At 56.7% G+C, this 57,216-nt stretch carries 54 protein-coding genes and 2 pseudogenes (1 of these 56 only partly in view); 24 read left to right on the top strand and 32 right to left on the bottom strand.

What is annotated here, in order from left to right:
• From lon to bolA, 5 genes and pseudogenes are all read right to left on the bottom strand, one after another.
• Positions 1-512, bottom strand: partial view of an endopeptidase La gene (lon, locus tag HA41_RS07160; RefSeq protein ID WP_094120192.1) — the start only. The gene continues 1,843 nt to the left of window position 1, outside the view; only the first 512 of its 2,355 coding nucleotides appear in the window; the start codon lies at positions 510-512; the stop codon falls past the left edge of the window.
• Positions 513-698: 186 nt separating this feature from the next.
• Positions 699-1,969, bottom strand: a pseudogene (gene clpX / locus HA41_RS07155) (ATP-dependent protease ATP-binding subunit ClpX).
• A 134-nt stretch (positions 1,970-2,103) separates the two neighbouring features.
• The gene (gene clpP / locus HA41_RS07150; protein WP_094120191.1) at positions 2,104-2,727 is read right to left on the bottom strand and encodes an ATP-dependent Clp endopeptidase proteolytic subunit ClpP; all 624 of its coding nucleotides are present in this window, start codon (positions 2,725-2,727) and stop codon (positions 2,104-2,106) included.
• A gap of 334 nt (positions 2,728-3,061) precedes the next feature.
• Entirely contained in the window at positions 3,062-4,366 is a 1,305-nt protein-coding gene (gene tig, locus HA41_RS07145) for a trigger factor (RefSeq protein ID WP_094120190.1), read from the bottom strand.
• A 293-nt stretch (positions 4,367-4,659) separates the two neighbouring features.
• Positions 4,660-4,974, bottom strand: coding sequence for a transcriptional regulator BolA (gene bolA / locus HA41_RS07140; RefSeq protein WP_094120189.1), 315 nt, complete (start codon positions 4,972-4,974; stop codon positions 4,660-4,662).
• 286 nt (positions 4,975-5,260) lie between these two features.
• On the opposite strand from bolA, the gene HA41_RS07135 reads away from it, so the two are divergent.
• From HA41_RS07135 to HA41_RS07100, 8 genes are all read left to right on the top strand, one after another.
• A complete protein-coding gene (locus HA41_RS07135; RefSeq protein WP_094120188.1) occupies positions 5,261-5,839 on the top strand; it encodes a lipoprotein in 579 nt (192 codons plus the stop codon).
• 57 nt (positions 5,840-5,896) lie between these two features.
• A complete protein-coding gene (gene ampG, locus HA41_RS07130) occupies positions 5,897-7,387 on the top strand; it encodes a muropeptide MFS transporter AmpG (protein WP_094120187.1) in 1,491 nt (496 codons plus the stop codon).
• Positions 7,388-7,829: 442 nt separating this feature from the next.
• A complete protein-coding gene (gene cyoA, locus HA41_RS07125; RefSeq protein WP_031374679.1) occupies positions 7,830-8,756 on the top strand; it encodes a cytochrome o ubiquinol oxidase subunit II in 927 nt (308 codons plus the stop codon).
• Positions 8,757-8,760: 4 nt separating this feature from the next.
• Positions 8,761-10,743, top strand: a complete 1,983-nt coding sequence (cyoB, locus tag HA41_RS07120; RefSeq protein ID WP_094120186.1) for a cytochrome o ubiquinol oxidase subunit I — start codon at positions 8,761-8,763, stop codon at positions 10,741-10,743.
• Positions 10,743-11,360, top strand: a complete 618-nt coding sequence (locus HA41_RS07115) for a cytochrome o ubiquinol oxidase subunit III (protein WP_013356987.1) — start codon at positions 10,743-10,745, stop codon at positions 11,358-11,360. The genes cyoB and HA41_RS07115 overlap by 1 nt, the downstream gene beginning before the upstream one ends.
• Positions 11,360-11,689 (top strand): cytochrome o ubiquinol oxidase subunit IV, encoded by a 330-nt coding sequence (locus HA41_RS07110; RefSeq protein WP_094120185.1) that lies wholly within the window; start codon positions 11,360-11,362, stop codon positions 11,687-11,689. Before HA41_RS07115 ends, HA41_RS07110 begins: the two co-directional genes overlap by 1 nt.
• 13 nt (positions 11,690-11,702) lie before the next feature.
• Positions 11,703-12,590: a heme o synthase gene (gene cyoE / locus HA41_RS07105; protein WP_094120184.1), complete on the top strand. Its 888-nt coding sequence runs from the start codon at positions 11,703-11,705 to the stop codon at positions 12,588-12,590.
• A 132-nt stretch (positions 12,591-12,722) separates the two neighbouring features.
• A complete protein-coding gene (locus HA41_RS07100; protein ID WP_094120183.1) occupies positions 12,723-14,087 on the top strand; it encodes an MFS transporter in 1,365 nt (454 codons plus the stop codon).
• Positions 14,088-14,324: 237 nt separating this feature from the next.
• Here HA41_RS07100 and HA41_RS07095 read toward each other — a convergent pair whose 3' ends face one another.
• Positions 14,325-14,816 carry a YajQ family cyclic di-GMP-binding protein gene (locus tag HA41_RS07095; RefSeq protein WP_003852530.1) on the bottom strand — a complete coding sequence of 164 codons (492 nt, stop codon included), beginning with the start codon at positions 14,814-14,816 and terminating at the stop codon, positions 14,325-14,327.
• A 135-nt stretch (positions 14,817-14,951) separates the two neighbouring features.
• Between HA41_RS07095 and panE the strand changes: the two genes are divergently transcribed.
• Together panE and yajL are read left to right on the top strand one after the other, a co-directional pair.
• Positions 14,952-15,872 carry a 2-dehydropantoate 2-reductase gene (panE, locus tag HA41_RS07090; RefSeq protein WP_094120182.1) on the top strand — a complete coding sequence of 307 codons (921 nt, stop codon included), beginning with the start codon at positions 14,952-14,954 and terminating at the stop codon, positions 15,870-15,872.
• Positions 15,832-16,422, top strand: coding sequence for a protein deglycase YajL (yajL, locus tag HA41_RS07085; RefSeq protein ID WP_208612749.1), 591 nt, complete (start codon positions 15,832-15,834; stop codon positions 16,420-16,422). The genes panE and yajL overlap by 41 nt, the downstream gene beginning before the upstream one ends.
• A gap of 66 nt (positions 16,423-16,488) precedes the next feature.
• Here the strand turns inward: yajL and thiI are convergent.
• Positions 16,489-17,936, bottom strand: a pseudogene (gene thiI / locus HA41_RS07080) (tRNA uracil 4-sulfurtransferase ThiI).
• A 232-nt stretch (positions 17,937-18,168) separates the two neighbouring features.
• Between thiI and xseB the strand changes: the two are divergent.
• The 4 genes from xseB (at position 18,169) to HA41_RS07060 (ending at position 22,259) form a co-directional block, all read left to right on the top strand.
• Positions 18,169-18,411 (top strand): exodeoxyribonuclease VII small subunit, encoded by a 243-nt coding sequence (gene xseB, locus HA41_RS07075; RefSeq protein ID WP_094120180.1) that lies wholly within the window; start codon positions 18,169-18,171, stop codon positions 18,409-18,411.
• On the top strand, positions 18,411-19,310 hold the full coding sequence (gene ispA, locus HA41_RS07070; protein ID WP_094120179.1) for a (2E,6E)-farnesyl diphosphate synthase: 900 nt from the start codon (positions 18,411-18,413) through the stop codon (positions 19,308-19,310). The genes xseB and ispA overlap by 1 nt, the downstream gene beginning before the upstream one ends.
• Before the next feature lie 19 nt (positions 19,311-19,329).
• Positions 19,330-21,195, top strand: a complete 1,866-nt coding sequence (gene dxs / locus HA41_RS07065) for a 1-deoxy-D-xylulose-5-phosphate synthase (RefSeq protein ID WP_094120178.1) — start codon at positions 19,330-19,332, stop codon at positions 21,193-21,195.
• 89 nt (positions 21,196-21,284) lie between these two features.
• Positions 21,285-22,259: an aldo/keto reductase gene (locus HA41_RS07060; protein WP_094120177.1), complete on the top strand. Its 975-nt coding sequence runs from the start codon at positions 21,285-21,287 to the stop codon at positions 22,257-22,259.
• A 68-nt stretch (positions 22,260-22,327) separates the two neighbouring features.
• Here the strand turns inward: HA41_RS07060 and pgpA are convergent, their stop codons facing one another.
• From pgpA to nrdR, 6 genes are all read right to left on the bottom strand, one after another.
• Positions 22,328-22,822 carry a phosphatidylglycerophosphatase A gene (pgpA, locus tag HA41_RS07055; RefSeq protein WP_094120176.1) on the bottom strand — a complete coding sequence of 165 codons (495 nt, stop codon included), beginning with the start codon at positions 22,820-22,822 and terminating at the stop codon, positions 22,328-22,330.
• Entirely contained in the window at positions 22,812-23,789 is a 978-nt protein-coding gene (gene thiL / locus HA41_RS07050; RefSeq protein WP_094120175.1) for a thiamine-phosphate kinase, read from the bottom strand. The genes pgpA and thiL overlap by 11 nt, the downstream gene beginning before the upstream one ends.
• Positions 23,790-23,844: 55 nt before the next feature.
• Positions 23,845-24,264, bottom strand: a complete 420-nt coding sequence (gene nusB / locus HA41_RS07045; RefSeq protein ID WP_094120174.1) for a transcription antitermination factor NusB — start codon at positions 24,262-24,264, stop codon at positions 23,845-23,847.
• 19 nt (positions 24,265-24,283) lie between these two features.
• Positions 24,284-24,754, bottom strand: a complete 471-nt coding sequence (gene ribH / locus HA41_RS07040; RefSeq protein ID WP_094120173.1) for a 6,7-dimethyl-8-ribityllumazine synthase — start codon at positions 24,752-24,754, stop codon at positions 24,284-24,286.
• A 91-nt stretch (positions 24,755-24,845) separates the two neighbouring features.
• Positions 24,846-25,949 (bottom strand): bifunctional diaminohydroxyphosphoribosylaminopyrimidine deaminase/5-amino-6-(5-phosphoribosylamino)uracil reductase RibD, encoded by a 1,104-nt coding sequence (gene ribD, locus HA41_RS07035; protein WP_094120172.1) that lies wholly within the window; start codon positions 25,947-25,949, stop codon positions 24,846-24,848.
• A gap of 3 nt (positions 25,950-25,952) precedes the next feature.
• Positions 25,953-26,402: a transcriptional regulator NrdR gene (nrdR, locus tag HA41_RS07030; protein WP_009091750.1), complete on the bottom strand. Its 450-nt coding sequence runs from the start codon at positions 26,400-26,402 to the stop codon at positions 25,953-25,955.
• A gap of 186 nt (positions 26,403-26,588) precedes the next feature.
• On the opposite strand from nrdR, the gene lysM reads away from it, so the two are divergent.
• Positions 26,589-27,026 (top strand): peptidoglycan-binding protein LysM, encoded by a 438-nt coding sequence (gene lysM / locus HA41_RS07025; RefSeq protein ID WP_094120171.1) that lies wholly within the window; start codon positions 26,589-26,591, stop codon positions 27,024-27,026.
• A gap of 16 nt (positions 27,027-27,042) precedes the next feature.
• Complete coding sequence (locus HA41_RS07020) at positions 27,043-27,612, top strand: SadB/YajI family lipoprotein (RefSeq protein WP_094120170.1); 570 nt, start codon at positions 27,043-27,045, stop codon at positions 27,610-27,612.
• A gap of 62 nt (positions 27,613-27,674) precedes the next feature.
• Here HA41_RS07020 and secF read toward each other — a convergent pair whose 3' ends face one another.
• From secF to queA, 5 genes are all read right to left on the bottom strand, one after another.
• Positions 27,675-28,643 (bottom strand): protein translocase subunit SecF, encoded by a 969-nt coding sequence (gene secF, locus HA41_RS07015; protein WP_031374694.1) that lies wholly within the window; start codon positions 28,641-28,643, stop codon positions 27,675-27,677.
• Between the two features lie 10 nt (positions 28,644-28,653).
• Positions 28,654-30,501, bottom strand: a complete 1,848-nt coding sequence (gene secD, locus HA41_RS07010) for a protein translocase subunit SecD (protein ID WP_094120169.1) — start codon at positions 30,499-30,501, stop codon at positions 28,654-28,656.
• A gap of 25 nt (positions 30,502-30,526) precedes the next feature.
• Positions 30,527-30,859 carry a preprotein translocase subunit YajC gene (gene yajC / locus HA41_RS07005; protein WP_031374695.1) on the bottom strand — a complete coding sequence of 111 codons (333 nt, stop codon included), beginning with the start codon at positions 30,857-30,859 and terminating at the stop codon, positions 30,527-30,529.
• The gene (gene tgt / locus HA41_RS07000; protein ID WP_031374696.1) at positions 30,859-32,007 is read right to left on the bottom strand and encodes a tRNA guanosine(34) transglycosylase Tgt; all 1,149 of its coding nucleotides are present in this window, start codon (positions 32,005-32,007) and stop codon (positions 30,859-30,861) included. The genes yajC and tgt overlap by 1 nt, the downstream gene beginning before the upstream one ends.
• A 75-nt stretch (positions 32,008-32,082) precedes the next feature.
• Complete coding sequence (gene queA, locus HA41_RS06995; RefSeq protein WP_094120168.1) at positions 32,083-33,153, bottom strand: tRNA preQ1(34) S-adenosylmethionine ribosyltransferase-isomerase QueA; 1,071 nt, start codon at positions 33,151-33,153, stop codon at positions 32,083-32,085.
• Between the two features lie 103 nt (positions 33,154-33,256).
• Here queA and HA41_RS06990 point away from each other — a divergent pair, with 103 nt between their 5' ends.
• From HA41_RS06990 to HA41_RS06980, 3 genes are all read left to right on the top strand, one after another.
• Complete coding sequence (locus HA41_RS06990) at positions 33,257-33,838, top strand: acyl carrier protein phosphodiesterase (RefSeq protein ID WP_094120167.1); 582 nt, start codon at positions 33,257-33,259, stop codon at positions 33,836-33,838.
• Positions 33,839-34,045: 207 nt separating this feature from the next.
• Positions 34,046-34,858: an inositol monophosphatase family protein gene (locus HA41_RS06985; protein ID WP_094120166.1), complete on the top strand. Its 813-nt coding sequence runs from the start codon at positions 34,046-34,048 to the stop codon at positions 34,856-34,858.
• On the top strand, positions 34,859-36,124 hold the full coding sequence (locus HA41_RS06980; protein ID WP_425270642.1) for a histidine-type phosphatase: 1,266 nt from the start codon (positions 34,859-34,861) through the stop codon (positions 36,122-36,124).
• A gap of 469 nt (positions 36,125-36,593) precedes the next feature.
• On the opposite strand, the gene proY is transcribed toward HA41_RS06980, so the two are convergent.
• From proY to phoB, 8 genes are all read right to left on the bottom strand, one after another.
• A complete protein-coding gene (gene proY, locus HA41_RS06975) occupies positions 36,594-37,946 on the bottom strand; it encodes a proline-specific permease ProY (RefSeq protein ID WP_094120165.1) in 1,353 nt (450 codons plus the stop codon).
• A gap of 70 nt (positions 37,947-38,016) precedes the next feature.
• On the bottom strand, positions 38,017-39,336 hold the full coding sequence (brnQ, locus tag HA41_RS06970) for a branched-chain amino acid transporter carrier protein BrnQ (protein ID WP_094120164.1): 1,320 nt from the start codon (positions 39,334-39,336) through the stop codon (positions 38,017-38,019).
• Positions 39,337-39,726: 390 nt separating this feature from the next.
• The gene (locus HA41_RS06965; protein ID WP_094120163.1) at positions 39,727-40,830 is read right to left on the bottom strand and encodes a cobalamin-independent methionine synthase II family protein; all 1,104 of its coding nucleotides are present in this window, start codon (positions 40,828-40,830) and stop codon (positions 39,727-39,729) included.
• A 194-nt stretch (positions 40,831-41,024) separates the two neighbouring features.
• On the bottom strand, positions 41,025-41,276 hold the full coding sequence (locus tag HA41_RS21770; protein ID WP_482809938.1) for a PstS family phosphate ABC transporter substrate-binding protein: 252 nt from the start codon (positions 41,274-41,276) through the stop codon (positions 41,025-41,027).
• Between the two features lie 2 nt (positions 41,277-41,278).
• Positions 41,279-41,782, bottom strand: a complete 504-nt coding sequence (locus HA41_RS06960) for a substrate-binding domain-containing protein (RefSeq protein ID WP_482809937.1) — start codon at positions 41,780-41,782, stop codon at positions 41,279-41,281.
• A complete protein-coding gene (locus HA41_RS21675; protein ID WP_425270643.1) occupies positions 41,685-41,978 on the bottom strand; it encodes a hypothetical protein in 294 nt (97 codons plus the stop codon). Before HA41_RS21675 ends, HA41_RS06960 begins: the two co-directional genes overlap by 98 nt.
• Positions 41,965-43,278: a phosphate regulon sensor histidine kinase PhoR gene (gene phoR / locus HA41_RS06955; RefSeq protein WP_094120162.1), complete on the bottom strand. Its 1,314-nt coding sequence runs from the start codon at positions 43,276-43,278 to the stop codon at positions 41,965-41,967. The genes HA41_RS21675 and phoR overlap by 14 nt, the downstream gene beginning before the upstream one ends.
• Before the next feature lie 14 nt (positions 43,279-43,292).
• The gene (gene phoB, locus HA41_RS06950) at positions 43,293-43,982 is read right to left on the bottom strand and encodes a phosphate response regulator transcription factor PhoB (protein WP_003852491.1); all 690 of its coding nucleotides are present in this window, start codon (positions 43,980-43,982) and stop codon (positions 43,293-43,295) included.
• Positions 43,983-44,178: 196 nt separating this feature from the next.
• On the opposite strand from phoB, the gene sbcD reads away from it, so the two are divergent.
• Together sbcD and HA41_RS06940 are read left to right on the top strand one after the other, a co-directional pair.
• Positions 44,179-45,378: an exonuclease subunit SbcD gene (sbcD, locus tag HA41_RS06945; protein ID WP_094120161.1), complete on the top strand. Its 1,200-nt coding sequence runs from the start codon at positions 44,179-44,181 to the stop codon at positions 45,376-45,378.
• Positions 45,375-49,049, top strand: a complete 3,675-nt coding sequence (locus tag HA41_RS06940; RefSeq protein WP_094120160.1) for an AAA family ATPase — start codon at positions 45,375-45,377, stop codon at positions 49,047-49,049. The genes sbcD and HA41_RS06940 overlap by 4 nt, the downstream gene beginning before the upstream one ends.
• A 30-nt stretch (positions 49,050-49,079) precedes the next feature.
• On the opposite strand, the gene HA41_RS06935 is transcribed toward HA41_RS06940, so the two are convergent.
• The 3 genes from HA41_RS06935 to HA41_RS06925 are packed head-to-tail and all read right to left on the bottom strand — an operon-like array spanning position 49,080 to position 50,781.
• Positions 49,080-49,736 carry a DUF799 domain-containing protein gene (locus HA41_RS06935; RefSeq protein ID WP_094120159.1) on the bottom strand — a complete coding sequence of 219 codons (657 nt, stop codon included), beginning with the start codon at positions 49,734-49,736 and terminating at the stop codon, positions 49,080-49,082.
• Positions 49,733-50,092 carry a DUF4810 domain-containing protein gene (locus tag HA41_RS06930; RefSeq protein ID WP_094120158.1) on the bottom strand — a complete coding sequence of 120 codons (360 nt, stop codon included), beginning with the start codon at positions 50,090-50,092 and terminating at the stop codon, positions 49,733-49,735. The genes HA41_RS06935 and HA41_RS06930 overlap by 4 nt, the downstream gene beginning before the upstream one ends.
• 11 nt (positions 50,093-50,103) lie before the next feature.
• Positions 50,104-50,781, bottom strand: coding sequence for a CsgG/HfaB family protein (locus HA41_RS06925; protein ID WP_094120157.1), 678 nt, complete (start codon positions 50,779-50,781; stop codon positions 50,104-50,106).
• Positions 50,782-50,932: 151 nt separating this feature from the next.
• Here HA41_RS06925 and HA41_RS06920 point away from each other — a divergent pair, with 151 nt between their 5' ends.
• Entirely contained in the window at positions 50,933-51,361 is a 429-nt protein-coding gene (locus HA41_RS06920; protein WP_094120156.1) for a cell envelope integrity TolA C-terminal domain-containing protein, read from the top strand.
• Here the strand turns inward: HA41_RS06920 and qhpR are convergent.
• Positions 51,321-52,391, bottom strand: coding sequence for an AraC-like transcriptional regulator QhpR (qhpR, locus tag HA41_RS06915; protein WP_094120155.1), 1,071 nt, complete (start codon positions 52,389-52,391; stop codon positions 51,321-51,323). The genes HA41_RS06920 and qhpR overlap by 41 nt on opposite strands.
• A gap of 149 nt (positions 52,392-52,540) precedes the next feature.
• The gene (locus HA41_RS06910; protein ID WP_094120208.1) at positions 52,541-53,545 is read right to left on the bottom strand and encodes a phosphotransferase enzyme family protein; all 1,005 of its coding nucleotides are present in this window, start codon (positions 53,543-53,545) and stop codon (positions 52,541-52,543) included.
• 256 nt (positions 53,546-53,801) lie between these two features.
• On the opposite strand from HA41_RS06910, the gene eat reads away from it, so the two are divergent.
• Entirely contained in the window at positions 53,802-55,166 is a 1,365-nt protein-coding gene (gene eat, locus HA41_RS06905) for an ethanolamine permease (protein WP_094120154.1), read from the top strand.
• 43 nt (positions 55,167-55,209) lie between these two features.
• Here eat and mak read toward each other — a convergent pair whose 3' ends face one another.
• Positions 55,210-56,121: a fructokinase gene (gene mak / locus HA41_RS06900; protein WP_094120153.1), complete on the bottom strand. Its 912-nt coding sequence runs from the start codon at positions 56,119-56,121 to the stop codon at positions 55,210-55,212.
• 146 nt (positions 56,122-56,267) lie between these two features.
• Here mak and rdgC point away from each other — a divergent pair, with 146 nt between their 5' ends.
• On the top strand, positions 56,268-57,179 hold the full coding sequence (gene rdgC / locus HA41_RS06895) for a recombination-associated protein RdgC (protein ID WP_094120152.1): 912 nt from the start codon (positions 56,268-56,270) through the stop codon (positions 57,177-57,179).
• Positions 57,180-57,216: the final 37 nt, after the last annotated feature.

The raw sequence follows: 57,216 nt of genomic DNA, 5'->3' as shown, positions 1-57,216 counted from the left end.
GCGGCGACGGTGTCGGCAAGGCGCGCCGCATCGTCAATGTTGTTCAGCGAGGTTAATACCTCAGGCGGGATCTTTTTATTAAGTTTGATGTAGCCTTCAAACTGATTGATTGCGGTGCGCACCAGCACTTCCTGCTCGCGCTCTTCAATCTCTGGTGAAACCAGATATTCAGCTTGTGCCACAAAATGATCGCCGTTATCGGCCAGCGTCGTAATGTGGGCGCGCTGCAAACCTTCGACCAGCACTTTAACCGTGCCGTCCGGCAGTTTCAGCATTTGCAATACAGACGCAACGGTCCCTACTGAGAAGAGATCGTTAATGCCAGGTTCATCCGTTGAAGCCTCTTTCTGTGCGACCAGCATGATCTTCTTATCATGATCCATTGCGGCTTCGAGGCACCGAATTGATTTTTCCCGGCCAACAAACAACGGAATTACCATGTGCGGATAAACCACCACGTCGCGCAGCGGCAACACGGGGATTTCAATGCGTTCAGAACGCTCAGGATTCATAGAGCTCTCTCTTAGTTTAATGTCCGCCAGGTGATGGGAACCGCATCAGGCAGGTATGCAGTTAAACCCACAGGTATCTGAGTATATGGGGATGATCGTCCGACATTCAACGTCACAGAGGTGAGAAAAGCAAAAGGGGAAAGATTTTCCCCTTTTTTAAGATGACAACCTGGATGATCTGTTTATTTATTCGCCAGAAGCCTGCGCTTCGTGCTTGCCGTAAATCAGCATCGGTTCAGACTGACCATCAATAACTGATTCATCAATCACCACTTTTTCGACATCTTCCATCGACGGCAGGTCGTACATGGTTTCCAGCAACGCCCCTTCGACGATTGAACGCAAACCACGCGCACCGGTTTTACGTGACATCGCTTTTTTCGCGATAGCCGTTAACGCCTCGTCGCGAAACTCCAGCTCAACGCCTTCCAGGTTAAACAGCGCCTGATACTGTTTTGTCAGGGCGTTTTTCGGTTCACGCAAAATCTGAATCAGCGCTTCTTCACTCAGTTCGCTCAGGGTGGCAACCACCGGCAGACGACCAATGAATTCCGGGATCAGACCAAATTTAATCAAATCTTCCGGTTCACACTGTGAAAGCAGTTCGCCTTCGCTGGCTTTCTGCGATTTGCCTTTCACGGTGGCACCGAAACCGATACCCGATCCGGTTTCTACACGCTGGGCAATCACTTTATCCAGTCCGGCAAAGGCGCCGCCACAGATAAACAGAATTTTAGAGGTATCAACCTGCAAAAACTCCTGCTGTGGATGCTTACGTCCACCCTGCGGTGGCACGGCAGCCACGGTGCCTTCAATCAGTTTCAGCAATGCCTGCTGCACGCCTTCGCCCGAGACGTCACGGGTGATTGACGGGTTGTCAGACTTACGCGAAATCTTGTCGATCTCATCGATGTAGACGATGCCACGCTGTGCTTTCTGTACGTCATAGTCACACTTCTGCAGCAGCTTCTGAATGATGTTCTCGACATCTTCCCCCACGTAACCGGCTTCGGTCAGCGTGGTGGCGTCCGCCATGGTGAAAGGGACGTCCAGCAGGCGAGCCAGAGTCTCTGCCAGCAGCGTTTTACCGCTACCGGTCGGGCCAATCAGCAGAATGTTACTTTTGCCCAGTTCGATGCCATTGCTGGTATCGCCGTTGCGCAGGCGTTTGTAGTGGTTATACACCGCCACAGCCAGCACTTTCTTCGCCTTTTCCTGGCCGATTACATAATCATCGAGGTGATGGCGAATTTCATGCGGTGTAGGCAGCGCGCTACGTTCGCGATGCGGGGCAACTTCTTTAATCTCTTCGCGAATGATGTCGTTACACAGATCAACACACTCATCGCAGATATACACTGACGGCCCGGCAATCAGCTTTCGCACTTCATGCTGGCTTTTGCCGCAAAAGAGCAGTACAGCAATTTTCCTGAACCGTCTTTGCGCTTATCTGTCATCAGTTAACCTCTTCTTGTTCTCAGGCCATACCGGCGTACGGCGCTGGCCGTGCGGAGACGGCCGAAATTCATTCAACCCATGCTAGTACCCTTTTCCCGTTAACTATAGCGTAAGGACAAGGGTAAAGCGGGTCTTATTCTCGATGCGTCAGAATTGAATCGACTAATCCATACTCTACCGCTTCATTCGCTGAGAGGAAACGGTCACGCTCGGTATCACGCTCGATTTCTTCCAGCGTCTTACCGGTATGTTCAGCCATCAGCTCATTCATACGCTGCTTAACTTTCAGAATTTCACGCGCATGGATTTCAATGTCTGAAGCCTGACCCTGATAGCCACCCAATGGCTGGTGGATCATTACGCGTGAGTTTGGCAGGCAGAAACGCTTGCCTTTGGTGCCCGCCGTCAGCAGGAAGGCGCCCATTGAGCAGGCCTGTCCCATACAGATGGTGCTGACATCCGGTTTGATAAATTTCATGGTGTCGTAGATCGACATCCCGGCGGTAATCACGCCGCCTGGTGAGTTGATGTAGAGATAGATATCTTTTTCCGGGTTCTCTGCTTCCAGAAACAGCATCTGCGCCACAATCAGATTCGCCATGTGATCTTCAACCTGGCCGGTCAGAAAGATAACGCGCTCTTTGAGCAGACGGGAGTAGATGTCGTAAGAACGCTCACCGCGCGAAGTTTGTTCGACCACCATTGGCACCAGCGCATTGTGCGGTGCTGTATATTCACGATCGCCACTGTATGACATTACCGTCTCCTGGATAAATTTCATTGGCAACATTCTGTACCGATTCTACGTAAGACGAGCGGGAAAAACCACGCTCCGCCTCTTTCCGACACCTCAGGACGGTTAATCAGTCAGCATAACTGTTTTCTTGCATACTCCCTGTATCTGGGGATGCTGCCCAGTTGTTTCAAGCATAACAACCTTTTCCTCAATCGCTAACCCGGAAAAAGCGATGCGTGAATAATTTGCCGATTAATTAGGCAAATAGCGGTCAGGAGTGTGCGCTCAAACGCGAAACACAAAAAAGCCCGCGACTTTTCAGTCACGGGCTTAGCACAGACGGTTAACTGCGTGATCAGGCCTGAGCGGTCTGATTCATCAGATCCTGGAAGTTGGTCTCTTTCTCGGTGACTTTCGCTTTCGCCAGTACCGCTTCAACCGCTTGCTCTTCCAGCGCAACGTTGCGCATGTTGTTCATCAGCTCATTATTCTTGCTGTAGAACTCGATCACTTCCTGCGGATCTTCATACGCAGACGCCATCTCTTCGATCAGCGTGTTGACGCGGTCTTCGTCAGCTTTCAGCTCGTGGGTACGAATCACTTCGCCCAGCAGCAGACCCACGACCACACGGCGTTTCGCCTGCTCTTCAAACAGTTCGCGTGGCAATTCCAGCGCTTGCTGCTCGTTGCCACCGAAACGCTGTGCAGCCTGGCGACGCAGCACGTCGATTTCGCTGTCGATCAGGGCAGCTGGCACGTCGATTTCGTTAGCCGCAACCAGACCATCAATCGCCTGCGTTTTCACGCGGTTACGGATTGCGCCTTTCAGCTCACGATCCATGTTCTTACGCACTTCTGCACGCAGACCAGCAACCGAACCATCTTCAACGCCGAAACGTTTGATGAACTCTTCGGTCAGTTCTGGCAGTTCGCGCGTCTCAACTTTCTTCAGCACGATCTCGAACTTCGCGTCTTTCCCTTTCAGGTTTTCCGCGTGGTAGTCGTCCGGGAATTTCACATCGATAGTGAAAGTCTCGCCCGCTTTGTGACCCACAACGCCTTCTTCAAAGCCTGGGATCATGCGGCCCTGGCCCATCGCCAGTACGAAATCAGAGGCTTTGCCGCCTTCGAATTCTTCACCGTCTACTGAACCATTGAAATCGATGGTGGCACGATCTTCCGGACCGGCTGCTGCATCGCTTTCGATCCAGTTAGCCTGCTGCTTACGCAGGGTGTCTAGCATGGTGTCAACATCAGCATCGGTCACTTCAACCAGCGGTTTTTCAACTTCGATGTTTTCCAGGCCTTTCAGCTCAACTTCCGGATAGACTTCGAATTCAACTGCGTAGGTGAAATCCTGACCTTCTTTGTATTCGCCCGGCACATAGTTTGGTGCGCCAGCCGGATTGATCTTCTCTTTGATGATGGCGTCAACGAAGTTACGCGTCATCAGATCGCCCAGCACGTCCTGACGGACAGAAGCGCCATAACGCTGCGCAACGATGTTCATCGGCACTTTGCCTTTACGGAAACCATCGATGCGGACTTTCCTGGCAACATCAACCAGTTCTTTTTTTACAGCGCTTTCGATGCTGTCAGCAGCGACAGTAATCGTAATGCGACGGCCCAGGCCCTGAGTGGTCTCTACAGAAACTTGCATCTTGTTACCTCAAAAAATCACGTGCTCGGTCAACTTCAGACACCACACATAGTGAAATGCGCCGTATCCAACAACCGGGACGGCTTCCGTGAAGAGAACCTGATCCCTGTTACCAGAAGCGTCCCGAAGACATTCCGGAAAAATAGACGCAGCATTATAGCGGCATCGCTGGAATGAGTCGAGGATGCTAACTCACCACTTTTCAGCAGGTTTGCTGCTTTTTTGAGCCGGAGATCGCGTTTCTGGCGAAATAACAGAAAAAAACGGCCCGCAGGCCGTTTCAGAGGAGAGCGTCAGGCGAGCGTTCCGGCACCGCGACAGTTTGGCGAAGCCAGCACCGTATCCTGCAGTCCTTCCCACTCTTTCAGGGTATAGGTATGAAGGGCTAAAGCATGCACGCTGCCGGCTAATTCGGCTGCGAGTTCACCGTAGATGGCGCGATGACGCGCCAGGAAACGTTGACCAGCAAAGCAATCACTGACAATGACCACTTTAAAATGGCTCTCAGACCCGGCAGGAACGTTGTGGCGATAACTTTCGTCATGCACTTCCAGATGAGCCGGCTCAAAAGCCAGGCGCAGCTTTTCTTCTATTTGTTCGCGAATCATGGCTGTTACTCCTCAATGGCGAGCGCTGTGCCCCATCTCTTTCAATATTAGTCGCTTTTATCGCGCTTTCCCGCAGCGTGACGGTAAATATTACATTTGCGGGCCGGACCACAACGGCGCGCATGATAACGCAGAGGAAAGCGGCAGCAAACCCTGACCTGAACGATCCAATCTAAAATCCGCCTGAGACGCATTTTCCCCCTTAACGGGGCTTTTTTCACTGCCGGGCAATGCTATGATGGCGGCAGTTTTTGCAAACCAACCCCCGACACCAACGAGAAAAAGTATGTTGAAAAAACTGTTATTCCCGCTGCTGGCTGCATTCATTTTGGCCGGCTGTGCAAGCAGCAATAATACCCTCACCATTCAGCCAAAAATTCAGTTGCCTCAGCAGGATCCCGGCCTGATGGGCGTGACCGTCAGCATTAATGGAGCCGATCAGCGCAGCGATCAGGCGCTGGCAAAAGTGAACCGTGATGGCCAGTTAGTGACCCTGACCCCGTCGCGCGATCTGCGTTTCCTGTTGCAGGAAGTGCTGGAGAAGCAGATGACCGCTCGCGGTTATATGGTGGGTCCGAATGGCGCGGTCGATCTGCAGATTGTGGTGAACAACCTCTATGCCGACGTGACTCAGGGCAATGTGCGCTACAGCATTACTACCAAAGCGGATATCTCCATCATCGCCACCGCGAAAAATGGCAACAAGCAGGTTAAAAACTACCGCCAGACCTACAGCGTAGAAGGTGCGTTCAGCGCCAGTAACCAGAAGATCACCAACGCAGTGAACTCCACCATGAGCGATGTCATCGCTGATATGGCGCAGGACACCAGCGTCAACGACTTCATCAAGCAAAACGCCCGTTAATTCCGCTTCACGCCTGCCCGGCGCTACGCCGGGCACATCGTTACCATCAGGGTCAGCATGAACCACTATCTTCGCCTCTTCAGTCAGAAAAACGCCGCCGTCCTGTTGCTGCTTGGCTTTGCCTCCGGGCTGCCGCTGGCCCTGACCGCCGGTACGTTGCAGGCGTGGATGACGGTGGAAAATGTTGACCTGAAAACCATCGGCTTCTTTTCGCTGGTGGGTCAGGCCTACGTGTTTAAGTTTCTCTGGTCGCCGATGATGGACCGCTATACGCCGCCGTTTCTCGGGCGACGTCGCGGCTGGTTACTGCTGAGCCAGCTGGCGCTGGTCGGCGGCATTGTGGCGATGGGTTTTCTGCAACCCAGCCGGGATCTGACATTGATGGCCGCGCTGGCGGTGCTGATCGCTTTCTGTTCCGCGTCGCAGGATATCGTATTCGATGCCTGGAAAACGGATATCCTGCCGCCTGAAGAACGCGGCAGCGGCGCGGCAATTACCGTACTGGGCTACCGGCTGGCGATGCTGATTTCGGGCGGACTGGCGCTGTGGCTGGCTGACCGCTATCTGGGCTGGCAGGCAACCTACTGGCTGATGGCGCTGATGATGGTACCGGGCATCATTGCCACGCTGTTGGCCAGTGAGCCTGATATGCGCGTCTCCGCGCCCCATTCACTGCGGCAGGCGGTGGTCGATCCGCTGAAAGACTTTTTCCAGCGCAACAATGCCTGGCTGCTGATCACGCTGATCATCCTGTATAAACTGGGCGATGCGTTTGCCGCCTCGCTGACCACCACCTTCCTGATCCGGGGAGTGGGTTTTAATGCCGGTGATGTCGGACTGGTGAATAAAACGCTGGGGCTGCTGGCCACCATTATCGGCGCGCTGTATGGCGGCGTGCTGATGCAGCGTCTGAGCCTGTTCCGGGCACTGATGATTTTTGGCGTGCTGCAGGCAGTATCGAATTTTGGCTACTGGCTACTGGCGGTAACCGACAAGCAGCTGTGGAGCATGGCGAGCGCAGTATTTGTTGAAAATCTGTGCGGCGGTATGGGTACTGCCGCGTTTGTGGCGCTGTTAATGACGCTGTGTAACAAGTCCTTTTCAGCGACGCAGTTTGCTCTGTTATCGGCGCTCTCCGCCGTTGGCCGGGTTTATGTCGGTCCGGCTGCCGGCTGGCTGGTCGAACTCTGGGGCTGGCCGACATTTTATGCCTTTACCGTGGTCGCCGGCATGCCGGGATTACTGCTGCTGGCATTCTGCCGCCAGACGCTGGATCAGGTACAGCAAAGCGGCACCTTCCTGGTGCGCTGTTGCTACCCGCAGGGCTATCGCTGGACTAACCGTCTGTTCGCCGCAGGATGCGGCGTGCTAACACTGTGGTTGCTGACGCTGGCGATCAACGCGCTTGGTGTGGTGGCACTGGCACCGTGGCTTTCAACACTGTTTAAAATCGGGATGGCGCTAACCTTGCTGGCGGTGCTGGCGGGCGTGCTGCTGGACTACCGGGCGCTGAAAAATACGCCATCCTCGCCCGCCATCAGTCATTAGCGAAATCAATGTTTCACCGGCGACCATTTATTGTTTTGCCCGCCCCCGGAAGTCGCTGAGTTTTATCAACGCGTGTTATTTTAAAAAAAACATTCTTGCCAAAATAGGAACCTCTGAAATACTAAAAACCGGTGAGCAATTAGTTTGGTTAAATTTCATCGATCAAATGATGCGAATTTGTTAAATAATCTGGAGATAAAAGTAAGGGTTATTCCTTTCCCTGATTTTTTAGCGGTTACTTCCATTGGTTTTTGTTATATTAGCCCCAACTGCTTGTCTGCGTTAATAATTTGTCACCTGAAGCAACATCTGTGACACCCTTAGCAAAAGGTGTCAACACGCCTCTGACACATCCTTAAGCTGGTTTACACTGCATAAACCTTCCCGTAAAATGCGCGCACACTTAAACGACAATAGAGCCCTTTGTCATTGAGGTCGTTAAATGAGACTCAGTAAATACAATAAAAGTTTGGGGATTTTGTCATTAATTGCAGGCACTTTATTAATGAGTGGCTGCGATAGTGCATTGTTAAATCCCAAAGGACAGATTGCACTGGAGCAACGTTCGCTGATACTGACTGCCTTTGGCCTGATGTTGATCGTCGTCATCCCCGCAGTCTTGATGGCCGTGGTGTTTGCCTGGAAATATCGGGCGTCCAACACGAATGCGAAGTACAGCCCGAACTGGTCACACTCTAACAAAGTGGAAGCCGTGGTCTGGACCATTCCGATCCTGATCATTCTCTTCCTCAGCGTGCTGACCTGGAAATCAACCCACGCACTGGAGCCCAGCAAACCGCTGCAATCCGATGTGAAACCGGTTGAGATCGATGTGGTTGCACTGGACTGGAAATGGTTGTTCATTTACCCGGAACAGGGTATTGCGACCGTGAACCAGATTGCCTTCCCGGCAAATACGCCAGTGAACTTCAAAATCACGTCTAACTCCGTCATGAACTCTTTCTTCATCCCGACACTCGGCAGCCAGATTTATGCAATGGCTGGTATGCAGACCAAGCTGCATCTGATTGCGAATGAGCCAGGGACTTTCGACGGTATCTCTGCGAACTTCAGTGGTCGCGGTTTCTCTGGCATGAAGTTTAAAGCCATTGCAACCAAAGACGACGCGGAATTCCAGCAGTGGGTGGCTAAAGTTAAAGCAGCCCCTAACACGCTGAACACTATGGAAGATTTCGAGAAAGTGGCTGTACCAAGCGAAAATCATCCGGTGGAATATTTCTCTTCAGCTGATCCGAAACTGTTCTTGCAAGTCATTAACAAGTTCAAGATGAGCCACGGGAAAATGGACATGCCTGAGCACGAAGGTATGGACATGAGTCACGCCGCTTCCGCGGGAGCCGAGGAATAATACGATGTTCGGAAAATTAACACTGGATGCAGTGCCGTACCATGAGCCGATTATCATGGTTACGGTCGCCGGTATCATCTTAGGTGGTCTGGCGGTCATTGCTGCCCTCACCTATTTTGGTAAATGGCAATATCTGTGGTCAGAATGGCTAACGTCTGTCGACCACAAAAAACTGGGTATCATGTATATCATCATGGCCTTCGTCATGCTGCTGCGTGGCTTTGCCGATGCGATCATGATGCGTACCCAACAGGTACTGGCTTCGGCCGGGGAAGCAGGCATATTGCCACCGCACCACTACGACCAGATCTTTACCGCGCACGGCGTGATTATGATCTTCTTCGTGGCGATGCCGTTCGTGGTTGGCCTGATGAACATCGCCGTTCCGCTGCAGATTGGCGCACGCGACGTTGCGTTCCCGTTCCTGAACAACCTGAGCTTCTGGTTTACTGCGGTCGGTGTGATCCTGGTTAACCTGTCGCTGGGTGTGGGCGAGTTCGCACAGACCGGCTGGCTGGCCTATCCGCCGCTCTCCGGCGCGGAGTACAGTCCCGGCGTCGGGGTCGATTACTGGATCTGGAGTCTCCAGCTCTCCGGTATTGGTACGACCTTAACCGGTATTAACTTCTTCGTGACCATTCTGAAGATGCGCGCACCGGGCATGAGTCTGTTCAAAATGCCGGTCTTTACCTGGACTGCGCTGTGTACCAACGTCCTGATCATCGCAGCGTTCCCGGTTCTGACCGTTACGCTGGCGCTGCTGACACTTGATCGTTATCTCGGCTTCCATTTCTTCACCAATGAAATGGGCGGGAACATGATGATGTACGTCAACCTGATCTGGGTCTGGGGTCATCCGGAAGTGTACATTCTGGTCCTGCCGGTGTTTGGTGTGTTCGCAGAAATTACCGCGACCTTCTCCAAAAAACGTCTGTTTGGTTACACCTCGCTGGTATGGGCGACCATCGCCATTACCGTGCTGTCGTTCATCGTCTGGCTGCACCACTTCTTCACCATGGGTGCAGGTGCCAACGTTAACGCCTTCTTCGGTATCATGACGATGATCATCGCGATTCCGACCGGGGTTAAAATCTTTAACTGGCTGTTCACCATGTATCAGGGCCGCATTCAGATGCACTCTGCCATGCTGTGGACTGTGGGCTTCCTGGTGACCTTCTCCGTAGGGGGTATGACCGGCGTACTGCTGGCCGTTCCGGGTGCTGACTTCATTCTGCACAACAGCCTGTTCCTGATTGCACACTTCCATAACGTGATTATCGGTGGTGTGGTGTTCGGTTGTATGGCGGGCGTGACCTACTGGTTCCCGAAAGCCTTTGGCTTCACCCTGAACGAAACCTGGGGTAAGCGCGCATTCTGGTTCTGGATTATTGGCTTCTTCGTTGCCTTTATGCCGCTGTACGCACTGGGCTTCATGGGTATGACCCGTCGTCTGAGCCAGGATATCGATCCACAGTTCCACTCCTTGCTGGTGGTTGCTGCGGTCGGTGCCGGTCTGATTGCAATGGGTATCCTGTGTCAGCTGACCATGTTCTACGTTTCGGTCCGTGACCGTGATCAGAACCGTGATCTGACCGGTGACCCGTGGGGCGGTCGTACGCTGGAGTGGGCAACTTCTTCACCACCACCGTTCTACAACTTTGCCGTTATCCCGCATGTGCATGAGCGTGACGCTTTCTGGGAAATGAAAGAGAAAGGCGAAGCGTACAAACAGCCGGAAAAATATGAAGAAATTCATATGCCGAAAAACAGTGGTGCTGCTCTGATCATCTGTGCATTCGCCACGGTTATGGGCTTCGCGCTGATCTGGCACATCTGGTGGCTGACAGGTCTCTCTTTCCTCGGCATGATCGTTACCTGGATCGTGAAGAGCTTCGACGAGGACGTGGATTACTACGTACCGGTTGCCGAAGTACAGAAAATTGAGAAGCAGCACTTTGACGATATCAGCAAAGCAGGTCTGAAATAATGTCAACTGAAACTCTGATTAAGCATCACCACGACGCCCATGCGGAGCATGGGCATCACGATGCAGGAGCCAATAAAGTCTTTGGCTTCTGGATCTACCTGATGAGTGACTGCATTATCTTCGCAACCCTGTTTGCGACCTATGCAGTTATGGTCAACAACACTGCCGGTGGCCCGGCAGGTAAAGATATCTTTGAACTGCCGTTTGTTCTGGTAGAAACCGCCCTGCTGCTGTTGAGTTCGATCACTTACGGCATGGCTGTTATCTCCATGAACAAGGAGCAAAAAGGTGCCGTTATCGGCTGGCTGGCGCTGACCTTCCTGTTCGGTCTGGGCTTCATCGGCATGGAAATCTATGAATTCCATCACCTGATTGCTGAAGGCTTTGGTCCGGATCGCAGTGGCTTCCTGTCTGGCTTCTTTACGCTGGTCGGTACCCACGGTCTGCACGTGACCTCAGGTCTGATTTGGATGCTGGTACTGATGTTCCAGGTCTCTAAACGCGGCCTGAATGCCACTAACCGTACCCGTATCATGTGTCTGAGCCTGTTCTGGCACTTCCTGGACGTGGTCTGGATTTGCGTCTTCACCGTTGTTTACCTGATGGGAGCCATGTAATGAGTCATTCTGTTAACGAACATGGCGCTTCTCACGGTAGCGTGAAGTCTTACATGATCGGCTTCATCCTCTCTATCATCCTGACGGCGATCCCGTTCTGGATGGTAATGGATGGCGGTGCCTCTCACGGTACCATTCTCGGTGTTGTGCTGGTCTGTGCAGTGATTCAGGTGCTGGTGCACCTGGTTTACTTCCTGCACTTAGACAGCAAATCTGAGGGTGGCTGGAACATGGTGGCCATTGTCTTCTCGGCAATCATCATCCTGATTGTCGTTGTAGGCTCACTGTGGATCATGTGGAACCTCAACTACAACATGATGCCTCACTAAAGAGTCGCGCGTAATGTTTAAGCAATACCTGCAAGTTACAAAACCAGGAATTATTTTCGGGAATTTAATTTCTGTGATCGGCGGATTTTTGCTGGCCTCTAAAGGCAGCATTGATTACGCCCTGTTTCTCACCGCACTGGTTGGCGTGTCACTGGTGGTCGCATCAGGTTGTGTTTTCAACAACGTGATTGACCGCGACATCGATATCAAGATGGAGAGAACCAGGAATCGGGTGCTGGTAAAAGGCCTCATCTCCGCGAAAGTAAGCCTGGTTTATGCCACTGTATTGGGTATTGCTGGCTTTGCGTTGCTCTATTTCGGCGCTAACCCGCTGGCCATGTGGCTGGCGGTGATGGGCTTCGTGGTGTACGTGGGCGTTTACAGCCTCTATATGAAGCGTAATTCCGTCTACGGTACGCTGATCGGCAGCCTGTCTGGCGCCGCGCCGCCGGTGATCGGTTACTGCGCGGTCTCCAATGAGTTTGATGCGGGCGCGTTAATCCTGCTGGCGATCTTTAGCCTGTGGCAGATGCCGCATTCTTATGCGATTGCTATTTTCCGCTTTAAAGATTACCAGGCCGCCAACATCCCGGTTCTGCCGGTGGTGAAAGGCATCTCGGTGGCGAAGAATCATATTACGCTCTACATTCTGGCGTTTATGATTGCCACGCTGATGCTGACGCTGGGGGGTTACGCTGGCTACAAATATCTGGTGGTGGCAGCGGCCGTCAGCGTCTGGTGGCTGGGCATGGCGTTATCGGGTTACAAGACCTCAAACGATCGTGTCTGGGCGCGTAAACTGTTTGTCTTCTCTATTGTCGCTATCACTGCACTCAGCGTGATGATGTCGGTAGATTCGATGGCACCCGCCTCAAAAGACCTGCTGACTTACATCGGGTAACCGATACCGCAACAGCATGAAAAGGGCGCGATTTTCGCGCCCTTTCTTTTTGTTACCACTGCTTAAAAACTATTATTTTACCCGCCCTGCCCCGCCCCCTAAAATGAACGCAGCACATTAACAGAGGTTGGAATGAACGATAATAAAATGACTCCGGTGGAGCTGCGCGCCACATGGGGCCTCGGTACGGTCTTTTCCCTGCGCATGTTGGGAATGTTCATGGTCCTGCCGGTACTGACCACGTATGGCATGGCGTTACAGGGTGCGAGCGAAACCTTAATCGGCCTGGCGATTGGTATCTATGGCCTTGCTCAGGCGATATTTCAGATTCCTTTTGGACTGCTCTCTGACCGTATAGGGCGTAAACCGCTGATCGTGGGCGGGCTGCTGCTGTTTGTGCTCGGCAGCGTCATCGCGGCCTGCACCGAATCGATCTGGGGAATTATCCTGGGACGCGCCCTGCAGGGCTCCGGTGCGATTGCCGCCGCGGTGATGGCATTGCTGTCCGATCTGACCCGTGAACAGAACCGCACCAAGGCGATGGCCTTTATCGGCATCAGTTTCGGCATCACTTTTGCGATTGCGATGGTGGTCGGTCCGATCGTCACCCATGCGCTGGGTCTGCATGCGCTGTTCTGGATGATTGCAATTCTGGCCTCGCTCGGCATTGTGATTACGCTGCTGGTGGTGCCCTCCGCCTCTCACCATGTACTGAACCGTGAATCGGGCATGGTAAAAGGCAGCTTCCGAAAAGTGCTGGCCAATTCCCGACTGGTTAAGCTCAATATCGGTATTTTCTGCCTGCATGTGCTGTTGATGTCGAGCTTTGTCGCCCTGCCCGGCCAGTTTGAACAGGCGGGATTACCGGCACCCGAACACTGGAAAGTCTATCTTGCCACCATGCTGATCGCCTTTGCCGGCGTGGTGCCGTTCATCATCTACGCCGAAGTGAAACGTCGCATGAAGCGGGTGTTTGTCGGCTGCGTCGGCATGCTGGTAGTGGCTGAGATTGTGCTGTGGGGCGCGGAGGGTCACTTCTGGACACTGGTGATCGGTGTTCAGCTCTTCTTCTTCGCCTTTAATCTGATGGAAGCGATTCTGCCGTCGCTGGTGAGTAAAGAGTCGCCCGCCGGCTATAAAGGCACGGCGATGGGTCTTTACTCCACCAGCCAGTTCCTCGGCGTGGCGGTAGGCGGCAGCATGGGCGGCTGGGTATTCGGTCACTTCGATGCGCAGACCGTATTCCTGGTCGGAGCCATCGTTGCTGCCGCCTGGCTGTTTGTCAGCATGACGATGCAGGAGCCACCTTACGTCAGCAGCCTGCGACTGGTGCTGAGCGATGCGGCGCTGGCGGCCCCCAATCTTGAGCAGCGCCTGAAAGCGCAACCGGGCGTCAACTCGGTGTTCATCGTACCCGAAGAGAAAAGCGCCTATATTAAAATTGACAGTAAGGTCACCAGCCGTCCTGAACTGGAAGCCTTGCTGGGTAGTTGCTAGTTTAAAACGGGTTCTGCCGGTTAGATCTGGCCGATTAGCCCGTTTCGCTAGAGGGTCGGATCTGGCTCAGGGAACACGGTCAGATCGGAAAGACGCCCGCCAGCTATCAACTCCCAACTATCTCCAGAATTTCGACTTGTTTAAAGCAACAGAAGCCCACCCAAACTCAACAACAAAAAACCCGGCCTTAGCCGGGTTTTTATCACTGCATGCAGGCTGAAAATTCAGCCTGCCCGCTTAATCGCGGAAATTTTTAAACTGGAACGGCTGACCCAGATTGCTGCCGCGCACTATCGCCATCGCACCCTGCAAATCATCACGCGCTTTGCCGGTCACGCGTAATGCTTCCCCCTGGATCTGGGTCTGTACTTTCAGCTTGCTGTCTTTGATCAGCTTCACCAGCTTCTTCGCCACGTCGCTTTCAATGCCTTTTTTCAGTTTGGCATCCACCGCCCAGCTTTTACCGCTGTGTTCAATCTCTTCCGGTACCTCTAAGGCACCCCCTTCAATTCCGCGCTTCAGCAGTTTCTCACGCAAAATATCGACCAGCTGTTTAACCTGAAAATCGGATTCGCTGGTGATTTTGATGGTTTCATTCTTTTCGTTGAGCTCAAATTCGGCGCTCACGTTGCGGAAATCAAAGCGGGTAGACACTTCACGGTTGGCATTTTCCACCGCATTGCGAATTTCCTGCAGATCGACTTCTGAAACGATATCGAAAGATGGCATCTCTTCTTCTCCTGACGCTAAAGTGACATGCATAATACGCGTCTTACGGCGCTAAATAAAATCAGGCTGCGCACAACGCTATACTTGTTCTGTGACAGTAAATAATAAATGGATAGCCCGCCAGCGGGAGGCAGTATGAAAATTACCGTGTTAGGTTGCGGTGCTCTGGGGCAGGTCTGGCTCACGGCGCTGGCCCGCCAGGGACACGAGGTTCAGGGATGGTTGCGGGTCCCTCAACCTTATTGTTCAGCCAATGTCGTCGATCCCCAGGGCAACATTTCAAACCGTACATTCATTGCTAACGATCCGCTGTTTCTGGCTGAAAGTCAGCTGCTGCTGGTGACCCTGAAAGCCCCGCAGGTTTCCCCGGCGGTTAAAAATCTTGAAAGCGTGCTGGCAGAAAATTGCCCTGTGCTGCTGCTGCACAATGGCATGGGGACGCTGGAGGAGCTGAAAGGGCTGACTCAGCCGCTGTTGCGCGGCGTTACCACCCATGCCGCGATGCGCGATGGCACGGTGATCAAACACATTGCCAGCGGTATCACTCATATCGGTCCCGGCAACCGCAAAAGCGCTGCTTACAGCGATGTTGCCGAGATCCTGCATCACGCGCTACCCGACGTCGCCTGGCACGACAATATCCGAGCCGCCTGCTGGCGCAAGCTGGCGGTTAACTGCGTGATTAATCCGATGACAGTAGAATATGAGTGTCAGAACGGTGCCTTACGCGCCTATGCCGACCAGATCGCACGACTGTGCGAGGAGATCAGCTGGGTCATGGAGCGCGAAGGCCAGACCGTCGCCAGCGAAAGCCTGCAGGATATGATTTTCGACGTGATTGAAAGCACCGCCGCCAATACCTCGTCGATGCTGCAGGATATCCGCGCTCAGCGGCTGAGTGAAATTGACTATATCAGCGGCTTTCTACTGCGCCGCGCCCGGGCCCACGGTCTGGTGCTGACCGAAAACAGCCGCCTGTATGACATTGTTAAACGTAAGGAGTCCTATTATGTCCGTGAACGCATCGGTACTGGTTTGCCTGGCACATGGCAGTGAAGAGACCGAAGCCGTTACCACTATCGACTTGCTGGTGCGGGCCGGATTGAAAGTGGTGACCGCCAGCGTTGAGAGTGATGGCAGTCTCGAAATCCGCTGCTCACGTGGCGTTCGCCTGCTGGCGGATGCGCCGCTGGTCGAGGTGGCTGATAACGATTATGCGGCGATTGTGCTGCCCGGCGGGCTGAAAGGCGCAGAGACATTCCGCGACAGTCCGCTGCTGGTCGAAACGGTGCGGCAGTATCATCTCAACGATAAAATTGTTGCGGCCATCTGTGCCGCGGCCGGTACGGTACTGGTGCCGCACGATCTGTTCCCGGTAGGCAACATGACGGGCTTTCCCGGCCTGAAACAGACGATTCCTGAAGAGAAATGGATGGAGCGTCGGGTGGTCTGGGACCCGCGGGTGAAGCTGCTGACCAGTCAGGGACCCGGTACTGCGATGGATTTTGCCCTGAAGCTGATTGATCTGCTGGTGGGGAAAGAGAAAGCGCGCGAGGTTGCAGCACAGCTGGTGCTGGCGCCAGGTATTTACGACTATCAGGCCTGATGATACCCGAGGCGGCCAGGCAGGACGGTGATCGTCCCGACTGGCCGTGTTACCGGCAAAAAAGCACTATGGACGGTAAACTTTAACGTTCTTAAAGCCCTGCTCATGCAGGTAAAGCGCCTGCAGACGACTCATCACGCCACGATCGCAATAGAGCAACCAGGTACGATTCTGATCGAGATCGGCGAACTGGCTGCTGAGCTTGTAAAACGGCAGCGATTTGACCTCGGTCGCATTGAGCTTAAGCGGATTCTCTTCCTGCTCATCAATCGCCCGGATATCCAGCACGATGTCGTTATCGCCCAGCAAGGCCACGGTTTCGACCTCCACCACCTCTTCTTCGGTCTGTTCGGCAATGGTACGAATATCGACGTTGGTCGCCTCTTCTACCACCCGATTCAGGATATCGAAATCGAAGTTCTGCTCCTCTGCCTCAATCTTCGCCTTAACCGCTTTCACCGTCGGGCTTTTTGAGATTACGCCGCAATACTCCGGCATGGTGCTGGCAAAATCTTCGGTACCGATCTCACGCGCCACCCTGATGATGTGCTCTTTATCATGCGAGATCAGCGGACGCAGGATCAGAGTATCCGAGGCGTTATCGATCAGGCGCAGGTTAGTCAGCGTCTGGCTGGAGACCTGGCCGACCGCTTCACCGGTCACCAGCGCCTGCACGCCGTAGCGCTCGGCGATTATTGAGGCGGCACGCACCATCATGCGTTTCAGCACCACGCCCATCTGGCCGTCATCCACTTTTTCCAGAATTTCACCCACCACCGGCTCGAAATTGATCGCTACAAAGCGAACCCGGTGCGAACGACCAAAGCGATTCCACAGGTAGTGCGCGACCTGACGCACGCCGATTTCATGCGCCGCACCCCCCAGATTAAAGAAGCAGTAGTGTACGCGACTGCCGCGACGCAGCAGCATGTAGCTGGAGACGCCGGAGTCAAAGCCACCAGAAATCAGCGACAGCACATCTTCCTGCGTGCCGATCGGGAATCCACCCAGCCCTTCGTAGCGCGCCGTCACCAGCGTCAGACGGTTCTCTTCCACTTCAAGATTGACCGTCACGTCCGGGTTTTAAGCTGAACGCGCGCACTTTCGATGTGCTGATTCAGTCCGCCACCGACATAGCGTTCCACATCCTGTGAACTGAAGCTGTGCTTACCGCGACGTTTAACGCGGACGCAGAAGCTCTTTCCTTCCAGACTGTCGCGGTACTGGGCTAACGTCTGCTCGAAGATGTGATGAATATCGGTATATTCCCGATCTTCTACCGCTAAAACGTGATGGATCCCTGGAATGCGCGTCAGCTCATCAGGAATAATCTCCCCGAGCGCCGGATTTTTAGAACGCACTTCAATATGATCCCAATAGCGCACAACCGCGATATCCTCGCTGACAGTCTTAAGGACATTGCGGATATTGCTGGCAAGAATCTTAATAAAGCGCAAACGCACCGACGGACTCTTGATGGTGATTTCAGGAAATAACTTGATGATAAACTTCATGGCGACACAGCTTCGTTGAGCAAATAAGTGCTAAAACAGGCAGCACTTAGCTGGTAAAATCACAAAATTGCGGGCTGCATGGCGCATCCGCATCCGAGGCGCAGGAGTATATCACCTTTGTCAGGTGACTGCTTCTTCAACAGCCGCCGCATTGATTATTTTGCTAATCATTTGGTCTCAGCTACCATGACCGATTGCAGGATAATGTCCCAACCGTGAGTCGACCCAAAATATGCCGAAAAAAGCCGAACAGCCAGCCAGCTTTGAAACGTCATTGCAGCAGCTGGAACAGATTGTCAGCCGTCTGGAAAGTGGTGAACTGCCGTTGGAAGAGGCGCTGAATGAGTTTGAGCGAGGTGTGCAACTGGCGCGTACCGGTCAGCAAACGTTGCAACAGGCTGAACAGCGTGTGCGCATTTTGCTGAGCGACGATAAAGATGCTGAACTCACCTCTTTTACCCCGGAAAACGACTAATGGATTTTGCCCGGATGCTCAATGGGTATCACCAGCAGGTGAATGCCGCGCTGACGCGCTTTATAGAGCCACTCCCTTTTCAGAGTTCTCCTCTGGTTAATGCCATGCATTATGGGGCATTATTAGGCGGTAAACGCCTGCGCCCTTTTCTGGTTTATGCCACCGGCGAAATGCTTCATGCCGACCCGGCGAGTCTGGATGCGCCCGCTGCGGCGGTTGAATGCATTCACGCGTACTCTCTGATTCATGACGATCTCCCTGCTATGGACGACGATGCACTGCGTCGCGGGCAGCCGACCTGTCACATTAAATATGGCGAAGATACCGCGATACTGGCCGGCGATGCCTTACAGACGCTGGCCTTCTCGATTCTGACCGATACGCCGATGCCGGGCGTCAGCGCGGAGTATCGGCTGATGATGCTGTCGGAACTGGCGCAGGCCAGCGGCGTGGCGGGGATGTGTGGCGGTCAGGCACTGGATCTGGCGGCAGAGGGTCAGTCGGTGGATCTGGTTCAGCTGGAGCAGATTCATCGCCACAAGACCGGAGCGCTGATTCGGGCCGCAGTGCGGCTGGGTGCGCTGGCGGCGGGCGAAGCGGGTCGTGGAGCATTACCGGCACTTGACCGCTATGCTGAGGCTATCGGGCTCGCCTTTCAGGTACAGGACGACATTCTGGATGTGGTGGGCGATACCGCGGTTATCGGAAAACGTCAGGGAGCCGATCAACATCTCGGCAAAAGCACCTATCCTTCACTGTTAGGGTTAGAACAGGCCCGTGCCAAAGCGCGGGACTTGTATCAGGAAGCCCTTGATGCATTAGAAATTCTCGCAGCGCAATCCTATAACACCACAGCATTGCAGGCGCTGGCGAGCTTCATAATTGAACGCGACAAATAACTTCCATAATGAGTCTCTGATGAGTTTTGATATTGCAAAATACCCGACACTGGCGCTGGCAAATACGGTTCAGGAGCTGCGCGCCCTGCCGAAAGAGAAGTTGCCCGCGCTCTGTGATGAACTGCGTCAGTATCTGCTAGACAGCGTGAGCCGCTCAAGCGGCCACTTTGCGTCGGGTTTAGGCGTGGTCGAACTGACGGTTGCGCTTCATTATGTCTACAATACCCCGTTCGACCATCTGGTCTGGGATGTGGGTCATCAGGCTTATCCGCATAAAATCCTGACCGGTCGTCGCGATCGCATTGGCACCATTCGCCAGAAAAATGGCGTGCATCCGTTCCCCTGGCGCGGCGAAAGTGAATATGACGTCCTGAGCGTCGGTCACTCGTCGACCTCGATTAGCGCGGGTCTCGGTATGGCAGCGGCGGCAGAGCGCGAAGGTCTGGGCCGTCGCACCGCCTGTATTATCGGCGACGGTGCCATCACCGCAGGCATGGCATTTGAAGCGATGAACCACGCGGGCGATATCAAACCGGACATGCTGGTGATCCTCAACGATAACGAGATGTCGATCTCAGAGAACGTCGGCGCGTTGAACAACCGCCTGGCGCAGATCCTGTCGGGCAAAACCTATGCGCGACTACGTGAAGGCGGGAAGCGCGTGCTGACCGGCCTGCCGCCAATAAAAGAGCTGGTGCGCCGCACTGAAGAGCACCTGAAAGGCATGGTGGTACCGGGTACGCTGTTTGAAGAGCTCGGCTTCAACTATATCGGTCCGGTTGACGGTCACGATGTGCTGACGCTGGTCAATACCCTGAGCAACATGCGCAACCTGAAAGGGCCGCAGTTCCTGCACATCATGACCCGGAAAGGCAAAGGCTACGCGCCGGCAGAAGAAGATCCGATCGCCTGGCATGCAGTGCCGAAATTTGATCCCGCCAGCGGCGAACTGCCCAAAAGCGCAGAAGGCTTGCCGAGCTACTCGAAGATTTTCGGTAACTGGCTGTGCGAAATGGCAGCCGACGATCCGAAACTGATGGCGATTACGCCCGCGATGCGTGAAGGCTCCGGGATGGTCGGTTTCTCACGCGAGTATCCCAACCAGTATTTTGACGTGGCGATTGCCGAGCAGCATGCGGTGACCTTCGCGGCCGGGATGGCGATTGGCGGTTACAAACCGATTGTTGCCATCTACTCCACCTTCCTGCAGCGCGCCTACGATCAGCTGATCCATGACGTGGCTATCCAGAAACTGCCGGTCCTGTTTGCTATCGATCGCGGCGGCATTGTTGGCGCCGATGGTCAGACCCATCAGGGCGCGTTTGATCTGGCGTATCTGCGCTGCGTGCCGGATATGGTGATCATGACGCCGAGCGATGAGAACGAATGCCGGCAGATGCTCTACACCGGCTATCACTATCAGGATGGCCCAAGCGCGGTGCGTTATCCGCGCGGCACCGGCATCGGCACGCCGCTGACGCCGTTGCAAAGCCTGCCGCTGGGTAAAGGCGTAGTGAAGCGTCAGGGCGAAACACTGGCGATCCTCAACTTCGGTACCCTGTTACCGGAAGCGGCGGCCGCGGCGGAAGCGCTTAATGCCACGCTGGTGGATATGCGCTTCGTTAAGCCGCTGGATGAGGCGCTGATTGCTGAGCTTTCGGCCAGTCACGAGGCGTTGATTACGCTGGAAGAAGGTGCGATCAAAGGCGGTGCGGGCAGTGGCGTCAACGAACTGGTGATGGCGAAGCGTCTGCGTATTCCGGTACTGAATATCGGTCTGCCTGATGAGTTCATCCCGCAGGGTACACAGGACGAAATCCGTCATGACTACCTACTGGACGCAGAAGGTATTCAGCAACAGATCGCCAGCTGGCTGGCACAGTAATCCCCTCCTCTGCGCTCCCCCTCGGGGAGCGCAACCCCTGCTATGCTTATTCTCTGCTCAAAATCATGCGCTATGCCGCTGGAGTCATTATGAAAACCATTCAACTGGGTAATACCGATCTGCAGGTTTCGCGTCTCTGTCTCGGCTGTATGACCTTTGGAGAGCCGACGCGCGGTAATCACGCCTGGACGCTGCCGGAAGCCAGCAGTCGTCCGCTGATCCAGCAGGCGCTGAATGCCGGCATCAACTTTTTTGACACCGCCAATAGCTACTCCGATGGCAGCAGTGAAGAGATCCTCGGCCGGGCACTGAAAGATTTCGCCCGCCGTGACGAGGTGGTGGTCGCCACCAAAGTCTACTTTCCGCTGAGTAACCTGTCTCAGGGTCTGTCGCGCCAGAATATCCTGCAGTCAATTGATGACAGTCTGCAGCGCCTGGGTATGGAGCATGTCGATCTGCTGCAAATCCACCGCTGGGATTACGACACACCACTGGAGGAGACGCTGGAAGCGCTACACGATGTGGTGCAGTCCGGCAAAGCGCGCTATATCGGTGCCTCGTCAATGCATGCCAGCCAGTTTGCCCAGGCACTCACTCTGCAGAAGCAGCAGGGCTGGCATCGCTTTGTCAGCATGCAGGATCAGTACAACCTGATTCAGCGTGAGGAGGAGCGCGAAATGCACCCGCTGTGCCTGCAGGAGCAGATCGCCGTGCTGCCGTGGAGCCCGCTGGCGCGCGGCAAGCTGACCCGTCCGTGGGGCGAAACCACAGCGCGTTCCAGTTCAGATAAGGTGATGGAATCACTGTATGCCAACACCGAAGAGAACGATGCAGCGATCGCGCAGCGGCTGGCGCAGGTGGCTGAGGATAAAGGGGTAACCCGGGCGCAGGTGGCACTGGCGTGGCTGTTGAGTAAGCCGGCCGTCACCGCACCGATTATCGGTGCCTCGCGGGCTGAGCAGTTTGATGATTTGGTCAGGGCGGTGGACGTGACGCTGAGTGAGGCCGAGATTGCCGCGCTGGAAGAGGTCTATCAACCGCATCAGGCGGTGGGATTCGAGTAAAAAACCGCACCCTACCCGCTTAGTGCGGGTCAGGGTGCGTGGCTAACGCGGCAGACGATAACGGGTTATTAACCGGCCAGCCAGACATTGATGCCATACAGCATCGCCGCGGCAATCACGCCGGCAATAATATCGTCAACCATGATGCCCATACCGCCATGCACGTTGCGATCGAACCAGCGTATCGGCCAGGGTTTCCACATATCCAGAATGCGGAACAGCACAAAGCCGCCCAGCACCCACTGCCAGCTGTTGACCGGGATCGCCATCAGCGTGATCCACATGCCGATAAACTCGTCCCAGACAATGCTGCCGTGATCGTGTACGCCCATATCTTTGGCGGTGCGATGACAGAGGTAAACGCCGAGGCAGATCCCCACCAGCACCACCAGCGAATAGAGATCCTGCGGCAGAGATGTCATCAGCCACCAGAAAGGAATCGCCGCCAGCGATCCCATGGTGCCGGGCACCACCGGGCTGAGTCCGCTGCCAAAACCGGTCGCCAGCAGATGCCAGGGATTGCTCATCCGCAGGCGGCCTTTTGCCACATCGTTATTTAGCATCAAAGTGATCAAACCCTTTATGGCGGAACGTTGCTGGCTTGCCATTTTCCAGCAACATCAGCCCTTCCGACTCCGGTGCCATCTGACCAATACAGGTATAAGGCACGCCAAGATGACCCAGCGCCACATCCAGCGCGCCGCGGTTCACCTCAGGCACGGTAAAGCAGAGCTCATAATCTTCGCCACCGCTCAGCGCCCAGCGTAACACCTGATCGGGCTCGAAGTGATCGCGTAGCGCGGCGGAAAGCGGTAACGCGTCGAGGTTAAGGCGCGCGCCGCAACCGCTGGCTTTCAGCACATGACCGAGGTCAGAGATCAACCCGTCCGAGAGATCGACCGCCGAGGAAGCCAGAGAGCGCAGCGCCTGCCCCTGCAGAATGCGCGGCATCGGCCGCAGATGCCGTTTAATCAGCGTTTCATGCACCGCCGGATCGCTGATGCGACAGTGATGCTGCAGCAGCGCCAGACCGGCCGCACTGTCACCCAGCGTGCCGGTGACGTAGATCCAGTCACCCGGTTTTGCACCCGAACGTTTCAGGGCACGTCCCTGCGGTACCAGGCCATGAATCGCCAGCGTCAGGCTCAGCGGGCCGCGCGTAGTATCGCCGCCCACCAGCTGCATGTCGTAATATTCCAGCAGCTCAAACAGACTTTCACTGAACGCGGAGAGCCAGCTCTCATCGACCTGTGGCAGGGTTAAGGCCAGTGTCAGCCACGCCGGATCGGCGCCCATAGCAGCGAGATCGCTGAGGTTAACCGCCAGCGCTTTGTAGCCTAAATCGGCAGGATGGATATCCCGTAAGAAATGCACGCCCGCGACCAGGGTATCGGTGCTGATTGCCAGCGTCTGTTTTTCCGGCACGCTAAGTAACGCACAATCGTCGCCGATGCCGAGTTCGACGTCACGACGGCTGCGCGTTCTGCGGTTGAAGTAGCGTGCGATGAGTTCGAATTCACCACAAGACATAATTGCGTTCCGCTTAACCCTTTATGAAAAAAGGCCGGCAAGCCGGCCTTTTTGTTTATTTGCGATGGGGTCGAATCTGTGGACCGGCTTTATCCAGTACACCGTTAACAAATTTATGACTGTCTTCAGCGCCGAACACTTTCGCCAGCTCAATCCCTTCGTTGATGGCCACTTTATACGGCACATCATCGCGTTTGCTCAGCTCATACAGCGAGATACGCAGAATAGCTTTTTCGACCTGGCCCAGCTCTTCGAGCTGACGCGACAGGTAAGGCTTCATCAGTCCATCCAGATACGCACTGTTGGTCGCCACACCGGACAGCAGTTCGCGGAAATAGCTAATGTCGACGTCTTTGACGTCTTGTTCCGCCAGAAACTGGTATTCCACATCGGCAATGTCGTTGTTAGACAACTGCCAGGAGTAAAGCGCCTGAACAGCGCACTCACGGGCGCGACGACGAGCAGCAGGTTTCACAAAATTCCCCTTACAAAAATCAGGCTTTAATGGCTTTCAATACATTGATCATTTCGAGCGCGGTCAGGGCCGCTTCGGCACCTTTATTACCGGCTTTGGTGCCAGCACGCTCAATGGCCTGCTCGATATTTTCGGTGGTCAGCACGCCGAACGCGACTGGAATCTCGCTGTTCATGGCGACGCTGGCGATACCGGAGCTGGCTTCACCGGCCACATATTCGAAGTGAGCGGTGCCACCACGAATCACGGTACCCAGTGCAATAACGGCGTCATACTTGCTGGTTTTTGCCAGCGCGCGCGCTGCCAGAGGCAGTTCATACGCGCCTGGAACCCAGACTACGGTGATATTGTCATCTTTGACCTGGCCAATACGTTTCAGGGCATCAACTGCGCCATCCAGCAGGCTGTCATTAATGAAGTTGTTAAAACGCGCAATAACGATGGCGACATTGGCCTCAGGCGTTGCAACAGCAGCTTCGATAACGTTCATACTTATCCTTTCAGGGGGTTTGTTTGGCCCCGCGCAGGGGGGCGGATTCTATCATACTCTTCGGCGGCGTGCTCTCGCTTTTCCGTCCGTGTTATTGCGGCGTCAGGGTCAGGCGTAAATCGTCGCCGACCTGACGAACGTCGCGGAAAACAAAGTCCGGCGCATCGGCCAGACGATCAAGGCCCGGCAGCTGGCACAGGCCACGGCCCTGGTCGCCGAGTAACTTCGGCGCCAGATAAACAATCAGTTCATCGGCCAGTCCGGCCTGCAACAGTGCGCCCGCCAGGCTGGCACCCGCTTCGACCCAGACGCTGTTCACCTGACGCTGACCGAGCAGCATCATCATCGCCACCAGGTCCAGTTGCTGTTCACGCAGCGGCACAGCGATTTGCGTGACGCTGGCAGGCCAAGACTGCTGATCGGGTTGATGGCGCATCAGCCAGGTCTCACCCGGCTGGTCAATCAGGCGATGCTGCGGTGTCACCCGGTTCTGGCTGTCGACGATCACCCGCAGCGGCTGCCGCAGTTGCTGCTCATCCAGTAACGCCCGGGTGCCGGTGTTAAGTTCGGACCAGCGCACCGTCAGTGAGGGATCGTCAGCCAGCACCGTGGCACTGCTGCTGAGGATCGCGGCACTTTGCGCCCGCAACCGCTGGACATCGCGACGCGCAGTCGCTGAGGTGATCCACTGGCTTTCGCCATTCGCCATCGCGGTGCGACCATCCAGCGAGGCACCCAGTTTGAGCTGGATCCACGGGAAACCCGTACGCATCCGCTTCAGGAAACCGCGGTTCAGGCCTTCCGCTTCATCCATCATCAGGCCATGACTGACCGCAATCCCGGCCTGATGCAGACGGTGCAATCCGCGACCGGCGACTTGTGGATTGGGGTCCTGCATCGCCGCAACCACCCGACTGACACCGGCGGCAATCAACGCATCGCAGCAGGGTGGCGTGCGTCCATGATGGCTGCACGGCTCCAGCGTGACATAGGCGGTCGCGCCACGCGCTTTTTCACCGGCCATCCGCAGAGCATGGACTTCAGCATGGGGTTCGCCGGCACGCTGATGCCAGCCCTCGCCCACCACCTGACCGTCGCGCACGATCACACAGCCGACGTTCGGATTCGGCATGGTGGTAAAGCGGCCGCGCCGCGCCAGTTCCAGCGCGCGCGCCATATAGATTTCATCGGTCATCGCTTAATCCTGTAACCGGGCGATCTCTTCGCCAAAATCACGTATATCTTCGAAGCTGCGGTAAACCGAAGCAAAACGAATATAGGCGACTTTATCGAGCTTCTTCAGCTCATCCATCACCAGATTGCCAATCAGTTTGCTGGGAATTTCGCGTTCGCCGGTGGCGCGCAGCTGGGTTTTAATGTGGTTTACCGCGCTTTCAACCGCGTCGGCACTGACCGGGCGCTTCTCAAGCGCCTTCATCATCCCGCTGGCCATTTTGTCTTCATTGAAAGGTTCGCGTACGTCATTACTTTTCACCACGCGCGGCATCACCAGTTCTGCCACTTCAAAGGTGGTAAAACGCTCGTGACACATCAGACACTGGCGCCGGCGCCGCACCGACGATCCTTCACTAACCAGACGAGAATCAATCACTTTGGTGTCCACAGCGGAGCAGAATGGGCAATGCATGACGTTTCCTGACGCGAGAGAAATGGGTCTGACAGTGTAGCGCGAACTGCCGATCAACAAAATCTCTTCCGTGCGTTTGCAGAATTCACTTCGCAGCATAAACAGTGGTAAATTTCACCTGCGGCAAAAGGGACTACGCTTAATGAGCTGCAAGTAAAATATTTTACCTGACACATTGGAGGTTTTATGGGTTTGTTTAATTTCGTGAAAGAAGCGGGTGAAAAACTGTGGGATGCCGTGAATGGCGGCGATGACCAGAGTAAAAAATTACAGGATCACATCAATAAGCTCGGCCTGCCGGACAGTGACAAAGTGAATGTGAAAGTGGATGGCGACACCGTTACAGTCAGCGGTGATGGCCTGTCACAGGAGCTGAAAGAGAAGATTCTGGTTGCCGCCGGTAACGTCGCAGGCATCACCAAAGTGGAAGACAAAGTGACCGTGAACGACAGCGCAGTCGAGTCGGAACTTTACACGGTGAAAAAAGGCGACACGCTGAGCGCTATTTCAAAACAGGTTTATGGAAATCCTAATGAATACAATAAGATTTTCGAAGCCAACAAGCCAATGCTGTCGCATCCTGATAAGATCTATCCTGGTCAGGTTTTACGCATTCCAAAATAACCGACAAGGATAACTTATGATCAGGACGGTTTGGGCGCCAGCAGCACTTTCACTGGCGTTACTGAGCGGGTGTAGTACCCCGGTGACGAACCCGCAGGTTAAACAGTTGCATCAGGAAGTAAGCCAGCTTAATCAGCAGATGCAGCACCTAACCACTCAGGCGAGTGCGCTGGAGATTCAGGGGCAGCTTAACAGTCACTCAACCAACGGCGCATGGCTGGTGCCACAGGCAAATATCCCGGTGGCATTGCAAACTCAGTTTGGCACGCTGCGACTGACGCTATCGCCGGTAGTGGCAGAAGCCAGTGGATCACGGGCTACGCTGTCGATTCGTGCCATGGGCGATCAACCGTTGCCTGCGCTGCATGCGACGGTCATCTGGGGCGTACTGGACCCGGCAACCGGCAAGCCGCTTAACAGCGACAGCCTGAGCCAGACCATTGCTCTCCCCGCCTCACTGTTACCGCAACATACGGCTGATGTCCCACTGCGGCTGAGTGGCCTGACGCCGGATCAGCTGGGATACATCCGCGTGCATGATGTCACTGCTGACGCACCGGCTCAAACCGGTCCTGCTGCGCCTTAACCGGCGCAAAAAAAAAACGGGCTGCCATCACTGGCCGCCCGTTTTTCATCACTCTGCCGCGTTTACGGCAGAATAGAAGGCTGATCCGCACCCTCTTTTTCGACTTTCTGCACCAGCATATGTTCACGCTTCATGCCCAGCTTCAGCGCCAGCGCCGACGAGACATAAATCGATGAAATCGTACCGATGGTCACACCGATCAACATGGTCAGTGAGAAGCCTTTCAGCAACGCACCACCAAAGATGAACAGGATGAGGATCATCGCCAGCGTAGTCAGTGAGGTAATCAGGGTACGGCTTAACGTCTGGGTCAGCGACACGTTGGTAATGTCGTAAGAGCTGCCGCGCCGAATCTTGCGGAAGTTCTCACGAATACGGTCGGAAACCACAATTTTATCGTTAAGCGAGTAGCCAATTACCGACATCAGCGAGGCGACAATCGTCAGGTCAATCTCAATCCGGAACAGCGCCAGCAGGCCGCAGGTGATGATCACATCATGCGCCAGCGCCAGTACGGTGCCCAGCGCCAGACGCCACTCAAAGCGAAAACCGATATAGATCAGGATCGCAATCAGTGCCGACAGCAGTGCCATCGCACCCGCCTGCGCCAGATCGCTACCCACGCTCGGGCCCACGAACTCGATACGCTTAACAGTGGCGTTCTGCTGGGTCGTCTGGTTGATCACCGAGACCACTTTGTTGCCTAACTCGGTGCCTGCCGGTCCGCTGACCGGCGCCATGCGTACCATCACGTCACGGCTGCTGCCAAAGTTCTGCACCAGCGGCTCGTCAAAGCCCGCTTTCACCAGGTCGCCACGCAGCGTATCGAGATCGGCCGGTTTTTCCAGCGCGATCTCAATCACCGTACCGCCGGTGAAATCGAGTCCCCAGTTGAAGCCACGGATGCCGACAATGGCAATCGCGGCGACGATCAGCAGACCTGAGATGATGAAGGCCAGCTTATCCCAGCGCATAAAGTCGACGACTTTACGCCCGTGGTTCAACTGCTCAATGTTATATTCCTGTGCCACAACGCACTCCTCAGATAGACAGCTTGTTGATGCGTTTGCCACCGTAAACCAGGTTAACAATGGCACGGGTACCGACGATCGCGGTGAACATTGAGGTCGCGATACCAATTGCGGTGGTAATCGCAAAGCCTTTGATCGAACCGGTGCCGACCGCGTAAAGAATGATCACTTTAATCAGGGTGGTCACGTTCGCATCGACAATACTGGAGAAGGCACCCTTATAGCCCTCATGAATCGCCTGCTGAACCGAGCGCCCGTTACGCAGCTCTTCTTTAATACGTTCGTTAATCAGTACGTTAGCATCGACCGCTACTGCCAGCGTTAACACAATACCGGCAATACCCGGCATGGTCAGGGTCGCACCTGGCAGCAGTGACATGACGCCGACAATCAGCACCAGGTTCACCAGCAGCGCACTGGTCGCAATCAGACCAAACTTCTTGTAGAACACCACCATAAACAGGATCGAGGCGAGCAGGCCCCACAGGCAGGCTTCCAGACCCTGAGTAATGTTTTGCTGACCCATGGTCGGGCCGATGGTGCGCTCTTCCACAATCTGAATTGGCGCAATCAACGCACCGGCACGCAGCAGCAGCGACAGCTGACGCGCTTCGTTCGGGTTGTTGATACCGGTGATGCGGAAGCTGTTCCCGAGGCGAGACTGGATGTTAGCGACGTTAATCACCTCTTCCTGTTTCACCAGAATCGAACGGCCATTGGCATCTTTTTTACCGCTGTCTTTGTACTCCACAAACAGGGTCGCCATCGGCTTGCCGATGTTGTCCTTGGTGAAGTTCGACATGATGTTACCGCCCGCGCCATCCAGTGAAATGTTCACCTGTGGCTGGTTGTACTCATCCATGCTGGAAGTTGAGTCGGTGATATGGTCACCAGTCAGGATCACCCGCTTGTAGAGCACCACCGGCTGGCCGTCACGCATATCTTTTACTTCAGAGTCACCCGGCACCCGGCCACTGGCCGCCGCGCCAGGATCAACGCTGGTGTTAACCAGACGGAACTCCAGCGTTGCGGTCGCACCCAGAATCTCTTTCGCGCGTGCCGTGTCCTGAATCCCTGGCAGCTCAACCACAATACGATCAGAACCCTGACGCTGCACCAGCGGTTCGGCCACGCCCAGCTGGTTCACACGATTACGCAGAATCGTAATGTTCTGCTGAACCGCATATTCACGCGCTTCGCTCAGGCGTGCGTCGCTCATGGTGGCGCGCAGCGCATCGTTGCCGCTGCTGTTGATCACCAGGTCCTGATGACGGGAGGCCAGCCAGGAGACAGCAGCATCACGGCTGGCGGCGTCACGGAAACGAATTTCCACGCCGTAGTTCGCGATTTTGTTGACGTTGGTATAGGGAATATTTTTGGTGCGCAGGTCGCTACGCAGGGTATCGGCATTCTGCTCCTGCAGCTTGCCTAAGGCGGTGTCCATGTCCACTTCCATCAGGAAGTGTACGCCGCCACGCAGATCGAGACCGAGTTTCATCGGTTCCGCTGACAGCATCGTCAGCCAGCGTGGCGTAGCCGGTGCCAGGTTCAGCGCCACCACATACTCTTCGCCCAGCGCTTTCATGATCGCTTCACGAGCGCGTAACTGCACATCGGTATTAGCAAAGCGCGCGGTAATGGCGCCATTTTCCAGCGCAACGGATTTGCTCTGGATATTGTCTTGTTTTAATGCGGACTGAATGCGATCCAACGTCTGCTCACTGGCGGCGCTTCCGCGCGCGCCAGTGACTTGAACGGCCGGATCCTCACCATAGAGGTTGGGAAGCGCATACAGCAGGCCGACGAGAATCACGACGACCAGCATCACATACTTCCACAAAGGATAACGATTTAACACGGCAGTTCCCTTAGGGAAGATAGAATTACAGCGCCTTCATAGTACCTTTCGGCAGAACGGCAGCGACGAAATCACGTTTAATGACCACTTCATTGGTCTCATTCAGCGCGATAGAAACGTAGCCAGTGTCAGACACTTTTGTTACGCGACCTACCAGGCCACCGCTGGTCAGTACTTCATCGCCCTTAGAAATGGAATCCATCAGCTTCTTGTGCTCTTTGGCACGCTTCTGCTGCGGACGCAGGATCATGAAGTAAAAAATCAGACCAAACACCACCAGCATGATCACCAGAGAATACGGACTTCCCTGCGACGGTGCGCCTGCTGCGGCCACGGCGTCAGAAATGAAAAAGCTCATTAAATTTCCCTCATAGATGAATTATCAGACGTTAAAGGCGGAACTTCTTTGCCCGTCCGTTGGTAGAACTCGTTTACAAAGCGCTCTAATTTACCCTCTTCGATGGCCTGGCGTAAACCTGCCATCAGGCGCTGGTAATAGCGCAGATTGTGAATCGTGTTGAGACGCGCGCCCAGTATTTCGTTACAACGGTCCAGATGATACAAGTAGGCGCGGCTGTAATTGCGACAGGTGTAACAATCACACTCAGCATCCAGCGGTGCGGTGTCATCTTTATATTTCGCGTTGCGGATTTTCACCACACCGTCAGTGACAAAAAGATGGCCGTTACGCGCGTTGCGGGTTGGCATCACACAGTCGAACATATCGACACCGCGACGGACGCCTTCCACCAGATCTTCAGGTTTACCGACACCCATCAGATAGCGCGGTTTATCCTGCGGCAGCTGCGGGCAGACGTGCTCAAGAATACGGTGCATGTCCTGTTTAGGTTCACCCACCGCCAGGCCGCCCACAGCGTACCCATCAAAGCCAATCTCTACCAGACCTTTCACCGACACATCTCGTAAATCTTCGTAAACCGAGCCCTGGATGATGCCAAACAGCGCATTTTTGTTGCCGAGGCTGTCAAAACGGTCACGGCTGCGTTTTGCCCAGCGCAGCGACATCTCCATTGAGCGTTTGGCATAGTCCCAGTCCGCCGGGTACGGCGTACACTCGTCGAAGATCATGACGATATCGGAGCCGAGGTCATACTGAATCTCCATCGATTTTTCAGGATCGAGGAAAATCGCGTCGCCGTTGATTGGGTTACGGAAGTGCACGCCCGCTTCGGTGATCTTGCGGATGTCCCCGAGGCTGAAGACCTGGAAACCGCCGGAATCCGTCAGGATCGGCCCTTTCCACTGCATAAAGTCATGCAGGTCGCCATGCAGTTTCATGATCTCCTGACCGGGACGCAACCAGAGATGGAAGGTATTGCCCAGAATAATCTGTGCGCCGGTCTCCTGTACTTCTTCCGGCGTCATGCCTTTTACCGTGCCGTAAGTGCCGACCGGCATAAATGCGGGGGTTTCCACCACGCCGCGATCAAAAATCAGACGGCCACGGCGCGCGCGCCCGTCTGTGGTATCAAGTTCAAATTTCACAAAGCCTCCACCGGAGAAACAGTCCGATGTCTATAACCCTGCGCCGCCAGGCGTAAAAGGTCATGGGTTAATAAATCAGTCGCCAACTTTTTCCATCGGCGCCTGCGGATTTTTGCTGATAAACATCGCGTCACCATAACTGAAGAAACGATATTGCTCAGCCACGGCAGCGCGGTAGGCTGCCATGGTGTGCTGGTAACCGGCGAACGCCGAGACCAGCATAATCAGGGTAGATTCGGGCAGGTGGAAATTGGTGATCAGCGCATCGATCACCTGATAGTGGTAGCCCGGATAGATAAAAATCTGAGTATCGTCGAAGAACGGCGCAATCAGCGCATCCTGACTCGCTTTGGCCGCGCTCTCCAGCGAACGCACCGAGGTGGTGCCAACCGCGACCACCTTGTTGCCGCGCGCCTTACAGGCCAGCACCGCATCCACCACCTCCTGTGGCACTTCCGCATATTCGGCATGCATGTGATGCTCTTCGATGTTGTCGACGCGCACCGGCTGGAAGGTTCCGGCCCCGACATGCAGCGTAACAAACGCCATCTCAACGCCCTTCTCTTTCAGCGCCTGAAGCAGCGGTTCATCGAAGTGCAGACCGGCGGTAGGGGCCGCGACGGCACCCGGACGGGCGCTGTAAACGGTCTGATAAAGCTCGCGGTCAGCCTCTTCATCCGGGCGAACGATGTAGGGCGGCAGCGGCATATGGCCGACGCTGTTCAGGATATCGAGCACCGCCCGCTCATCGTCAAAGACGATCTCGAACAGCGCATCGTGGCGCGCCACCATGGTCGCTTTAACGCTCTCATCTTCTCCCAGCAACAGGGCGGCGCCCGGCTTAGGCGCTTTTGAGGCGCGCACATGGGCCAGCACCCGCTTATCGTCGAGCATCCGCTCCACCAGCATTTCGATTTTGCCGCCGCTGGCTTTACGACCAAAGACGCGCGCCGGGATCACGCGGGTGTTGTTGAACACCAGCAGATCGCCTGGATTGAGCTTATCCAGCACGTCGGTAAAGACACCGTGCGTCAGTGCGCCGCTGGGACCATCGAGCGACAGCAGACGACAGCCGCTGCGCTGCGCCTGCGGATAGTGGGCAATCAGGGATTCAGGCAATTCAAAAGCAAAATCGGCGACACGCATGAAAGAGTTCTTTCTCAGGCAAAAACAGGCGGCACAGTTTAGCGGAAAACCGACCAATTCTGAACAACTGGCTGCGCAAAGGCAGTTCAGCCTATAATACGCCATGAACTTTCTTGCGCATCTCCATCTGGCCAGACTGGCCGACAGCTCGTTACTCGGCAATTTAATGGCCGATTTTATCCGCGGTAACCCGCACCAACACTGGTCCACGCCGGTGGCGGACGGCATTCTGATGCATCGCCGGCTCGACGTGATGACCGATGCACTGCCGGAAGTGCGACGCGCTCGTCAGCTGTTCCGGCCGGAAACCTACCGCGTCGCCCCGATCACCCTTGATGTCATCTGGGACCATTTTCTCGCCCGTCACTGGCTGAAATTCACTCCGGACCTGACCCTGACGCAATTTTCTGCCGCCGCCGAGCGCGAAATTATGCCGCAGCTGGCGGCGACGCCGGAACCCTTTCAGCAGCTGAATGCGGTGATGTGGCGTGAGCGCTGGTTTGAGCACTATGCCGAGCCTGCACGTCTGGAACGGGTGCTGCATGGCATGGCCAGTCGTCGCCCGCGACTGGCAGCGCTGCGCGACTCTTATCAGGATTTCACGGAAAATTACGATCAGCTCGAAGCGCTGTTTTTCATTTTTTATCCGCGTTTAATGGCGCTGGCGACGGCCAGGACGCTGTAAAAGCTGATTCTATTCTGTTGGCCGGCCGATGCCGGCCAACACCGCACAAAAAAAGCGGGCTACCCGCCCCCTCCCCATCTTGCCATCGTCTCTCAACTGCGGCTTAATGAAGCCTTTCTTAACAATGGTTAAGCAAAACACACAGCCAGACCGCCTGTTCAGGCGCGACTTCCGTTCGCTATGGCAAAAAAATCATAAGAGGGAAAGATGTCATCCGCTTCGCATTCTGAAATTGACGCGCGTTACCGTTACGCCTGCGACATCGCCCGCGCGGCGGCCAGCCGGGCTTATTCGTGGTATCAGCAGCGTCAAAACCTGGTAGTGGAACACAAAAGGGATCTGCAGGACGTCGTCAGCGAAGCCGATCGCAACGTCGAAGCCTTAATCAAGACGTTGATTGCCGAGCGCTTTCCGGACGATGCCGTTTACGGCGAAGAGAGCGGCGGCGAGCTCGCTGATGCCAGGTTTATCTGGGTGGTCGATCCGATTGACGGCACCGCCTGTTTCGTCAACGGACTGCCTAACTGGTGCGTTTCACTGGCGGTGGTGTGTGACGGGGAACCGGTGATTGGCGTGGTATGCGATCCCAATCATCAGGAGCTGTTCCATGCCCGACAGGGCCAGGGCGCATGGGTCAATGAGACCCGGCTGCAGGTTCATGCCGGCCAGCAGCTCAACGAAGGCTTGCTCGGTATCAGCAACTCCAGCCGCACCGGCGGAGAAAGTGTCACCCGACTGATCAGCGGGCTGATTCAACAGGGCGGCATGTTTATCCGCATCGGTTCTGGCGCGCTGACCAGTGCCTGGGCGGCGGCGGGTCGGCTGATTGGCTACTACGAAGCGCATATGCATCCGTGGGATAGCCTGCCGGGTATCGTGCTAATGCGCGAAGCGGGCGGCATGACCAACGATTACCTTGCTAATGACGGCCTGAAAAAAGGGAATCCGGTATTGCTGGCGAATGCCGCACTCTATCCACAGATTAAAGCGCTGACCGGCAATCGCGCCCTGGATGAATAAATGATGCGTAACCGGTGGCGCAGCTGGGTGTTAACGCTAAGTTCCCTCTGGCTGCTGAGTCTGCCGCTACAGGCGGCGCCGCAGCCTCACTATCAGCTGGAAAAAGTGGTCGAGCTGAGCCGCCACGGCGTGCGGCCACCGACGCCGGGCAACCGGAAAGAGATCGAAGCCGCCAGCCAGCAACCCTGGACGGTGTGGTCAACGGCGGATGGCGAGCTGACCGGTCACGGTTACAGCGCCGTGGTCAACAAGGCGCGCTGGCAGGGCGAGCACTACCGTCAGATCGGTTTGCTGCCGGCCGGCTGTCCGTCCTCAGCCGACGTCTATCTGCGCGCCAGTCCGCCACAGCGTACCCGCGGCACCGCTCAGGCGATAGCTGATGGCGCGTTTCCTGGCTGCGGCGTGCCAATCCATTACGTGGCGGGTAAGATTGATCCGCTGTTCCAGAGCGATAAGCTGGCAATCGCAAAAACCGATCCCGATCGGGAGTTAGCGGCAAAGCAGCAGAAAGCGGGCGATCTGGCACAGCTACAGCAGCAACTGCAGCCGGCGATTCAGCAGCTGAAAGCGGCGGTCTGCCCGCCCACCGCTCGCTGTGATTTTTTTGATCGTCCGTGGCAATTTAAACAAACCCGCAGCGGCAACACCTATGTTCAGGGGCTGAGCGTGATGGCCAGCATGGTGGAGACGCTGCGGCTGGGTTACAGCGAAAATCTGCCGTTCGATCAGCTGGCATGGGGACATATCACCCACGCAGCGCAGATCACCTCTCTGCTGCCGCTGCTGACCGCCAATTATGATCTGAGCAACGATCTGCTCTATCAGGCGCAGCGTCGGGGATCGATCCTGCTTAACGCGATGCTGACCGAAATTGCCAGCACAACCTCCTCCACCCGCTGGCTGATTCTGGTGGCGCATGACACCAATATTGCGATGGTGCGTACGCTGCTGGGATTTGACTGGCAGTTGCCCGGATACGCCCGTGGTAATATCCCACCCGGCGGCAGCCTGGTGCTGGAGCGCTGGCGTGACAGCCAGAGCGGCGAGCGTTTTCTGCGGCTTTACTTTCAGGCCCAGAGCCTGGATGGCCTGCGGCAGTTGCAGCCGATTGATAATGCACATGCCTTATTACGTCAGGAGTGGCATCAGCCAGACTGCAGGATCACCGAGATGGGTCTGCTTTGCCCTTATCAATCGACGCTGGCCCAATGGCAAAAACGGCTGGACGATCGCGCCACACTCCCGGTTTCGGTCAGATTGCCCTGATCCTGCGGCTAATCAAATTTGCGCCGCTGTCGGTATGCGGCGTTTCCACGATTAATTGGTTGGATCACCGCGGGCGGGGAGTTTTCTTATTTAAAATAGCCTGGCTACCCGCGGCGTTAATTTTGATTTACGATAAGTGCGTCAATCATCCCTTTTTATTACTCTGATTCTCTTGAATATTTCGGCGACTGGTTTCGCCGTTTTTTTATTTCTTCACCGCTCTCTGCCGTCCAGCTCCCCCCAACCTGACCTCCTCACCGCAGATGTTTACCTGACCGCCAGCCATTGCCTGCAAATAATCCGCTGCCTGGGGTAAAAGGTCATTCCCCCAACAGGAGACGAAAAACCTGGTGGGCGCAGTGTGGTTGCTCAGATGAAACGTCCGTAAAGGAGCAGCAAATCAGTATCAGGGGGAGAGGAGGATGCGTTGCGCCTGCGGCTCCCCGGCATTCGGGGAGCCGCAGAGAGATTAGTGTGGTTTGCGCACCAGCTTATAGCCCAGCAGCAGCACCACTATCCACACCATGCCGACATAGAGCGACACCCGGGTATCCGGGAAATAGCCAATCAGCGCAATGATAAAGCAGAGGAAGGCGACACCAACCCCGGCGGTCCAGCTGCCGCCAGGTAACGCAAATTTCAGCTGGCTGGCGGCCTGTTTGCCAATTTTGCGGCGGAAAGCGATCTGCGACAACAGAATCATGATCCACACCCAGACCGTGGCAAAGGTTGCCAGCGAGGCGATCACCAGGAACACTTTCTCCGGCATCAGATAGTTAAGATAGACCGCAATCAGCATCGCGAACATCATCACCACCACCGTGACCCACGGAATGCCGCGTGAAGAGACCTTCATAAATATCTTCGGTGCGTGTCCCTGCTGGGCCATGCCGTGCAGCATACGCCCCACGCCAAACACGTCGCTGTTAATGGCGGACAGCGAGGCAGTCAACACCACAAAATTCAGAATCGAGGCCGCCGCCGCGATGCCCAGATGCTGGAAGGTCAGCACAAACGGACTGCCGGAGGTGCCCACCTGGTTCCACGGATAGATCGACATAATCACAAACAGGGTGCCGACATAAAACACCAGGATGCGCCACGGGACCGAGTTAATGGCACGTGGAATCGACTTCTCCGGGTCCTTCGCTTCACCGGCGGTGATACCGATAATTTCGATCCCACCGTAAGCAAACATCACCATCTGCAGCGACAACAGCATCCCGACCACGCCGTGGGCAAAGAAGCCGCCGTTGGTCCACAGATTGTGGATGCCGGTCGGCTGGCCACCGTTACCGATGCCCCAGATAATCATGCCGAAACCGGCGAGGATCATCACGATAATGGTGGCGACCTTAAAGAAGGAGAACCAGAACTCGACTTCGCCGAACACCTTCACGCTCATCAGGTTGACCGCGCCGATAATCAGCACCACGCTCAGCACCCATATCCAGTGCGGCACCTCGGGAAACCAGACGCCCATATAGATGCCGAACGCCGTCACATCGGCGATCGCCACAATCAGAATTTCAAAACAGTAGGTCCATCCGGTGATGTAGCCCGCCATCGGCCCGAGATAATCCTGGGCGTAGCGTGAGAAGGAGCTGGCCTGGGGATTGTTGACGGACATCTCGCCCAGCGCACGCATAATGATGTAGGCCACTGCCCCGCCGATAATATAGGCGAGCAGCACGCTGGGTCCGGCCATTTTGATCGCATCGGCGGAACCGTAAAACAGCCCGGTGCCAATCGCCGATCCCAGCGCCATAAAGCGGATGTGGCGCGTGCTCAGTCCGCGTTTGAGCTTGTTGGTTTCTTGCATAACAACCTGTACCTGTGAAATGAAAAAACCACGGGCAAGCCCGTGGTTAAAGAAAAATCAGTGCCGTCTGTTACGAGTGAACGGTAACCTGTTCGCGTCCCTTAACCCGATCGACCACGGCGGCAACCAGCAGCATCACCAGCGACGGCGGCAACCAGGCGAGACCTTGATCGGCCAGCGGCAGGTGCTGACTGAATGCAGGCAGCAAATCTTTAAACCCGGTGGTTTTAATCGCATCCACAATGCCGAACAGCAGGCTGATCAGCATGGCAGGCGCGATAATCCGGCTGCTCTTGTTCCACCAGTTCAGGGTGAAGCTCAGCACCACCAGCACGATACAGGGCGGATAAATCGCCGTCAGTACCGGGATGGAGATCTGAATCAGGTGGCTCAGGCCGAGGTTCGACACCACCATCGAGAACAGACCAAGGATAAACACCAGCGTTTTATACGACAACGGCAGGTATTGCGCAAAAAATTCCGCACAGGCGCAGGTCAGACCGACTGCGGTGACCATACAAGCCACGAAAATCAACGCTGCCAGGAAGAAGCTGCCCATGCTGCCAAACGTCTGCTGCACGTAGGCATGCAGAATCGCCGCACCGTTGGCATCCTGCGCAACCAGCGCGCCGCTGCCAGAGCCCAGTTTAAACAGGCAGAGGTAAACCAGCGTCAGGCCAACGCCAGCAATCAGGCCAGCCAGCACGGTATAGCGCGTCAGCAGCGCGGCATTATCCACGCCGCGTGAACGGGCAGCATTCACAATGACGATGCCAAACACCAGCGCGCCCAGCGTGTCCATGGTCAGATAACCATTAACAAAACCGCTGGAGAAGGCCGCACGCTGATAATCTGCGGTCGCCGGGATGGTGCCGCCCGCCGGCCACACCAGCGCAGCGACGCCCAGCACGGTCAGAGCCACAATTTTTAACGGCGCAAGAAAATGACCGACGGTGTCGAGCAGTTTGCCTGGATAGAGCGACACGCCAATCACCAGCGCAAAGTAGATCAGGCTGTAGATAAACAGTGGCATCGCGCCGTCACCGGTCAGCGGCGCAATCCCCATCTCAAACGAAACGGTGGCGGTGCGCGGCGTGGCGAACAGCGGTCCGACAGCCAGGTAGCAGACGGTGGCCAGCACCAGACCGGCAACCTTACCGATTGGGGTACTGAGCGCATCGACGCCGCCGCCGACCCGAGCCAGCGCGACCACGGTCATCACCGGTAAACCCACCGCGGTGATCAGAAAGCCAATAGCGGCGGTCCAGACGTGCTCACCGGACTGAATGCCCACCATCGGCGGAAAAATGATGTTGCCCGCGCCAACAAACAGGGCAAATGTCATGAAGCCCAGCGCGAGAATGTCTTTCGAAGTTAAACGATGTGTCATACGGCCTGTCACTGATGTTGCGGTGGAAGTTGAGTTTATGTTGTCCCCTCGCTGCGTTAAAACCGCGACCAGCCAGCCAATGTCAGCGCATTATGCTCGTCGTGAGGTGAAGCGCAGGTGATTTAAACTGCTTTTTTTCTGTTCACGGGGGATGGATCGACAACGGGGCTAAGTAAAACGTTTATAGCGAGGAAAGGCAATACGGGATCGGAAAACCAGAAGGTTATCCTGTTATTTAGAATGAAGCCAGTGGATAGCGTTAATTTTTAGCGCAGGCACCCAAGATGATGTGCCTAAATAATAAACAGACCGCGAGGATTCTCCGCATAACGACAGTCATAAATGCACAAAAGGCGCGTTTTACGCGCCTGTTTGCACAGCTTTACAGCCTTACCAGAGCTGTTTTGCGATATCGACCACCAGGCGAATCTTCTGCCACTGCTGATCTTCACTCAGGCTGTTGCCCTCTTCAGTAGAGGCAAAGCCACACTGTGGGCTGAGGCAGATCTGGCTGAGACTCACGTATTGCGCGGCTTCTGCCAGACGCGCTTTCACCTGCGCGGGATCTTCCAGTTCACCCGATTTGGTGGTGATCAGCCCCAGTACTACCTGCTGATGACCCGGCTTAATGAAGCGCAGCGGCTCAAATCCGCCGGAGCGGGCATTGTCATATTCCAGGAAGAAGGCGTCGACGTTGACGCTGCCAAACAGGATCTCTGCTACCGGCTCGTAGCCGCCTTCTGAGATCCAGGTTGAGCGGAAGTTGCCGCGGCAGACATGCAGGCCCACGGTCAGATCGGCCGGTTTATCTTCCAGCGCCTTATTCAGCACCTGCGCATAGGTCCGCGCCAGCGCCTCCGGATCGTCACCGCGCGCCCGGATCTCACGCTTCTGATCTTCTGAGCAGAGGTAGGCCCAGACGGTGTCATCCAGCTGCAGATAACGGCAGCCCGCATCGTAAAACGCCTTAATCGCCTCTTTGTAGGTCCGGGCCAGATCGTCAAAGTAATCCGCCAGATCCGGATAAACCTGCGCGTCGATCACTTTGCGCCCGCCACGGAAGTGCAGCACGCTGGGGCTGGGAATGGTCATTTTTGGCACTGCATCACCGGCAACGCTTTGCAGGAAGCGGAAGTGCTCCAGCATTGGATGGCTGGAAAAGCCGAGTTTGCCCACCACTTTCACGCCATGCGCTTTGGTCTGCACGCCGTTGAACTGAATCCCCTGCTCGGCTTCATACGCTTCTACGCCATCCAGACCGTAGAAAAAGTCAAAGTGCCACCAGCCGCGACGAAACTCGCCATCGGTCACTACCTGCAGACCATTTTCACGCTGTTTCGCGACCACATCACGAATGGCGTCATCTTCAACCTGGCGCAGGGCGGCGGCATCAATCTCTCCGGCAGCAAACTGCTCACGCGCCTGCTTAATGGCGGCGGGACGGAGGAAGCTGCCAACGGTATCGGCGCGGAACGGGGCGGTTTGTCTTTGCATGATCACTCCTGACTCGCCTGCCGATGGTTACGGCAGGAAATAATTGCGTTCGGATATAAATAGCCATCTGGACGGCTAAATGTCTGAAGGCAGAGTGACATGCGTGCGGTGCAACTGCAACAGAAGAAAATTCAACAGACGTGAAGAAAATTCATGTTGATGGCGGGAAGGCGACAGCGCGTTGCCGTTACCGATCAGTGCAGCGCCGCGCGCGCCTGTTCCATCTGACGATCAGAGAGCGGCAGGTAACCCGCTTCACTGACGCGCCGCTGTCCCTGCACCGAGAGCACCTGTTGCAGAAAGGCCGCCACCAGCGGCGGTAACGGCTTGCCCGGTGCCTTATTGACATAGAGATAGAGCGGACGCGCCCACGGGTAGCGGCCGCTGCGGATCGCTTCCGCATCGGGTGGCACAGCTTCGCCCTGCGGGTTAACCACTGACAGCATCTTTACGCCGCTGAGATGGAAGCCAAAACTGGCGTAGCCAATGCTGCGGGGATTGCCGGCCACCGCCTGCACCACCGCCGCCGATCCGGGAAATTCCGCGACGTCGTTGCGAAAATCGCCCTGACAGAGCACCTGCTGCTTGAAGAATCCCCAGGTACCTGAGGCGGAGTTGCGGCCGTAGCGCTGGATTGGCCGCCTGGCCCACTCCGCGCCTTGTGCGCCGAGGTCGCCCCAGCGCTGCGGCACTGACGTCGCGCCACACAGCCGGGTAATCGAGAGATGGCGTCGAGCTGACCTGGCGTGATCTGCTGTAGCGGGTTGCGCTGATTCACCACCACCACCAGCGCATCCATGGCCACCGGCACCGCCAGCGGCGGATAACCATAGCGCGCTTCAAACGCCTGACGCTCATCTGCCTGCATTGGCCGGCTCATCGGGCCGAGCTGCGCGGCACCCGCCGCCAGCGCCGTGGGCGCGGTCGAAGAGCCGGATGCCTGTACCTGCACATTGACGCCCCGGTGCCTGTCGGCTGAAATCTTCGCCCCACAGCGTCATCAGGTAGCCCAGGGTATCGGACCCGACGCTGCTGAGGTTGCCCGACAGCGCGCCGGACTGTGCCAGCGCAACGCCCGGCAGCAGAGTGACGATCAACAAAAGAAAGAGGCGCATCAGGGAGATCCGGCAGCGATTAATGAACGGCATTTTCCTGCATCACACCGCTGACAATCAACCTTGCTGGCAGCGTAAAGGTAAAACAGGTTTCATGTTGCGGCACGCTGGTGATATCCAGCCGCGCATTATGGTGGCTCAGCGCATGTTTCACGATGGCCAGTCCCAGTCCGCTGCCGCCGGTGGCGCGCGACCGCGCTTTATCGACCCGGTAGAAACGCTCGGTGAGACGGGGAATATGTTCCGCCGCGATGCCCGGTCCGTTGTCACAGACCCGGAAGGTGGCGCCCTGCTTGCTGCGCAGCCAGCTGATGTCGATGCGGGTGCCATCCGGCGTGTGGTTCACCGCGTTGTAGACCAGATTGGAGATAGCACTGCGCAGCTGTTCATCGTTGCCGAACACTTTCAGATGCGGATCGGTATGGAAATGAAGCTCGTGCCGCCCGTTGCTCAGAGTCGCGGCCTCATGCTGCAGCAGCTTCAGCATCACCGGCACGTCGACCTTCTCTTTCAGATCGATTGCCGGTGCCGCTTCAATCCGCGACAGCGTCAGCAGCTGTCTGACCAGACTGTCCATGCGGCGCGTCTGTTCCGACATGGTATGCAGCGCCTTGCCACGCGAACGCTCGTTCATCACCGAGTCGTTCATCATCTCCAGATAGCCCTGCAGCACCGTCAGTGGGGTGCGCAGTTCGTGACTGACGTTGGCAAAGAAATTACGCCGCGCCCCTTCCAGCTGGTGCATCTGCGTCACGTCGCGCGCCACCAGCAGCCACTGCCCTTCGCTGTAAGGCATAACGCGAAACTCCATGTGGTACTGGTTATTCAGCACCAGCGTTAATGGCTTATCGAAATCACGCTGGCGGATATAGCGCGAAAATTCCGGGTAACGCAGCAGGTTGAGGATGTTCTGACCATTATCTTCCGGCCAGCGTAGCCCGAGATGCTGTTGCGCCAGCCCGTTGCACCAGAAGATGGTGCCCTCTTCGGTGGTGAGGATCACCGCATCCGGCAGCGACTCGGCGCCGCTGCGAAAGCGTTTAATCAGGTTGCCGAGCTCACGCCGCCGCCGCCGGTTGCGTAACTGCATCTGATAAAGCCCGTAAAACAGCGGTTCCCAGCTGGCGCGTCCGGCAGGCGGCGTCATGGTACGATCGAGCCATAACCAGTGCGACAGGCGCATCAGGTTGTGGAAATGCCACAGCAGCACCGCCAGCACGCTCAGCAGCAGCAGCCACGGCAGATAGCCGAACAGCAGACCCAGCAGCAACGCAGGCAAACAGGCCAGCAGCAGTTCTGACAGTAATCTCTTCCAGGAGAGGCGTTCCAGCACGGTGAAAACTCCGTTTAGTAGCGGGCAGAGAAACGATACCCTGTTCCACGGACGGTTTGTACCATGCGATCGTGGCCGGAGACTTCCAGCGCTTTACGTAAACGGCGAATGTGAACATCGACGGTGCGATCTTCAACATACACATTGGTGCCCCAGACGTGGTTCAGCAGCTGTTCGCGGCTGTATACCCGCTCCGGGTGCGTCATAAAGAAGTGCAGCAGTTTGTATTCAGTCGGCCCCATCTCCAGCGGCGTGGTTTCGGACATCACCCGATGCGAAGAGGGATCGAGACTCAGCCCCTGCATCTCAATCACCTCTTCCACCGCCATTGGAGAGATACGGCGCATCACCGCTTTGATGCGTGCCATCAGCTCTTTTGGCGAAAAGGGCTTGGTGATGTAATCGTCAGCGCCGACTTCCAGCCCGCGCACCCGGTCTTCCTCTTCACCACGGGCGGTCAGCATCATCACCGGAATATCGCGGGTCATCGCTTCGCGTTTCAGGTGTTTGATAAACTGAATGCCGCTGCCGCCAGGTAACATCCAGTCCAGCAGGATCAGGTCGGGCCAGGGTTCAATCAGCTTACCCACTGCGCTGTCATAATCTTCCGCCTCGATTGGCTGATAGTCGTTCTGCTCCAGAACAAAACACAACATTTCACGGATTGGGGCTTCATCTTCCACAACCAAAATGCGCTTAGCCATTATTACTCCTGCTGATATGACGGCTGTCACTGAGATTCGCGGCGCCATTATGCGTCAGATTTGTGACACTTTTATGAAAAACCTACCTCACCAGCCGGTGCCAGTAGTAATCAATTATGACAGCGCAGCGACAATTTTTTGCTTTGGCCGCAGAGCCAGTATAATCGCCGGGCGAATCACAACGGCAGGGACTCTTATGCGCATCATTCATACTGCGGACTGGCATCTGGGGCAGTTCTTTTACAACAAAAGTCGGGCGGCGGAACATCAGGCGTTTCTCGACTGGCTGTTGATCCAGATTGAACAGCATCAGGTGGATGCGTTAATCGTCGCTGGCGATCTGTTCGATACCGGCACCCCGCCCAGCTACGCGCGCGAAATGTTCAACCGCTTTGTGGTGGCACTGCAACCCAGCGGCTGTCAGCTGATTGTGCTGGCGGGTAATCACGACTCGGTGGCAACGCTCAATGAGTCGCGCGAACTGCTCGCCTGCCTGAATACCCGGGTGATCGCCACGCCGCAGGCGGAGAGTGACGTGATAGTGCTCACCACCCGTCAGGGCGAACCGGGCGTGCGGCTGTGTGCCATTCCCTATCTGCGACCGCGCGACATCCTGCGCAGCCGCGCCGGTCAGTCCGGACGTGACAAGCAGACGTCGCTGCTGGAGGCGATTGCTCACCACTATCAGCAGCGCGTTGCCGCCGCACGGGCGCTGGAGCCGGCACTGCCAATCGTGGCTACCGGCCATCTCACCACCGTCGGCGTCAGCCAGAGCGACTCGGTGCGTGACATCTATATCGGCACGCTGGACGCCTTTCCCGCCTCCGCGTTTCCGGACGCTGATTACATCGCGCTGGGCCACATTCACCGTGCGCAGCGGGTGGCGGGCAGTGAGCATATCCGCTACAGCGGCTCGCCGATTCCGCTCAGTTTTGATGAACTGGGCAGTGAAAAAAGCGTCTTCCTGCTGGAATTTACCCTCAGCGGTCTGCAATCGGTGACCCCACTGGTGGTGCCGCAGGTGCAGCCGATGCAGGTGCTGAAAGGCTCGCTGGCGCAGATTGCGCAGCAGCTCAACGATTTCAGCGGCGCAAATCAGGAAAAGCCGACCTGGCTGGATATTGAAGTCACGACCCAGGAATATCTTAGCGATCTGCAGCGACAGGTAGAAACCCTGACCGCAGAACTGCCGGTGGAAGTCTTACTGTTACGCCGCAGCCGGGAGCAGCGTCAGCACAGCCTGGCGCGACTCGACAACGAAACCCTGAGCGAGCTGAAAGTGGAAGAGGTGTTTGCCCGTCGGCTGGCGCTGAATAGTGAGCTGCAGCCGCAGCAGCTCGACCAGATGACCACGCTGTTCCGCCAGACGCTGGCCGACATTGAGGAGCCACAATGAAGATCCTCACGCTACGCTTTAAAAACCTCAACGCGCTGCGCGGTGAATGGTTTATCGATTTCCGTGCCGAACCCTTCGCCAGTAACGGGCTGTTCGCGATTACCGGCGCTACCGGCGCAGGCAAAACCACCCTGCTGGATGCCATCTGCCTGGCGCTCTATCACCAGACGCCGCGCCTCGGCGCCATTTCCCAGAGTCAGAATGCGCTGATGACCCGCGACTGCGCCGAGTGTCTGGCCGAAGTGGAGTTTGAGATCAAAGGCGAAGCCTGGCGCGCCTTCTGGAGTCAGAACCGCGCCCGCGGCACCGCAGACGGCAAACTGCAGGCACCGCGAGTTGAGTTGGCGCGCTGTGCTGACGACACCATCGTCGCCGACAAAGTCGGTGACAAACTCCGGCTGATCGAGACCCTCTCCGGCCTCGACTTCGAACGTTTTACCCGTTCCATGATGCTGTCACAGGGCCAGTTCGCCGCGTTCCTCAACGCTAAAGCCAGCGAGCGTGCCGAACTGCTGGAGGAGCTGACCGGTACCGAAATTTACGGCCTGATCTCCACGGCGATATATGAACGTCATAAAGAGGCGAAAACCGCGCTGGATCTGTTGCGTAGCCGGGCGGGGGCAATGGCGCTACTGGATGATGAGACACGTACTGCGCTGCAACAGCAGATCGCCCGGCTGAGCGAGATGGAACAGACGCTGAGCCGCGACTACCAGCAGGCTCAGCAGCAACAGCAGTGGCAGCAACAGGCGCAGCAGCTGGAGCAGGAGATCGCTACGGCGAGCGCCGCCCTGCAGCAGGCTGAAGCAGCAGTGCAGGCCGCCGAAGCGGATCGGCAGCGACTGGCGCGCAGCGAACCGGCGGAAAAACTGCGGCCAGCCCTGCAACAGCGCGACCAGCTGGCGCAGGAGCAGCACGAGGTGCGCGGCCGTCAGCAGCAGCTGACCGGAGCCCATCAGCAGGCGCAGGCTGAACAGCAACGCCAGCAGCAACACACCGCCGCGGCGCAGGCCGCCGCTGAACAGGCGCACCAGCAACAGCAGCAGCAGGAGAGCCTGCTGACCGAACAGGTCATTCCGCTTGATCAGTCACTGCGCGCGCTGCAACAGCAACTGACCCGGCAGCAGCAGGAAAAAGATCGCCAGCAGCAGCAGTACGATCAGACCCAACGCGCGTTGATGGAACAGACAAGCCAGCTTGCCGCCTTACAACAGGCGATCGCCGGGCAGCAAACCCTGCGACAGCAGTTAGCCGATATGGCGCAATGGGGCGCCTTGCTGCCGCTGTGGCAGGAACGCTTTGCTCAGCTGGCGCAGCGTGAAGCGACGCTGGCCGGACTGGCACAACAGCAGCAGCAACAGCAGCAGAAGATCACGGCGCAGCAGGACGAACGGGAGCAGCAGGCGAAGCAAGCATTACCGCGCCAGCAAGCCGAACAGGCCGCTGCACAGGCGCTGCTGCAAGCGGAGCAAGCACTAACTTCGCTGCAGGAGCAGCACCCGCCAGCGGCGCTGCGTGAAGCGCTGAGCCAGCTGCACGCCAGCCGCGCGGCGCGCCAACAGCTGCTGCTGCTCTCGACTCAGTGGCAACCGCTGCATCGACAACAGCGTCAGCGCCAGCAGCAGCTGGCCGGGCTGGAACAGGCCCACCAGCAGGCGGAGGCGGAATTACAGAGCCTGCGCGAGCAGTGGAAACGCGAAAAACAGCAGCTGGACGATGTGGAGAAAATTTGCGCGCTGGAGCAGCAGATTGCCGATCTGTCGCACTATCGCGCCCAGCTGACGCCTGACCAGCCCTGCCCGCTGTGCGGCTCCTGCAGCCATCCGGCGGTTGAGGCTTACAGCACACTGGAAATCAGTGCCAGTCAGCAGCGGCGCTCGGTTCTGCAACAGCAGGTCGACGCGCTACGCGAAGCGGGCACCGCCAAAAAAGAGCAACTGAAACAGTCGGCGATCCAGCAGCAGTCGCTGCGCGACGACATTGCAGAAACCCAGCGGCAAATCACTACACTGGAGCAGCAATGGCAGGCGCTAAGCGGTGAGCTGGCACTCACCTTCACCTTGTCAGACGCTGACGCATTAACTCAGTGGCAGCAGCAGCAAAGTGAACGGGAACAGCAGCTTGAGCAGCAACGGCTGGCGCTGGAAACGGCTGAACAGGCGCGCCAGGCAGCAAAAGACCACCATCTTCAGCAGGCGCAGATCTGGCAGCAGCATCTGCAGGCTGAGCAGCTGGCACAGCAGTCGCTGGAGAACCAGCAGCAGGCACTCAGCGCGCTACAACAGCACCAGCAGCAGGAACAGCATGACTGGCAGCAGGTGCAGGATGGGCTGCAACAGCAGTTCAGCCAGCATAACCTGACCTTGCCTGCCGCTGCTGAACGCGCGTCATGGCTGGAGACTCAGCAGACCCGCTGGCAGCGCTGGCAGGAAAGTGAGCAGTTACTCGCTAATCTGCAGCCGCAGCTGCTGCGCGGCGAAACCCAGCTGGCTGCCCTGCAACAGCAGGCAGAACGGGAACAGCAGCAGCTGACCACCCAGCAGCAGCAGTTGCACCACGAGCAGACCCGACTCGATGAGATGCGCCAGCAGCGCCAGGCGCTGTTTGGCGATCGCGAGGTTGCCGCCGCCCGTCAGCAGATGCAGGAAAACCTCCGCCAGCACGAGGCGCAGCTCGCGCAGCTGCGGGATGGCTTACAGCGGACGCAAAGCGAGGTCAGCAGCCTGCAGGGTCAGCTGGCGGTCCTGGAAAGTCAGCAGCAGACGCTGGCAACCCGCCTGGCGGAGGCGGAACAGCGGTTGCAGCAGGCGCTGGCCGCCGCCGGTTTCAGTGATGAAGCCCGGCTGCGCACCGCACTGCTGGATGAACAGACGGTGCAGCAACTGCGTCAGCAGCTGCAGCAGATCGATCAGCAGCAGCAGCAGCAGCAGGCACGGCTGGCGGATCTGCATCAGCGGCTGGCGACCCACCAGCAGGCCCAGCCCGCCGGGTTACCGGCTTCGGCAGAGGCCCTGGCGCAGCAACTGGAACAGTTGCGCCTGGCGCTGCGCGACAATGCCAGCCAGCAGGGCCAGATCCAGCAGCAGTTGCAGAGCGATGCCAGCCTGCGTGACCAGCAGCAGAGCCTGATGACGCAGATTGCCGGGGATGAAACGGTGCTGGCGCAGTGGGGCTTGCTCAACGATCTGATTGGCTCCGCCAGCGGCGATAAGTTCCGCCGCTTTGCTCAGGGCTTAACGCTGGATCACCTGGTGGCACTGGCGAACCGCCAGCTCGATCGACTGCATGGCCGCTATCTGCTGCAGCGTCGCGCGCAGGATCTGCTGGAGCTGGACGTAGTGGATACCTGGCAGGCTGACACGGCGCGCGATACCCGTACGCTGTCGGGTGGCGAGAGCTTCCTCGTCAGCCTGGCGCTGGCGCTGGCGTTATCTGACCTGGTCAGCCACAAGACCCGCATTGAATCGCTGTTTCTGGATGAAGGATTTGGCACGCTGGATGCGCAAACGCTCGACACCGCGCTCGACGCGCTGGATGCGCTCAACGCCAGCGGCAAAACCATCGGCGTGATCAGTCACGTTGAAGCGATGAAAGAGCGGATACCGGTGCAGATTAAAGTGCGGAAAATGAACGGGCTGGGCTACAGCCAGCTGGAACTGCCGCAGGGATAACGGGCGCCGTAGCGCCCGCTTTGCCACCAATCAACGGGCGCTGATCAGCGTATAGCGCGGGCCGGTCAGTAAACCGCCCTGCTCGTTCTGTGCCAGCAGGCGATTGCTGGTCAGACCGGCAATCGAATGGGCTTTGTCACTGACGTTGCTGGCGATCTGTTTGATTGCCGCACTGACCAGCATGCCGACCAGCCCACCGTTATTGTTGTTGCCATCTTCATTGTCACTGGCGGTAGCGGAACCCTGCCAGAGTTCTTTGCCGCTGCGCAGATCCACCAGTCGCGCGGTCGCTGACACGGTGGTAACGCTGTCGATCACCCGGTAGCTGCTGCCGTACTCGCTGATGGAGATATAGAGCGCACTGTCGGCGTGAAAGATTTTATTCAGACGCGCCGGGCTGACTGCCTGGATTTCGCTGCCGCCGGACAGGCCATTCTGCTGGAAAGTCTCTTCTACCACCGCCACCGGAAAGACGTAGTAACCGGCTTCAGCCAGTGGCCGGGTAACCAGCGACGTCAGGCTGTGAGCGGCATTGATATCCGGCGCTTTGTTCTCGGCGGGTAACACCAGAATCGACGCAGGCTTACTGGCACGGAACGCGCTGTAATCATAAGGTTTTTTATGCTGCGCACAGCCGGTCAGCAGCAGCGCGGCCAGGGCGCCACACAAAACAATCAGTTTTTTCACCGGGTCACTCCTTGTTTGTTACTCATCAGAAAATCCATGTAAGGGCCCGCTTCCGGAAACAGCTGCTTTTCGGTCGCAAACTGGCCGAAGGCTTTGTTGGTATCGCCGGTTTTGGCGTAGAGCAGGCCGAGTTGCGCGTGCAGTCCTGGCGCGACCGGCTGGTTTGCCGCGCGAGCTTTTTCTACGTCGAGATTCAGTGCGTCGATCTGCTTCTGTGGATCGCTATCTTTCTGGTAGTAGCTATACAGCTGCTGCTGATAGTCGCCCCAGTAGTAAAGGGTTTTTGGCGCTTTTGGCGCGCAGCCAGCCAGCAGCGCAGCCGCCATCAGCAGGCCGCCCAGTGTGATCGCTTTCATTTCTTGCTTCCTTATTTAGCCGGACGCCAGGCGCCGTTGTTGATTCCATCCACTAAATGATCGACCGCTTCGCGAATCGCCAGATCCATCACTTTGCCATTCAGCGTCGAGTCATAACTGCTGGTGCCACCAAAGCCGATAATCTCCCGGGCTGAGAGCTGGTATTCGCCAGCGCCCTGCGCGCTGAACACCACTTCAGAGGTGGTGACATCCACCACGTTGAGATTGACTTTGGCATAGGCGATCTGGCTCTTGCCGCGGCCGAGAATGCCCCACAGCTGCTGGTCACCCACTTCTTTGCGGCCAAACTCGGTGATATCACCGGTGATGATATAGTTCGCGCCTTTGATATTTTGCTGACTGCGTTTGAAGTCTGACTCCTGCTGCAGCTCTTTCAGGTTGCTGCGATCCAGCACGCTGAACCGGTTAGTCTGCTGCAGATGGGTGATCAGAATGGTTTTTGACTGATTGCCCAGTCGATCGACGCCATCCGAGAAAATACCGTTCATATAAGCGGAACGGTTATCAAACTGACCAACCGCTATCGGGCTGCGCACGCCCTGGTAAGCGGGCTGGCTGGCTGCACGAACCTGGGGTGCTTCAATCGCACGTGATGATTCAGTCGCGCAGCCGCTGATCAGCGAAGCACTGAGTAAGGTGAGTGCCGCAACGGCATATTTTTTCTGCATTTCTAATCCATGAATAAATAATAAGAAACCGCGATGGGGCGGTAAATTCTGGTTCTGCCGACAGTCGGAGTAATGCCATAGCATTCGCCAGTCCGGTCTGTAGACTGTCGGCAGCAGAAGAAGAGAACTTTAATCAGAATTGGTCAGTTAAATGAATTTAATTAATCTATTTGGGAAAGTATTGCCGGGCGTTATTATTGCCGCGGCACTCAGTGGCTGTCAGCATTCTGAACCACAGCAACGGGATAGCGTGGCCAACCTGTGTCAGCCCGCCAGGGACCCCAACAGCGCATCCTGTCAGTGGACTAATCAAATGCAGCACCGGCTGAATCAGCAGTTCAGTGATGCAGCGCGCTATGCGGGCCAGCAATGTCTGGTCCGGCTGGAGTGGCAGCAGAGTGGACGCTATGCGGTGACGCAGACTCAGGGCGATGAGGCGTTGTGTTTACGGGCCTGGCAGCTGGCAGCGCAGACCAAAGGCTTGCCGCCGCCGCCGGTGCCTGGACAACCGGCGTGGTTTGGCTTTGCGCCGCGCAAGGCTAGCTTGCCAGCCCATGCTGACGCCACTGACGCGGGCTGATGCCGAACCAGCGCCGAAATGCCCGTGAAAAGGCGCTGACTTCCGAATAGCCCAGCAGCAGCGCCATCTCGGAGATCGGCAGCTGCTTCTGCTGCAGATAGTGAGTGGCCATTTCGCAGCGCACCTGATCCACCAGCGCACTGAAGCTACAGCCCTCTTCGCGCAGCCGCCGCTGCAGTGACCAGCTCGATAACCCCAGCTTATCGGCTACCTCTTCCAGCACCGGTTCGCCCTGCATCAGCGACAGGTGAACCTGAGAGCGCGCCTGCTCCACCCTGCTCTGCTGCGAAGCGGCGCGGTTGAGCTGCCGGATGGCATCCTGCATTACCATCAGCAACATCGGATCGCTTTCCGGCATGTTGCGCAGCAGATCGCGCTTTGGGATCACCAGCGAGTTAAACGGCTGATCGAACCAGACCGGCGCATCGAACACTTTCCCGTGATCGTGCCACTGCTCCGGGCGCGGATGTTCAAAATGCACTTCGCGCGGCGCCCAGTTTTTACCCGCCACATGACGAATCAGATTCATGAACATCCCCAGCGTCAGCTCCGCATCCTGACGGCGCATCAGTATGGCCCCGTGACGAACCTGATAGTCGAGCCGCCAGCACTCTCCTTTGTCCACCAGCCGGGTTAAGGTGTCGTGCTGATGCCACGGAAAGGCATTGACCACATTGTGCAGCGCCTGTTCCAGCGTGGCGGAACAGAGGCCGATGTAGCCAATCAGGCCTAATGACTGCGGTTTAAACTGCCTGCCGTAGTGCAAACCGAAGTTATCAAAACCGGAGTGTCGCGCCGCTTCCTCCAGTACCCGACAGTAGTTGACCAGCCCAAGGCTGAGCGTCGGGCTGGCGAGCCGTTCCGGATCGATACCGCTGATGCCGAAGATACGGTCCACATCGCCGCCACGGGTATGAATAAAATCGCTCAGGCCGGTGGCCGCAGCGGCCAGCACGCCGTGATTACCTGCCTCCGCCGCAGCGGAGCAGGCAGCAAATGCATCGGGCTGTTTTATCATCATCGGATTCATGGTCGCCTCAGTCAGAATTCAGGGGGAAAACCCATTCACAGACTGAGCAAATTCCGTACCAGCTTCATCCTTTGCGGTTTCAGCGAGTCAGGCCGTGGCGCTCGGGCGGGCAGCACTGCAGTGGCGCACCTGCGCCCGCCGCTGGTGCATCAGGCCCCGACCGGCAGCTGCTCACTCTCCAGATAACGACGGCAAAGTCGCACCGAATGGCTGGCCCATTCCGGGCCCAGGCTCTGCGCCATCTCCGTTTCGGCGTGCGATCCTACCCACGCGGTGAGCTGGATGCGGCGCTGGATCAGCAGCGTTGGCAGCATCGCCATCTCCTGGTCGCTGATGTGCGATACCTGCTCGTAGCCGCGGATCCAGTGATCGATCCACTCTGCCGCCCGCGGATGATGCTCGACAAAACTGATCGCTGCCGCCAGATCGTGCAGATACCAGCCCAGCCCGCAGTCATCGAAATCGATCACCCGGGTTTCGCCGTGGTGCAGCAGCAGGTTGGTCAGCCGTAGATCGGCATGGATCAGGCCATAGCGATCCGATCCTTTGCCAAACGCCGCCAGCGCCTCCCCCGCCTGAGCGATCGCCTGTTCGACGATCCCGTGATCGGCGGGAGCCAGATTGGGGGCATCCTGCCAGCGTCCCCAGTGGCTCTGTGCGCTGGTCATGGTGTGGTGATCCCAGATGATCCGCTGGAAGCCGGCCGGCGGCTGCCATTGTTTACTGTGCTGATGCAGCCGGGCCGTAATCTGTCCCAGTTGCTGAAAGGCGCGCGGGTCCACCTCGGTGGTCGGCATTTCGCCGTCAATCCAGTGAAACAGCACTACGTAACGCTCACCACCGTCGGGTAAGCGGAGCGTCAGCACCCGCTCGCCCTGGCTGTCCGCCACCGCCTCCGGCACCACGATGCCAGTTTCGCGCAGCGCGTCCAGCCACAGCAACTCGCTGAGGATATCCGCTTTCTGATGGTAGTCGCCGCGATGCAGTCGCAGCGCATAGCGCCTGGTGCCCGCATGCAGCAGAAACGTGGCATTCTCCGAGCGACACAGCAGCCGCAGCGTGCCCTGTAGCGCGGTGGGATAACAGCCCAGCGCCTGCTGCGCCAGTGCAGTGAGTTGAGAATCAGTCAGGTTGTCATATTGTTTCGCGCTCATCATTCCGGCTCCTGTCACTTACGTAACGTCAGCATGCGTTGCCAGAACCTGAGCTGCTTGACCGCAGAGGAGTCAAAGTTGACCGCAGCGTGCATCTGGCCCGGCGTTGTCTGTGAGTTGACCGTGGAGGACAGCATTGACCGCGCCGGCGTCAAGTCGCGGCCCGCCAGGCAACGGCATTATCCCTTCACTGTAGCGTAAACCATGAGGTGCGGTATCACTGCCGCGCGGCACCAACAACGACGGGGATAACAGTATGACAAACAGACTCAAGCCCACGCTGGGCACCCTGCATCTGTGGGGGATTGCGGTTGGCCTGGTTATCTCAGGCGAATATTTTGGCTGGAGTTACGGCTGGGCCGTGGCGGGCACGCTGGGCTTTCTGGTTACCACCGCACTGATCGCTACGCTTTATACCTGCTTTATTTTCAGCTTTACCGAGCTGACCACCGCAATTCCTCACGCCGGCGGGCCGTTTGCCTACAGCCGCCGCGCCTTTGGTGAAACCGGCGGGCTGATTGCCGGTCTGGCCACGCTGATTGAGTTCGTCTTTGCGCCACCGGCGATTGCGATGGCCATTGGTGCCTACCTCAACGTGCAGTATCCGGCACTCAACCCGAAAACCGCCGCGGTCGGCGCTTATCTGCTGTTTATGACGCTGAATATTCTTGGCGTAAAACTGGCGGCGATGTTCGAGCTGGTGGTGACCATTCTGGCGGTGATTGAGCTGCTGGTGTTTATGGGCGTAGTCTCGCCCGGTTTCAGCCTGGCGAACTTTGCCGCGCACGGCTGGGCCGGCAGCGACAGCTTCGGTATGCCGGCGTTTTCCGGTATTTTTGCCGCAATCCCATTCGCCATCTGGTTTTTCCTTGCCATTGAAGGTGCTGCGATGGCGGCGGAAGAGGCGAAAGATCCGACCCGTACCATCCCGCGGGCCTATATCAGCGGCATTCTGACGCTGGTGGTGCTGGCGATTGGCGTGATGCTGATGGCAGGCGGTGCGGGCGACTGGCGCAAACTGTCAGACATCAACGATCCGCTGCCGCAGGCGATGAAAATGATCGTCGGCGAACACTCTAACTGGATGCATATGCTGGTGTGGATCGGTCTGTTCGGTCTGGTCGCCAGTTTCCACGGCATTATCCTTGGCTATTCTCGCCAGTTCTTTGCGCTGGCCCGCGCCGGTTATCTGCCGCCCGGGCTGGCGAAACTGTCGCGCTTTCAGACGCCGCATCGCGCCATTATTACCGGCGGGATACTGGGGATCGCCGCCATTTACAGCGACGGAATTATTAATCTGCAGGGGATGACGCTGACGGCGGCGATGATCACCATGGCGGTGTTCGGCGCGATTGTGATGTATATCATGAGCATGCTGAGCCTGTTCCGGCTGCGCCGAACGGCGCCGGATCTGGTGCGCAGCTTCCGTGCGCCAGGCTATCCGATTGTGCCGGGCATCGCCCTGCTGTTATCGATGGTCTGCCTGCTGGCGATGCTGTGGTTCAATCCGGTGATTGGCGCGCTGTTCGTCGCCTTTATGCTGGTGGGTTACCTCTACTTCCTCGCCACAAAAGCGCAGCGCGACCGTGCGCCGCAGGACAGCATGCTGGTGGGCGAATAGCAGAGCGCGGCCTGTGGTCGCGCCCCGGGCAGAGAAGCCAGAATCAGTCGTTGAGCGGCCAGAGCCAGGCCGCGCCGCGCACGCCACTCGAATCGCCGTGTTGCGCCTTCAGCACCGACGTTTCGCATTCGCCACCGAATACCCATTTTTTCATCAGCGTCGGTACCGTCTGATAGAGACGATCCACGTTGCTCATGCCGCCGCCCAGTACGATCACATCCGGATCGATCAGATTCACCACCTGCGCCAGCGACTTTGCCAGCCGCAGTTCGTATCGGCTTATCGCCAGTTCGGCGATCGGATCCTGCTGTTCCAGCAGCGCCACGATCTCCGCTCCTTTACGTGACACGCCGCTCAGCCGCTGATAATCAATGCCGAAACCGGTGCCCGAAACGAAGGTCTCAATGCAGCCCTGCTGCCCGCAATAACAGGGCACTTCCTGCCGGTAGCGCAGTTCGTCTTCATCCATCCACGGCAGCGGATTGTGACCCCACTCGCCGGCATTGCCGTTACCGCCGATACGAGACTGGCCGTTGATCGCTATCCCGGCCCCCGATCCGGTGCCGATGATCACCGCAAACACCAGCGACTGTCCGGCTCCCGCCCCGTCAACCGCCTCGGAAACGGCGAGACAATTCGCGTCGTTGGCGATGCGCACGTCACGATTCAGCGCCTGCGCCAGATCTTTATCCAGCGGCTGGCCGTTAAGCCAGGTGGAGTTGGCATTTTTTACCCGCTTGCTGTAGGGCGAAATCGTGCCGGGAATGCCGAGGCCAACAGTGCCGGTCTGACCGGTTTTCTGCTCTGCCAGCCTGACCAGATCGACAATCGCCTGTACCGTTGCCTGATAGTCATCACGCGGCGTGTTGACCCGGTGACGAAACAGCTCCTGTCCGGCGTTGGATAACGCAATCACTTCTGTCTTGGTGCCACCCAAATCAATGCCTATGCGCACGGTTTATTCCTCATTATTCGTTCAGGTGGAACATACAGTAGAAGGCGCCAGCCGGAAAGGCAATGAAACCACTCCGATGTTTCGCTATCATGCGCGCTGACTCTGTTAGACTTGTGCGCCCGATCGCGCCACGGTAAGGAATCCCGATGTTGTGGTTTAAAAATATGATGGTTTATCGTCTGAATCGTGACATTCCGTTGTCCGCAGATGAGATGGAAAAACAGCTCGACGCCTTCACTTTTTCGCCGTGTGGCAGTCAGGATATGAGCAAAACCGGCTGGGTACCGCCGATGGGCAACCGCAGCGATGCGCTGACCCATGAAAACAACGGTCAGATCGTGATTTGCGCCCGCAAAGAAGAGAAAATGCTGCCGTCACCGGTAGTAAAACAGGCGCTGGAAGCGAAAATCGACAAGCTGGAAGCGGAACAGAGCCGCAAGCTGAAGAAGACCGAAAAAGATTCGCTGAAAGATGAAGTGCTGCACAGCCTGCTGCCGCGTGCGTTCAGCCGCTTTAGCCAGACCTGGTTGTGGATCGACACGGTGAACAACCTGATTATGGTTGACTGCGCCAGCGCCAAAAAGGCGGAAGATACGCTGGCACTGCTGCGCAAAAGTCTTGGTTCATTACCGGTGGTGCCCCTGACGCTGGAAAGCCCGATTGAACTGACCCTGACCGAATGGGTACGTTCTGGCGAGGTGCCCGCCGGTTTCGCCCTGATGGATGAAGCGGAGCTGAAAGCGCTGCTGGAAGATGGCGGCGTGATCCGCTGCAAGAAACAGGATCTGGTCTGCGATGAGATCGCCAATCACATCGAAGCGGGCAAACTGGTGACCAAACTGGCGCTGGACTGGCAGGAGCGCATTCAGTTTATGCTGGCCGATGACGGTTCAATCAAGCGCCTGAAGTTCAGCGACACGCTGCGCGACCAGAACGATGATATTGATCGTGAAGATTTTGCCCAGCGTTTTGACGCCGACTTTATTCTGATGACCAGCGAACTGGCTGCGCTGACCAGCAACCTGGTGGAAGCGTTAGGCGGTGAAGCCCAGCGTTAAGCTGGCGTCGCTCTGAAAGAAAATGGCCGCATTGCGA

The sequence above is a fragment of the Pantoea conspicua genome (genome assembly GCF_002095315.1).
Classification (GTDB): Bacteria; Pseudomonadota; Gammaproteobacteria; order Enterobacterales; family Enterobacteriaceae; genus Pantoea; species Pantoea conspicua.
The sequence above is the reverse complement of the archived record's forward strand: the minus strand, read 5'-3'. Positions and strand labels throughout refer to the sequence as shown.

Excerpts from the sequence above, each read along its gene's own strand:
- HA41_RS06990 (WP_094120167.1), top strand. The coding sequence starts at position 33,257 with ATGAACTTTCTTGCGCATCTCCATCTGGCCAGACTGGCCGACAGCTCG.
- HA41_RS07110 (WP_094120185.1), top strand. The coding sequence starts at position 11,360 with ATGAGTCATTCTGTTAACGAACATGGCGCTTCTCACGGTAGCGTGAAG.
- ribH (WP_094120173.1), bottom strand. The coding sequence starts at position 24,754 with ATGAACGTTATCGAAGCTGCTGTTGCAACGCCTGAGGCCAATGTCGCC.
- HA41_RS06985 (WP_094120166.1), top strand. The coding sequence starts at position 34,046 with ATGTCATCCGCTTCGCATTCTGAAATTGACGCGCGTTACCGTTACGCC.
- thiL (WP_094120175.1), bottom strand. The coding sequence starts at position 23,789 with ATGTCTTGTGGTGAATTCGAACTCATCGCACGCTACTTCAACCGCAGA.
- brnQ (WP_094120164.1), bottom strand. The coding sequence starts at position 39,336 with ATGACACATCGTTTAACTTCGAAAGACATTCTCGCGCTGGGCTTCATG.
- phoB (WP_003852491.1), bottom strand. The coding sequence starts at position 43,982 with ATGGCTAAGCGCATTTTGGTTGTGGAAGATGAAGCCCCAATCCGTGAA.
- queA (WP_094120168.1), bottom strand. The coding sequence starts at position 33,153 with ATGCGTGTCGCCGATTTTGCTTTTGAATTGCCTGAATCCCTGATTGCC.
- qhpR (WP_094120155.1), bottom strand. The coding sequence starts at position 52,391 with ATGAATCCGATGATGATAAAACAGCCCGATGCATTTGCTGCCTGCTCC.
- cyoE (WP_094120184.1), top strand. The coding sequence starts at position 11,703 with ATGTTTAAGCAATACCTGCAAGTTACAAAACCAGGAATTATTTTCGGG.
- HA41_RS06940 (WP_094120160.1), top strand. The coding sequence starts at position 45,375 with ATGAAGATCCTCACGCTACGCTTTAAAAACCTCAACGCGCTGCGCGGT.
- lysM (WP_094120171.1), top strand. The coding sequence starts at position 26,589 with ATGGGTTTGTTTAATTTCGTGAAAGAAGCGGGTGAAAAACTGTGGGAT.
- ispA (WP_094120179.1), top strand. The coding sequence starts at position 18,411 with ATGGATTTTGCCCGGATGCTCAATGGGTATCACCAGCAGGTGAATGCC.
- HA41_RS07135 (WP_094120188.1), top strand. The coding sequence starts at position 5,261 with ATGTTGAAAAAACTGTTATTCCCGCTGCTGGCTGCATTCATTTTGGCC.
- HA41_RS07060 (WP_094120177.1), top strand. The coding sequence starts at position 21,285 with ATGAAAACCATTCAACTGGGTAATACCGATCTGCAGGTTTCGCGTCTC.
- HA41_RS07100 (WP_094120183.1), top strand. The coding sequence starts at position 12,723 with ATGAACGATAATAAAATGACTCCGGTGGAGCTGCGCGCCACATGGGGC.
- HA41_RS21770 (WP_482809938.1), bottom strand. The coding sequence starts at position 41,276 with ATGCTGTCAGTGGTTAACCCGCAGGGCGAAGCTGTGCCACCCGATGCG.
- pgpA (WP_094120176.1), bottom strand. The coding sequence starts at position 22,822 with ATGCTAAATAACGATGTGGCAAAAGGCCGCCTGCGGATGAGCAATCCC.
- clpP (WP_094120191.1), bottom strand. The coding sequence starts at position 2,727 with ATGTCATACAGTGGCGATCGTGAATATACAGCACCGCACAATGCGCTG.
- sbcD (WP_094120161.1), top strand. The coding sequence starts at position 44,179 with ATGCGCATCATTCATACTGCGGACTGGCATCTGGGGCAGTTCTTTTAC.
- yajC (WP_031374695.1), bottom strand. The coding sequence starts at position 30,859 with ATGAGCTTTTTCATTTCTGACGCCGTGGCCGCAGCAGGCGCACCGTCG.
- xseB (WP_094120180.1), top strand. The coding sequence starts at position 18,169 with ATGCCGAAAAAAGCCGAACAGCCAGCCAGCTTTGAAACGTCATTGCAG.
- HA41_RS07115 (WP_013356987.1), top strand. The coding sequence starts at position 10,743 with ATGTCAACTGAAACTCTGATTAAGCATCACCACGACGCCCATGCGGAG.
- rdgC (WP_094120152.1), top strand. The coding sequence starts at position 56,268 with ATGTTGTGGTTTAAAAATATGATGGTTTATCGTCTGAATCGTGACATT.
- cyoA (WP_031374679.1), top strand. The coding sequence starts at position 7,830 with ATGAGACTCAGTAAATACAATAAAAGTTTGGGGATTTTGTCATTAATT.
- HA41_RS21675 (WP_425270643.1), bottom strand. The coding sequence starts at position 41,978 with ATGCCGTTCATTAATCGCTGCCGGATCTCCCTGATGCGCCTCTTTCTT.
- nrdR (WP_009091750.1), bottom strand. The coding sequence starts at position 26,402 with ATGCATTGCCCATTCTGCTCCGCTGTGGACACCAAAGTGATTGATTCT.
- HA41_RS06965 (WP_094120163.1), bottom strand. The coding sequence starts at position 40,830 with ATGCAAAGACAAACCGCCCCGTTCCGCGCCGATACCGTTGGCAGCTTC.
- cyoB (WP_094120186.1), top strand. The coding sequence starts at position 8,761 with ATGTTCGGAAAATTAACACTGGATGCAGTGCCGTACCATGAGCCGATT.
- HA41_RS06980 (WP_425270642.1), top strand. The coding sequence starts at position 34,859 with ATGATGCGTAACCGGTGGCGCAGCTGGGTGTTAACGCTAAGTTCCCTC.
- HA41_RS06925 (WP_094120157.1), bottom strand. The coding sequence starts at position 50,781 with ATGCAGAAAAAATATGCCGTTGCGGCACTCACCTTACTCAGTGCTTCG.
- tig (WP_094120190.1), bottom strand. The coding sequence starts at position 4,366 with ATGCAAGTTTCTGTAGAGACCACTCAGGGCCTGGGCCGTCGCATTACG.
- HA41_RS06930 (WP_094120158.1), bottom strand. The coding sequence starts at position 50,092 with ATGAAAGCGATCACACTGGGCGGCCTGCTGATGGCGGCTGCGCTGCTG.
- bolA (WP_094120189.1), bottom strand. The coding sequence starts at position 4,974 with ATGATTCGCGAACAAATAGAAGAAAAGCTGCGCCTGGCTTTTGAGCCG.
- HA41_RS07020 (WP_094120170.1), top strand. The coding sequence starts at position 27,043 with ATGATCAGGACGGTTTGGGCGCCAGCAGCACTTTCACTGGCGTTACTG.
- ampG (WP_094120187.1), top strand. The coding sequence starts at position 5,897 with ATGAACCACTATCTTCGCCTCTTCAGTCAGAAAAACGCCGCCGTCCTG.
- ribD (WP_094120172.1), bottom strand. The coding sequence starts at position 25,949 with ATGACCGATGAAATCTATATGGCGCGCGCGCTGGAACTGGCGCGGCGC.
- HA41_RS07095 (WP_003852530.1), bottom strand. The coding sequence starts at position 14,816 with ATGCCATCTTTCGATATCGTTTCAGAAGTCGATCTGCAGGAAATTCGC.
- HA41_RS06920 (WP_094120156.1), top strand. The coding sequence starts at position 50,933 with ATGAATTTAATTAATCTATTTGGGAAAGTATTGCCGGGCGTTATTATT.
- eat (WP_094120154.1), top strand. The coding sequence starts at position 53,802 with ATGACAAACAGACTCAAGCCCACGCTGGGCACCCTGCATCTGTGGGGG.
- HA41_RS06910 (WP_094120208.1), bottom strand. The coding sequence starts at position 53,545 with ATGAGCGCGAAACAATATGACAACCTGACTGATTCTCAACTCACTGCA.
- panE (WP_094120182.1), top strand. The coding sequence starts at position 14,952 with ATGAAAATTACCGTGTTAGGTTGCGGTGCTCTGGGGCAGGTCTGGCTC.
- dxs (WP_094120178.1), top strand. The coding sequence starts at position 19,330 with ATGAGTTTTGATATTGCAAAATACCCGACACTGGCGCTGGCAAATACG.
- proY (WP_094120165.1), bottom strand. The coding sequence starts at position 37,946 with ATGCAAGAAACCAACAAGCTCAAACGCGGACTGAGCACGCGCCACATC.